This is a genomic window from Paenibacillus sp. FSL H7-689 (assembly GCF_000517905.1).
Lineage (GTDB): Bacteria > Bacillota > Bacilli > Paenibacillales > Paenibacillaceae > Paenibacillus > Paenibacillus amylolyticus.
This window is the reverse complement of the sequence record NZ_ASPU01000007.1, coordinates 173015-229461: the sequence shown is the minus strand read 5'-3', so window position 1 is coordinate 229461 and position 56447 is coordinate 173015. Positions and strand designations below refer to the sequence as shown.

The following is a 56447-nucleotide window of genomic DNA, read 5'->3' as shown; positions in this document are numbered from 1 at the left end:
AGGCTTGTCTCAAACTTTCGCGTTCATTCTGCAAGCAGAATGTTTACTCACTCGTTGTTCAGTTTTCAAAGATCAAACACGATTTGTTTCACTTCTTTTTCGTCTTAACCAAGTTTCGGCGGCGACTTAAATAATGTAACACATTTTGTTTGTTTTCGTCAAGAACTTTTTTCAATTTCTTTTTTTGAAGCTTTAGTTCTTCACTTTTCCTCTGAAGAATTTATCGTTTGTTGGCGATAATCTCGTTTGAGGAACGAAATATAATGTATCATATATCGTGAATGAGAGTCAACATCTTTTTATAAATTATTAAACAAACAAAAAAGGAAGGTTTCCCCTCCCTTATGTGATCAATATAATGTCAGGCTTCCGGAGAAGGTTATGCCTCAATCCAATACCGAATCTCCCGGCCCTCTCCTCCGATCGATGGCCACCCTGCCGATTCTTTTACAATAGAACGAAAGACCAGCTTACGTATTACCAAAGGCAGATCTTCTCGAACAAATCTTAACTGCGGATGATGAACAAGTTCATTCATGCTCCAAGGCTCCTTGCGACTTCTTAACACACGCAGCAGCAGTTCTGAGCATTCACTCATTTTGGACATTACGGAAAACTCACAGGCAAGCAGGACAAGCTCTACTCGCTGCTCCAGCGTCTCCGAGCTTACGGTAAGCTCTTGATATAGTTTCCATAAAGCGCGATCCAGATTCTGCACATGTGTCCAGACAGCATGATCCGGATATATCCCCTGTTCAATCAATACAATTCTTGCCCAGTTCCCCAGAGCCTCTAATACATTGTAGTAGGCGTCTACAACATGACCTTCCTGAATATGACGTTTGGCCTCCACATACATTCTCAAGAAACTGGTGAATTCATGAAGCAGCTTCTGCTCACGCAATTCTGCCCCAAAGGTAGACAGTTCTTCTCGCAAATCACTTAAGGCGCTGTCCGCTTCCCAGATAATCTCACCTTCAATCAGACACTGGGTGAGATTATTATGATTCCCGGTTACTACACTACTCTTTAATTCATGACGGCTCGCATAGATCATCTGATAACGAAGATCACCATATCTGTAATGTCCCACCGCCGACTTCAATTGATCATCATTATGAACAACAAGTACTAATAATTCGAAATCTTGAATTAGGGAGCCGTGGAATCGCTCTCCCGGGTGGGAATAAGCGATAGCCCCAACTGCCCCTGTCTCTTCCGACTGTTCGGACAAAAAAGCAAGGTTCTTTAATTCCACGATTCCCTCCATACATTTCATGGCAGATAAGCGCCAAGTCAGTTATAATGTAATTCTACATCCAGACTGAAGTTTCCTTCTTTTCCAGGTCCAATACTACTCATACGATAGGAGCATTTTTCATGATTTTTAAATCAGCAAAAATTAATGCTTTTCGCACTTGGGGATTACTACTGACCATGCTAGGTATGGGCCTAATGATACTGGGAACAGCCGGGATTGTTTTCTGGGGACATGCAGGCAAGGTATTCGCAGCTGTAGGACTCGTCATCGGACTGATTGCCATGATGGCCAGTCTAGCCATTTATTTCTGGGCGGGTATGCTCTCCACCAGTGCAGTACAAGTCGACTGTCCGGAATGCGGGAAGTTAACCAAAATGCTTGGCAAAACGGATCGTTGTATGTTCTGTCATACCATCCTCACCCTGGACCCTAATAAGGCCAACATGACCAGTCAACAACTGAAATCGCCTTCTACACAAGCTCCCCCCACCGATGGTTAGCACAAAATGGTCTCCAACCGCTAAATGTCTTTTACCTTAATTTCATTGAAGAACAAAAAAAGGCCCGGTATGTTTACCGGACCTTTTTGGACTTGGCTTATAAGTGAACCCTTATTGCTGTTATCAATAGCTAAAATATGAAGTTAAGTTATAAGTTCTACGACCAATAAAACGGTAGACTGCACGTATGATGTTACCCAAGGAGAAACTTTGAGCTTAGCGAAAATAAATCAAAGCAATCAGACACTCTGAGTTCGAGTAAATTATTTCTGGTAACCAGCCTGCTTTAATACCTCCCATGCAGAGGCATTAGCAAAACTCCGATTCCATGCTGCTACTCCGCCCAGCTTCAACGAAGCAATCAAATCCACCCGCGCCTGAAGGGACACGGCATCTTCGATCCATATTTTCTTGGTAGCTCCGTCTTCCTTATATTCAACATAGTTTTGTCCACTTGCCTGATCCAGTTCGGGTTTGAGTTTCTTCTCTTGGATCAGCTCCACAATGGCATTCATGCCCACCGCTTTGGAAGACACTTTAACCTCCCCCTGATCATTCGTCTCTTCCGTCCATATCCGGGTATAGAGCGGAACCGCCATGATCAACTTGTTAGAAGGGACTTCATCCTCCTCAAGTATGCGTCTCATGGAAGCCTCGGTCCAAGGCAGAGACGCTACCGAACCTGCCTTAGGACTGGCTGCCCAATGTTCATCATAAGCCATCACAATAACATAGTCTGCAAAAGAACCTAATGCACGGCGATCCAGAAAGGCAGACCACATCTCACTGTTTGATTTTGGTGTTACATCGATTGATAACATTAATCCATGTATACGTGCCATCGCCTTGATCTCGCGCACAAACTGCGTAATATTCGGCCCGTCATCTGTATACACGTTCTCAAAGTCGATGTTGATACCATCCAGTTGATACGTCTGTGCATACTCCAACATCTGCTCAATAATATGAGTGCGTGTCTCGTAAGAAGCTACAGCTTCTTTTGTAACGTCCGGATCAAAGCTGTTATCCATGAGTCCCCATACTTCCATACCCGAACGGTGAGCCCAGTTCACATAAGCTTGGTTTCCCTTGCTTTTCACAGTGCCCTGTCCATCCGTAATATGAAACCATGTGGGGCTGACCACATTCACACCGGGCATTTTACCGATAGAGCCCACATCAGGCTGACGATTGTACACGGCTTCCCAAACCAGATTTACCGGTTTATTCTGCCACTTCTTCTCTGCTGCAGTCAGCGTATACTTGGGCAAGTCCACCTTCTTTTTCTCGGTGAGGACAATATAATCATTATCTACATATCCGGCATATCCATTATCGAGTTGAACAAAACTCTGTTTATCACCCGTCTGCCATACACGTACCCGTGCATCCTTTTCCATGTCGGCAATGATTGGTGAGGATTCTCCACCACGTTTATATAACGGCACCGTTTTGTCGGCTTTGGATGATAACGTATCAATCTCTGCATACTGTATCATGTCTCCACCACGCATCAGCAGCACAGCACCTGTTACTGAATCTTCCTGTACGGTTATGCCATATACTTCTTTCAAAGGTTTGAGCGGAATATAGGCTTCTCCGTCCTTAACCTCAGGCTTAACTGTCATAGGATAATCTTTGTGATTAAGTTCTGCTTGTGTGCTTCCATCTTTCATATGAAGGACTCGCTGAGGAGAGGCAATAATGATATCTCCCGATTCTGATTCATAACGTATGCCTGCATCAATCGCTTCTTGCAGCACATCTACAGGCAACTTGAGTTGATCTCCTGTACCCAGAGCGTCTCCATCCATCAGTTGCCCATCTACAAAAATAGGCTGGCTTCTTCCTACCCAGTCGGGGTCTTCATGGATCTGGTTCAACCATACATTTGTTATAAGCCAGTAAGCCCCCCCGGCGATCAGACAAGCCCCGAGAAAACCGGGCCAAAATGAACGTCGCTTCTGACGTGTATATCTGCTTTTTCTACCCAAACGTCTACCTCCGTTAATTATGCTGATCATAAGGATGTGCGCATAAGTTGTTATAAAAATGAGCATTTTGCATAAATGCTAAAAAAAAACGTGAAGAATCCATACTGAATTCTGCACGTTAATATTGTAATTCAACTCTCTTAATCCCTGCAACTTTTGCAAACGCCATATACTTCCAATCGATGACCGTGTACTTCGAATCCTGTACTAGACTCCGCCTGAAGCTCTACACTTTTGAGTGAAGGATAGCTGAAATCTTCAATCTTGCCGCATTGATCACAGATAACATGATAATGATCCGTCACATTGGCATCGAAGCGACTTGAATTATCTCCGTATGTCAATTCCCGGACCATGCCAGCTTCCAGAAACATCTTCAAATTATTATATACCGTTGCCACGCTCATACTGGGAAATTGGGGTTCAAGGGCTCGGTAAATTTCATCGGCTGTCGGATGCCCCATGGATTCCATCAGATAGTTCAATATGGCATGACGCTGGGGTGTAATACGGACACCGGTCGTTTTCAGATGCTCCAACGCATGTTGGACACGTGTTGCCATAAAACCCACCGCCTTACCTTTCATTCTCTGGTGAAGAGTAAGTTACTGTCTCCTCGCTCAGAGTTGATTCCCGGCCATTAAGAACGACAATCCATCTTTCATGCCGTGTAATCTTGCCAGTGTACATTTATTGTACGGCGATTACAAGTTTATTGTCAACGCGGCAGTCAAGGAACCTCTGTAGAATCCTACTGGGAATTTGGTCCGTCCTCGGTAGTCTGTTCCAGATTCTCAGCCGTATCTTCAGAATCAGGTGTAACTGTTTCAGGCGTAGACACAGCCGGGTTGCTCTGAATGGTGAGATCACTGTTGCCTTCAATTTTCACCCTGTACTCGCCCTCACCGAGCTGGCCTTCTATGGTTTTATTCTGTACTTTGAACGGCAGATCCGTACTTAGATCTCCATAACTGCTGGAACCCGCAAGACTGTAGTCTCCACGATCAGGAAGTAATACGTTAATGGCTCCCACCGCACTGTACACATCCCAGTCCCCTCCGACTTTGGTAGATACGATGTTAATACTGCCATTAAGTGATTGGGCTTTGATTCCCAGATTGGCTCCATCCAGCGTAATATTGCCGTTGCGTGTCTCTGCGATGAATTCACCAACGGAGTCCGCAATACTGATACTTCCTACTTGTGTAGCAAGATCTACATCGCCGGAAATACCGCGAGCCTTCATATCTCCACGGTTACTGTCCAGATCGACATTACCTATGGCGTTGGCTACAATGACATCTCCGTTCAACGTTTTCCCGGAGATATCTCCAACAGCATTGGTAATCCGGATACGTCCGTTACCCGTTTCGGCCAGTATGGTACTAATGGCTTCCGGACGATTTAATAATATGGCTCCATTGGAAGTTCGAATATCCAGATTAAAACGACGATCATCCGGGATCGTTATGGTAAGATTCATACGCGGCTGCGTTTTTTCATTGTCTCCATACGTCTTGCCTGTAGCTTTGATATAAATCACTTTTGTACCATCGGCCTCTACAAAAGAGGCTGCTGCAACGGCCTTTGCCTGTACTTCCGTCGTCTGATCTACCCAGATCACCGTCCGTACTTCAATCTCATCCGTATCTCCGCGTTGTACCGAGATATCTCCGTTGACACCTTCTACCACCAGATCTGACGTATCCATGCGAACAGGTACACGAATCGTGCCCTTATCCTCCATATATCCTGCCGCTTGACTGTAGTCCATGGATGCCGCTCCGAGATTTAGACTCACTCTATTCCATAAGTGCATGTAATGATCCTGCTCGGTGACGATAAATACGGAAGCTGCCAAAATCAGTGAGGTTAGAATGCCTTTGGCATCGGGTCTAAAACGTACTTTGATTTGCTCATCAGGATTGCTCGGGTTATCCGATTGCACCTTGTTTCTTCTGCGTGTCCACAGGAACAGCACAATATATTCAACACCCAAAACAACGAGCAAAAATGGCCACCAGTCCACCATCTCATATACATAGTCCGTTCCCCACCGTTTATCCAAAATCAACAGCACACCGACCGCTATGATTAAGGCGGCAGCCGTATAGCGGCCAACCCGGACTTTACGGTTCATCACGTTCCCTCCTTGTATCGTTTCCACTACATTTTTTTCTTGTTCAACATCACCCAGAACTCACGACCAAACAGAAGCAAACCGCCTACGATCATGAGAACCGCAAATGAATATCCGCCGTACATGGCGAGAAGCTCTTGAAACCAACGTGGTTTGCGGAAAAAAAGTACCATTAAAGATCCTCCCACAATCAGAAGTAATCCAAACGATATGCCTCTCTCCCAGACCATCATTGCATCTCGTGTAGAACGTTCATTGGTTATCGGCTTGTCCAAAGTTGCCTGGGTTACTGCTCTACGTCTGCGCATCATGACCCAATCTGCAGATTGCAACACATCATATACATTGTAAAAGTAAATAACCGGAATACACAATGCCAGCAAGATGAGCAATGGCACATTGATCTGTATACCAATAGATGAGAAGTACAACACTGCTGACAGGTCAAGCAAAACAAGCAGCATAAAGGTCAAACCCCTCATGTACAATCTCAGATAAATATGACCCAGACCAGGAATAATGGCACTCAGCAATCCCGCAATAAACTTGTGAGTCCGATTTCTGACCGGTTTGGTCTGAACTGTACGAGTCTTTTGGTTCAATTGACGTCTCCGTTTCATAACATACTCCTCTCTTCTGATCTGACCTTCCGCTCTTCATGCATTTGGTTAGATAGTACCCTAAAGAGCAAGGAGAGTAACTGGAAGAAATATGGATATGACCAAAAACCCTCCGGCACTACTGGCCTGGGGAGGGTTGTAATTCATTATTCGATCGACACCTTGGTAACGTGTTCCCATTGTCTTAACTTGGATACCAAGCCTACCGTTTGGAAATCATGCGGTACCTGAACATGTAACACAATCTCAATTTTACGTTCAACCGACACCATCTCTGCGTAGGCCAAGTCTTGTTCATTCACGGTAATTTTACGAATTTTGATCTTCTCCTGCTCCATACATGAAGACAGTTGTTCGAGAAAACCGGGTTCTGACAAGGTATGAAGTGTAACAACATGCAGTTTGTTCCCTCGCAAATACCTCAGCTCTAATTTGTTAAAGACCCAGAGATTAAGTAATACCAGAACGGTTGATACGATAGAGGCAAAAAAGAATCCCGCACCTGCTGCGAGCCCAATGGCTGCAACAACCCAGATTGAAGCTGCTGTAGTCAGTCCGGTAATGGATTTTCCCGTGAAGAGAATTGTCCCTGCTCCCAAGAATCCGACACCAGTAATTACAGCAGTAGCCAGACGGGCTGGATCAATCCTTACATTTAATTCATTAGCAAAATCTTTAAAGCCATAAACAGATAACATCATAATTAATGCAGAACCAAGACATACCAGGATATGGGTACGCAAACCGGCAGCATGATTGGACCGTTCCCGCTCCAGGCCTACGAGCCCTCCAAGCAGCATAGCCAGCAATAATCGTAATAAAATGTGCCACTCATCAATGAACCAGGGATCGCCCAAAGTCGGTATTCCTCCTCAAGTTGTTAATATTATTAAAGTTTATTCTTGTGAAAAGTCGTTAATTCCACTCCAGGTGCAATCTGTGTGACCTCCACGGGATTAAAACCAAATTTGGTGTACAGATTCACTGCGGGTTGATTCAGCGTTCCTGTGGAGACGATATAACGCGGAAGATCCGCATGCTGTTCCAACACATACGTCATCAAAGATGCCGCAATTCCCTTGCGAAAGTGATCCGGGTGCACCATCATTCGTGTAATGGTCAGTGTATTCTCCTCTTCCTCCGCTACAGCGACAGCCCCGATAAGCTCTCCGTCATCATGGATACAACCATAAAAACTCTCTCCACAATCCCGAAGTGTCTCCATCGTATCCATCAAAGGAGGAATCTCCTGAAATCCGATGATTTCGGCTTCCAATCGATAGGCCACATGTTGTAGTCTCCATAACTGTCCCAACGTCTCCAGATCACTCAGTGACAATGGTTGAATGTTCATATCCGTTCCCCCGTCCGAAATACATTTGTATCTATCAATACCAAAAAGAGGCTGTCACAGGGACGAGCCTCTTTCTGTCCGGCCTCACCGGAAGGATTAGCGGTTCAGTACATCTGCAAGCAGTTGGTTGGCTAGAGCGGGATTCGCCTTGCCTTTACTTTCTTTCATAACCTGACCAACAAGGAAGCCAATGGCTTTTTGTTTACCGGCTTTATAGTCTTCCACGGATTGAGGATTATTCGCCACAACCTGCTCAACGATGGCAAGAATGGCACCTTCATCACTAATCTGCACAAGACCCTTCTCTTCAACGATCTGCTGTGGAAGCTTGCCGCTCTCCAGCATTTCCTTGAATACCGTTTTGGCGATTTTGCTGTTGATTGTGCCCTTCTCAAGCAGGCCAATCATCTCACCCAAGCCTTGACCTGTCAGTGGAACTTGAGTCACTTCAAGGTTGCTCGTATTCAGGTAACCCAGTAAGTCGCCCATGATCCAGTTGGATACGGACTTCGCATCCTGAGTGTATTTCAGACTATCTTCAAAAAGATCTGCCACAGCTTTGGAGGAGGTAATAACCTCTGCATCATAACTAGGCAATCCATAATCAGCCGTGTAACGCGCCTTGCGCTCGTCTGGAAGCTCAGGTATGGTAGCTCTGATCCGCTCTTTCCAGGCTTCGTCGATATGCAGCTTCACGAGATCAGGGTCTGGGAAATAACGGTAGTCATGCGCTTGTTCCTTGCCACGCATCGACAGTGTTTTCCCTTGAGCTTCGTCCCAGCGACGCGTCTCCTGAACCACTTCACCGCCACCATCCAGAATCTCAGCCTGACGATATTGTTCATATTCCAGACCACGCTGAACACCACGGAAGGAGTTCATGTTTTTCAGCTCGGCTCTCGTTCCCAGCTTCTCCTGTCCATGTGGACGCAAACTGATGTTGGCGTCACAACGAAGTGATCCTTCCTCCATCTTCACGTCCGACACATCACAGTACTGCATGATCGCACGCATTTTTTCAAGATACGCACGCGCCTCTTCCGGAGAAGAAATCTCAGGTTCGGATACAATCTCAACGAGTGGAGTACCGACACGGTTAAAGTCCACCAAAGAAGCGTATCCGCCATCAATATGTGTAAGCTTCCCTGCATCTTCCTCCAAGTGAAGACGCGTGATGCCGATTCGTTTCGTTTCACCATTTACTTCAATATCAATCCAGCCGTTCTCACCAATCGGTTGATCGAATTGCGAGATCTGGTAGGCCTTTGGTGAATCGGGGTAAAAGTAGTTTTTACGGTCAAACTTGCTGACATCAGCAATCGTACAATTCAGGGCCATCGCTGCCTTCATGGCATAGTCTACCGCCTGACGATTCAGTACAGGCAGTACACCCGGATGTCCGAGACAGACCGGGCAGGTATGCGTGTTCGGCGGAGCTCCAAAAGCTGTGGAGCAGCCACAGAAAATTTTGGAGTTGGTATGCAACTCCACGTGAACTTCAAGTCCAACGACCGTTTCATATTTAGATGCGGACATTTCTATATTCCTCCGTTCCGGGCAGTCTACAGCTGCGGACGCTGCTTGTGGAATTCTGTATTTTGTTCAAACGCATGCGCTACACGTAATACGGTTGTTTCATCAAAGGCTTTACCGATAATCTGCAGGCCAACAGGCAATCCATCCGAGAATCCACATGGAATGCTAACAGCAGGTACACCAGAAAGGTTAACCGGAATAGTCAAAATATCGTTCAGATACATCGTAAGTGGATCATCTACCTGTGAACCCAGTTTGAACGCCGTAGTTGGCGCAGTTGGTCCGATAATCACATCATATTTGGCAAATACATTGTCGAAATCCTGTTTGATCAATGTACGTACCTTCTGTGCTTTCAGATAATAGGCATCATAGTAACCCGAGCTGAGTGCATACGTTCCGAGCATGATACGTCGTTTCACTTCCGGACCAAAGCCTTGACTGCGGGACTGATGGTACAGATCCAACAAGTTATCCGGATTGTCAGCACGCACGCCATAACGTACACCATCAAATCGAGCCAAGTTGGAAGAAGCCTCTGAAGATGCCAGCAGGTAATACGTAGCCACCGCATATTCGGTATGCGGAAGGGATACTTCTTCCCATGTTGCCCCGAGCCCTTCAAGAACTTTCAATGCAGACAAAACTGTCTCTTTCACTTGTGGATCTACGCCTTCACCAATGTATTCTTTCGGAACGGCAATGCGAAGCCCTTTAACATCACCTGTCAGTCCACTCAAATAATCCGGGATCTCAACTTTTGCAGATGTCGAATCTTTGGCGTCATAACCAGCAATGGCCTGCAATACATAAGCAGAATCTTCAACATTTTTCGTCAAAGGACCAATCTGATCCAGGGATGATGCAAATGCAACCAATCCAAAGCGGGAAACAAGTCCGTACGTCGGCTTCAATCCAACAACACCGCAATACGAAGCAGGCTGTCTGATGGAGCCACCTGTATCTGATCCAAGCGTGAAGTATGCTTCTCCCGCAGCCACAGCTGCTGCCGAACCACCGCTGGAACCTCCTGGAACACGATCAAGTGCCCATGGATTACGTACAGGGGAGAAACTTGAATTCTCATTGGAGCCGCCCATGGCGAATTCGTCCATGTTGAGTTTACCAATAGTTACGGTGTCCGCAGCTTTCAATTTCTCGACAACTGTCGCGTCATACACCGGGTCGAAATTACGAAGGAATTGGCTACCACACGTCGTGCGCAGTCCGTTCGTAACGATGTTATCCTTAATACCTACAGGCAGACCAAAAAGCAAACCTTTCTCCTCGCCGCTAACCAGACGGTCATCCAGTTGACGTGCACGAGCGCGTGCTTGTTCTTCATCCAGTGCCAAATATGCCTTAACTTTATCGTCATGCGCGCCAATGTTCTGATACGCCTGATCCACCAAATCGCTGACCGACAGCTCTTTGGCATGCAGCTTGTTATGTAACTCAGGCAACGATTGTTCAAATAAACTCACAGTTTTTGTCCTCCTTCCAGTTATCCGTTATTCCATTACTGCAGGCACTTTAAACTGCCCGTCTTCTTCTTCCGGTGCATTGCGCATCACCTGTTCAATCGACAGGCTTTCTTTGGTCTCATCTTCACGCATAACATTGCTTACGTGCAGAACGTGAGTGGTGGGCTCGATGTCTTCTGTATCCAGCTCATTCAGCTTTTCTGCATATTTTAAAATCGCGTTCAGCTGACCTGTCAGGGTCTGTTCTTCTTCAGCAGTCAAGTTGAGCCGGGCCAGCTTGGCCACATGCTGAACGTCATTATTCGAAATACTCATTAGCGGATGCCTCCTTCATTCGTTCTGATTCCCGAAACGACCTGAAACGAATCGCTCGTTTAACGGGCTAAAGTCTCAAGATAACTTTTTTCATTATAGGTGAGATAGTTCGACAATTCAATGCAAATGACCTGACAGGCTTCCGGGAAGCTAAAATCAAACTTATAAAATAAAAAAGAGCCGGCATCAGCCGACTCTTAAAATTCTAAATCCATGCACGCAGATTAACCTGCTTTATAAAATCCGCCTGTGACATAACATCGTTCGCGGTTTCCTCTTCCTCTTCCACAGCTTGAAAATCTCCGTTCATCAGATGATGAAACAGCTTCTCATTGTGTGTCGCAAGGGCGTAATCTATCAACGCTTCTCGCTCGACCCGCTCAGCTTCCTGCTTCAGCAGAACCTCTTCCAGATCGACGTCGCCGGATGGAACAAAAAAGTTCCGGTTTACCTGCGGCACTCGAAGCACGTAATCGAACGCATTGTCCGGATTCCGGTCATAAGCGATGATGAAACCATATTCCCCCACAGGAAGATTCTGCTCAAACGCATCCGCGACGATGACAACCTTCTCTCCTAATCGCAGCATCGTCTAACCTCCTGGTAGTCTATCATTAATATTTATTTGTATAGTCTACTAGAAAAGAATAACGATGTCTAGGAATACTAGAATTAAACAACATATTTGTGCAAAATCTTTTTTCCATTTTTAAAATGATGTTATTTCTGATTCCGTACACCTGGCTTGCGCTGTGATCGAATCACGACAAACCAATATATTATGAGCGGCGTAGGAAATCCTGTGATGCCCCATAATCCCCATAACCAAGGGAAACGTCCACGTCTGCGTGCGTCCTGAAAAATCCATGTGCCCTGAACCAGAAGAAAAATGCCAAGCAATGTAAGCCACAGTGGAGAAATCTCATCCAATGAATAATGCATTTTATTCATGATGAACCTCCTTCCGGCGCCATCCGGCCCAGATTACAACCAAAATCACCGCAACAGCTGTACCAAGAGCCTGAATTCCCAGATATAGAGCTGGAGCAGATACGAAAAATAATGCACTAAAGGTAATGGCAAGCAATCCAACCAACCAAAAACATATCATCTCAATCCAATTGGCTCGACGTCTAATCTGTCTCCGTTCCCTGACTTGGGCTTCAAGTGCACCCAAAGAAGGAATGCTTGTCGGCTCAAATGCATCATCCAGCACTTTCATGTGTTGCTGCAATCGTTCTACAACTTCTTGTTCTTGTGCATCATCTGATCTGCTCATCCTTACTCCAGCTCCTTTCTTAACTGACGGAGACCATAAGCTGTGCGTGACTTCACCGTTCCCGCAGGAATACCCAGCATTTCCCCGATCTCGTCATATCCGTATCCATAATAATGCTTCAGTAGCACTGCTACACGATGTTCGGGTGTCAGTCTTGTCATCGCATCCATGACATCTGTCCATTCTTCATTCCGAGTCTCAAGCTGCCAGCGGAATCGACGTACAGCCTGATCCCGAATGAGAGAAAGCCAGTTCTGTTCTCTCTTCTTACGTCTTGTCTTATCGATATAGATGCGAGTCGCAATGGTGATCATCCATGATGAAAAGGCAGACGTGCCATCATATCGATGGATATTTTCCATACAACGAATCATCGTATCCTGCACCGTCTCTTCTGCGAGGTTAGCGTCCATCGTCACTTTGACAAGATACTTATACACAAACGTGTAGTGACGTTGCAACAACGCTGCGAGTGCGCTATCGTCTCCCGATACTGCTCTGCGTACCTCTTCCAGCTCAGCTGCCTCTATCATGAAATCACCTGCTTCCCGTTCAATCTGGAGTTAATACGACAGGCTCTGCAAAAACGTTCAATGAAATCAAAAAAAATCAAACCCGACAATTTCCCGGGCAATCAGACTTGATTCCGGTAATCTTGCAGCTTGTCGAACCACGGTTGGTTGCGGGCTCCGTTTCTTAAAACACGGCTTGCCCATATATTCTGCTGAGACTTCACCACTTCATTGGCCACGCTAGGGTTATGTATTAAAGCTCGCTCAGTACCTGTTTCTCTTTTCCCACTTTCCAATATGCGACGGTTTTCTTCAATGATCGGATACTCGACACGCTGATTCAACGGAATAACTCTTGTTTTCTCCACTTTGATATTCCCCACTCTCATGATCTACTATTTCTTAAATTCATCGCTTTAAACAATCTGTACTTGCTGCTAACTTGCTATTGGTCTAAAACTGGCTTGTGATGAAGCGCATCTTGCATCTCTATGTAGCGTAAAAAAGGCTAATTCTGTGATAAAAAGGGGCTGAAAACAAAAAAAGAACGCAAACCGGGTATAGACCACAGTCTGCGTGCTTCGCGAGGTTGGGTGTTTCTTGGTAATGCTTCAGTTAGATGATGCCTTAACGCTTGTAACAACTAATTGCTATTCTAATGAAAAAGTTGTCACTTGTCCAGACTTTCTTCACATATCATGTCGGATTATCTTGCGGACACGTAAGGATTGTTCTGTTTCTCATAACCAATGGTCGTTTTGGGACCATGACCTGGATATACTTTCACTTCATCAGCAAAGGTGTAAAGCTTGTTCTGGATTGAATCAATCAGATCCCGTTCACGCCCTCCTGTCAGGTCCGTTCTGCCCACACCCATGCGGAACAGCACATCACCGGCAAACAGGTCGTTATCACAAAGCAAACTTACACTGCCTGGGGAATGTCCAGGTGTATGGAACACTTTAAACGTATGCCCAATCAGATTCAGCTTCTGCCCTTCGTCCATGGCATATTCGGCAGGATCTGTCGAAAGCGGTGGTGTCGCCTGCGGCCAATTCAAAGATCCATTTAATTTCGGGGTGGTGAGCCAGTCACTCTCCAAGTCATGAAGATAAACGGGACATCCCTTCAATTTACGGATCTCATCTACCCCGCCCATATGATCAAAGTGAGCATGAGTGAGGAGAATCGCTTCAATCTCCAAGTCTTGGATCGCCTTAAGCAGCGGCCCTGGATTCATGCCTGGATCGATAATGACGGCTTTACCCGGATCATCTCCTTGTAAGAGATACGCATTGGTCTGAAGCGGGCCTAGTGTAAACGTACGAATGTTAAGCATATCGGCTTAGTAACCCGAAATCAGTTCACGCAGCTCACGGATAATGGCTGCATGTGACTCCGTTCCTTCCCCATAACGTTTACCAATCTCTTGACGCGCTACAGCCAAATTTTCTTGATAATCTGCTGCTTCACGATCCGGATTAAGGCGTTTGAATTCAATCATGACTTCCTGTACATGCTGCGGACGAGGTCCCCACTGACCTAACACATGACCACCTGTATCTGCAAAAATAACGACTGGCACGGAGCGGCCACCCATGGTCAGGAATTCATCCATCACTTCCGGATGGTTCTCCATAATCAGAACTTCTGTTGGAATTCCTGAGATTTCAAGCGCCTGGAACACAACCGGAATATTACGGACAACATCCCCGCACCAGTCAGCAGCCAGAATTAACACACGCAGATCATCGCGATGGTTCAGGCTCTCAAAGAACTCACGATCCTCTTCGTTCGACCAAGTAAAGCTATCATAGTTGGCCTGGAATTCACTTTGGTTCTTGGTCATACTCTCGATAAACTCTTTTGGTGGAAGACCTTTACCGAATTTGTGAGACAAGTTGGGTTTACCCATGACTAGACACTTCCTTTCTTTTTACGAACATTCATCCATTTAATAAGTACATAAACGATCATAAGGGCGAGAGCGACAAGCAAAATAGGCATAACATATGGTGCCGCTTTCTCATCAATATGCTTCCATTGATCTCCAAGAATCATCCCTAAATATATAAACAATGCAGTCCAAGGTATAACAGCGAGTGTAGTAAGCAAGATGAATTTGCCTGTGTGCATTTTCGTGATGCCAGCCGGGATGGAGATTGCATGTCTTACCACCGGAACAAAACGAGCCGTGAAAATGACACCTGTACCATACTTGCGGAACCACTCCTCGGAATGGTCGATGTGTTTTTTCTGGATGAGTATGTATTTACCGTAGCGTTCAAGTACAGGTCTGCCGCCATAACGGCCAATCCAGTAAATAAATAACTGGGCAATCACACCGCCCACCGTACCAAAAATCATAGCACCGAAGAAGTTGATATTACCTTGTGAAACGAGAAAACCTCCATACGCCAGCACAATTTCGCTTGGGATAACTTCCAACATTAATCCAAGCATGATTCCAAAGTACCCAAGACTTTGAATCCAATCGAACAATTGGCCAACAAGGTTATGAATAAAGTCCATCTCAACCCTCTTTCTCCATCCTGATTGGCGGTGCCCCTCCGCACCATGGATGTTCGTCCCTATTTTATCACAGGGCTGTGGACGTTGCTACTTCACGAGGTTGGGATAGTGTCCCGTTCGCAGCAGTCCGCATATGGTATGGGGAGAGGAGCGTGAGAAGATGTCACACAAGTCAATACCCGGTTCTCCACCGGTCAAACATACGCAATCCGGTCAAAACCTTCCTTCCGCCAGAGGAATTCGCAGAGCATGCAGCAAGGAATTGTACCGGACAGCCAAAAGGCTAAAAGTATATGTCTCTCCCGAACGGATGAAACAGGCGGAAGAATATTATTACGGTAAGGTGATCACAAATCTGCTCTGGATTGGGGAGAATCGCGACAACCGCAAGAAATTATGTGAGTGGTGGAACAAGGATGTCAGTGCAGAGATCGCCGCGATGTGGGAAGTAGACGTTGAACCATTAAAAGATGCGTTTCAGCACGCATTTGGCGGTTATCGTCTGTAGATTATGGAGGAATGAGGCAGATAGCTGTGTCTTCAAACCTACTGAAAGACGGAGCAATGGTTGAAGCTAATCTGATGTTAGGAATAGGTAAGGGCACTGTGTCCTTAAACGTGTGATGTTAATGCCTCCTTCACGTACGAGCAAGCGACATAGACAACATAAATGCGAATTTCGCCCTTCCGATGTAAAGCTTCGCTCCAGGTGGAATTCAGGGTCGTCCTCTGGCTTGCTGATCGAGCAGAGCATGGAGCCGACCACCATGGGGAGTATGAACATAAGCTGGGAGTATGAACATAAACACCGAGTAATTTTTCATGCTCAAGCCCACGAGTGGTAACGAATCTGAGGTGTCTTATTCAAGGATTTGAAGCATTTTTAGAAATCTAAGGAATCTGAGACACGTTATCTCGGGATTTTTGGCCTTTTATAACGTTTTTGTTAGGGAGTTTCGGGAAATAACGTGTCTGATGTTCCTTACAATTTAAAAGGAGGAGCTAGAGGCCAAATAAGACGTCCTGTGTTCCTTAGAAAATCGCATACCCATCCGCGAGGAGCAGCCAGCTTGGACTCCCAGAATTTTTAGACGCTGACATCCATCATCATTTCGCTTGGGTTAGCGTCAAGATCCAGCAGTGATTCAAGGGCTCCGCTTGGTCAACTCTAGAGTGAACGGAGGAGAAGAACCCGAAGCAAGCCTGCGCAGGTTCTCTCCATAGCCTGGAGCATGTTCTTCCAGTACAAAACGACGATCATTGCGAACATTTCCTGCTTCCACTTCCTCAGCCAACAGTTGATACCGTTCATACATCTGGACACCAGCGACGGCAGTCTGTCGGGCTCGATCCGTGAATCCTGCCTTCCATTCCCGCCTCGCTGCCTGCTCCATCCAATACAAAGCCACGGATTGGCCATTGCCATCATACCGATTCAATGCGATCGCTTGTTCAAAATATTCTCCAGCCTGCTGTCCTTCGCCGAATTGTGCTGCCAATCGCCCCAGTTCGATGTAAATCTGAGGGTGCATCGGGGAATGGGACAGGCTGTTTAAAAGGAGTGATTCTGCTTCTCGTCCCGGGAGCGTTCGCGCAAGAGATATCACGATATCCGATCGATTCTGGTTAGACTGAAGGGCAGCCATAAGATGCACCTTCTGTGCTGGAGTGCCATCCGGTTCAGACATCGCCTGACGGTACTGCACTTCTGCTACGGCATATCGGGAGGTCAGCCAGACTGTTCCACCAATCCAGAAAAGGATGATCATCACTGTGGATACCCTTATTAGCCGAGCAGTTACTCGCTGAAAAATATGAAAGAAGGAACGCATCGGGACAGCTGACGGGTGGGATTGGGTTGATAAATATCGCAAGAAAAGAGATCTGGATTTAGATCTCAATTTAGATCCCGATTTGGATCTGACATGAGTATATTTCACAGTTACGCCGGATCGCTGGACTCCCTCTGTTTCCGTCTTCAATGCAGTTGCCCAAGCACCAAGCCAGATGAAGAGCATCCAAAATAGTGTAAAGCTCCAGTCAAAGTCCATCGCCCCATGCAGGCCAAAAATAAGCACGGAAGGCATGAGCTGGGGTGCAAAATGAAAGATGCTTCGCAGGGTGAGGAGAAACCACCCTGCGACAAGCAGGATGCCGATCATGCCCGTGTCCAGGGCGAGATCGAGCAGGCCGTTGTGAACCTCGCCTCCAACATAAGGCGAGGATTGAATGGCGCGAAACATGTTGCGCCATGTATCTCCCCCGTGGCCGAGCCATGCGGCCTCGGTCCACAGCTGGAGGGCGTCCCGCCACATCTCTAGGCGGGACACCCCAGTGCCGACACCCGCCGCGAGGCGATCAGCGGTGGAGGCCACGGCCATCAGTGCAGCGGCGGCTCCCGCCAGCACGATGGCCGTCAGGGCAGCGGCGCGCGGAGCCTTGGCGGCGCCGCTGTGCCATAGACGGCACAGCAGCAGCGTGCCGAGCAGCGCAGCTGCCCATGCCCCGGCCAGTGCCAGCAGGCCGGGCACGGGTGCAGGCGCCAGCTGGGCAGCAGCCAGCTGGCGGTACAGCCAAGCCGCGCACGCCAGTGGCGCGGCCATGGCCAGCAGCAGCGGCAGGCGGGCACCGCGCCGCTGCAAAGCAAAGGCGGCGACCGCGGCGCAGCCGGTCGCCAGCCAAGCGCCGCGCGACTCGCTCAGCAGGAGCGCGGCTTGCGCGGGCATGAGCGGCAGCATTGCCGCGATGAGTCGCCCGGCCGGCACAGGCCGGGCTATGACTCGTGCGGCGGCTATCAGCCGCTCCAATGCGTACATGCCAACAACGGCACCGTACGCATTCGGGTACTGCAATAGTCCGCCGAGCCTTGCTCCAGCGGAGCTGATCTCGGGGTCAGCAGTTCGCATCACCCCGAAGGGCAGCGGCAATATCCCGCATACGGCAAGGATGCCGCTTAGCACAAGCAAGCCGCCTGCCATCTGCCAACCGCAGGCTAACCAACGCGCACCATTCGTGCGCGCAGCCAGTATTGCGGTGAGCAGCGTAAACATCCCAAGCAGGCTCCACCGCAGCATTTCATCCATGCTGCCCTGTTTACTCACCGAGCCTGCCCACGCATGTACCCCAAAACATGTCATCATCCCCAGCGGCCACAACACCCGCAATATTCCTTGGATTCGAATCATTCGCCAACCCATTCGTTCATTGTTCCCTAGCCAATGTACCGGTGACAGAGGTACTTGTTTTCTTCCTTGCTCCTGCTCCTGCTCTTGCTCTTTCTCTAGACGAATACCGACAAGAAATAGCACAATCATGATCAATATGCTTCCTGCTGCGATCAGAATGACCGGATACAGATCAGCCGAATAGTACAGCCCACGACTCAGACACCCTGCGAGTAGCAAAACAATTATGACTATGGCCAACCCAACAGTACATCCCGAACCTAAAATACGTTCACTCCTCAAGGTCCAAGAAAAACTCCCTGACGCATCGGTCTGAATAGCTCCATTTGGATTATTTTTATCATCTTTTTTATACGTATCACGTTTGTTGTATGTATGTTCCCTATTATATGTACTGTCTCCACTATCCCTAATGTCCCCATTACATAAGTCCTTGTTATCTACAGATTCTGTACCATTTGCGTGGTGAGACCGTTCAAACGCCTGTTTCACTATTACCTCGTTCGCCGCATACCCTCGTCTATCCCTCACAACTCCCTTATCCATTGTCCTATTCTTCATCTCTACCCTCCTTCCAGCACTCCATATGCATAACAAAAAGACAGAAGATCCCGATAACGGGTCCTTCTGCCTGATATACATCTGAAAGTTATAATGTTGATTGCTACGAAGTATGTGCATAGAATATCATTTTACATTCAGGGACCCTAATTGCAGTATGTCCCTGGATTGGCGTTGGCACACTCAGCAAAGGTCGCAATTTGCGGAATCTTGAACGGTTTCTTTGCTCGATTTTGATTTCCCGTTGGCCTGCTTGCCATCGCCAGGAAGCAAATCGGCACAAGCCCGCTCCAAATATGGATCAGCATGAATGAAATCACGGAAAGCTGTGTATTCATTCCACATCTCCGTCACTTCGCCAGCCTGACCGCGAACAGCACGAATCAATATGTTTTTAGGCGTATTCTCCATATCGATGAATTCAAGCAATTGTGTCTTGTATCCCATCAGATCAAGCAACTTGGCACGAATCCCATCCGTAGCCAGTGCGGAAAAACGTTCCTTGAGGATGCCATGGGACAACAACGGATTCATCACGGAAGCCTCTACTTGGTCAAACAGTTCATGCTGACAGCAAGGAACAGACAGAATAACAGAAGCCCCCCAACGAACTGCCTTCTCCAAAGCAGCATCGGTAGCTGTATCACAGGCATGCAGCGTGACAACCATATCCACTTCATTCAATTCATCGTAGTCCGCGATGTCTCCAACCAGAAACTTCAGATCGCCATAATGCAATCGATTAGCCAGATCATTACAGTGTTCAATTACATCTGCCTTCAAGTCCAACCCAATAATCTTGAGTGAACGCCGTTGTTGTACAGACAGATAATGATATAACGCAAATGTCAGATAAGACTTGCCACAACCAAAGTCAACGATGGTCAGTGGACGTCCTTCCGGCAGATGTGGTATGACATCCTGCACCATTTCGAGGAAACGGTTGATCTGTCTGAACTTGTCATACTTGCGGGCCAGCACACGACCTTCTTCGTTCATAATACCAAGTTCAACGAGGAACGATACGGGTACGCCTTCTTCTAATACATATTGCTTCTTGCGATTATGCGACAGATCCACCGCAGTTTTGGAAGCAGATTTGGTCAGAATGGATACTTTATATTTTTTGCTGATCAAAATTTGATAGTCTGCCTCGGTCGTACAGAGCAGCCCTTGACGAAACGTCTCTTCGCATAACAAAGTCATGCGCTCAGCCGCTTCAGCCGGAGTCAAATTCTCGTGCAGCACTTTGTTGTTATAATGAAATGCAAATTGATAATGCAGCTGATTCTTCAGTGTCACCGGCTTGACTTGCACTTTGGTATACGAGACATTGTCCCGTCTGCGCAGCTGGCTCCAGGTCGCTGTAATCAGCGAATTCTGTTCAAAGATGTCTTGTATAAGCTTTCGCAATGAATCCACGGGGTACATCTCACTTTCGATTTGGTTTGGTCAACCGTTACCATACCACAATTCCGTTCCCTCTCCAAGTAAAGGCATGTAACAGGCCTTGATCCAATCCATATTTTATGAGTTCATCTCTTTACGACTTAGTTCAGCTAGTCCCTCTTCAACTTCGTTCCGTGGCAGACCGCCCTGCTCCAGTTGTTCATCCGTGAGTGGGCTCAACCTTTCATAGAATGCCTGTACATCATCTCGGTAGCTCACCGGGAATTCAGCACCAAGCTGTAACAGCCTGTACCAACTGTTCTCTGCCTGGTCGTAATGTCCTTGTTGTTCACGATACAGGGCAAGCTGTCTTTCAGTTCGAGCAGGAAGTTCATATTCTTTCGTAAGCCCCAACACACCCTCCACCCGTTCCGGTGCGTCCAACAACTTGGGATTAGCGCCATGATTCAATGCATACAGGTAGAAATGAAGTGATCTCATCAATCGAATGACAGCCTCATCCTCTGCGTCCATTCTCTCCTGATCATCGATACCTTCCACTTTGGCCTTCTCTTGATAGATGTAAGCCTCTTCTTCAATCAGCCTCGCGGCTTGCTGCAGATTATCTACCTCAATCATTCCGCGAAAACGGAACATTTCAATAACATCCTCTGCTGGCAATGAGTTCAGTAGAGATAAGTTCAACCCAAACTGCCTGCGCATCAGCTCATCCAGTTCAGACAATGCCTCGGTGTGCTTACGCTGCTGTTTGAGCGTGAACACTTTGCCTATTGCTTCAGTCATTTCCTCCATCATACGGAGCAGATAATCTTTTCTGAACATGCTGTATGCCCCCTCATCATTCGACCCTATACATTCAATCGTTCTCATATCGTTCCTTTATATTTATTTTAATTCATGCCATGACAAAAAGCCAAAAACAAGACACACGTGTCTTTGCTCTGGCCATGAACACACTAAACCCCTGCCTATCCCAAAGGGACGTGGCAGGGGCTCGGTTGAAATGGAACTGGGTACTCCTCCTCCACAAGAGGTTGAATCATCCAGGAACCAAACTATATTCTAATTATATCAACATAAATCACTTCATCAATTACTTCGATAATCCAGCCATAAATTGTTTAATGACCTGAATTAATTCTTCAGGAGCTTCATACATGCTCATATGACCTGCACCCGCAATCACGGCTTGCACGATATGTGGCTTGTCACTTGTAAATGTGCGTTCTGGCGGGATAACAGCATCCTTCTCTCCCGCAACCAGCAATACAGGTAAAGGTGTAGCCGATAACACATCGCGGCGATCCGGGCGTTCTCGCATAGCAAGTGCAGCACCAACAGCACCTTGAGGAGCAGTCTGGTATCCAATTTCCTTCACACGTGTTACATGCTTAGATAGCGATTCCACATGTTCCGGTGCAAACAGTCCGGGAACCAGTCCATCTACAAAATTCACGATACCTTCGGTCTGAATGGTGGATACAGCGCGCAGGCGTTTTTCCTTGGCTTCTTCACTGTCCGGATAGGCTGTCGAATGAATCAGACCAAATGCATTCAAACGCTCCGGGTGACGTTGTGCAATCGAGAGCGCAATGTATCCCCCCATCGAGTGTCCCAGAAGGACCGCTTTTTCCACATTCAACTCATCCATCAACTGTAATACATCGTTGCCCATCTGTTCGATGGTATAACTTCCTACAGGTGCATCTGTTTTTCCGTGTCCACGCAGATCAGGTACGATACAGCGATAACTGCGTGCCAGTTCAGGTACGACCTCATCCCAATACGATGAACTGCCACAGTATCCGTGGAGCAAAATGAGTGCTTCTCCCTTACCTTGTTCGGCATAACAAATCGTCGTTCCATCACACATCACTTTTTCCATATGAATCCCTCTCTCTGCGCGAATTAAATAATTCAGGTTGTATATTATTAAGCCTACATATCATGAATGAAACGTTTGTCTACATTTCCATGCTTCAATTGCGGCGTCTGCAATCGTTCGGGACATCCCCATGACCAAGTGAAGCGAGGTCATCTGCAAAATGGAATAGGGCCTTGGTCCATTCGCATTAACCACAGCTGCTACACTGTATTGTCCAACAGGGGGTAGCTTGCCTCCGACCGATTGGGCCGGAATGAGTGGGTTATTCGAGAGATAGTATGTACCTACCGCCTGCTTTGGACCCAGACATGCATCAATCGCTATGATGGCATGGTGTGCAGGAATAAGTGCCAATTTCTTTTCCAGCGTATCTGCATCACAAGGGGAAGACAGCGTGCCAATCACGTTCTCCATTCCGCTCTCTTGCAGTAAACTTCCTGTCAGTGGACCCAGAGCATCCCCGGTGGAACGATCAGTACCGATGCAGACAAACGTGATTTCAGCTGGAGAATGAAGTTGAACGATGTTTTTGAAAAATAAGACCAGATTCTCTGCAGGCACGCCTTTGCGGACTTCCCTTCCTTGATGGCGAACCATTTCTCGCTTATACGCTGCCAAGCTGTATTCCCTCCAGTGCACTCAGGTTTCCGTTAAATCCTGTTGTTGTATCCATCATTGTAACCGATGCTTGGTTTCCTCGCAAAAGCATTAGCCTGAGCGCTTCCAATCATGATACAATAACAAGAGTTTCCGATACGGAAGGGATGAACTTAACGATGGATTTATCACAAGCAACAGCAGCCAATATGGAATATATGATTGAAGCGATCAAAACCAAACTTCGTATGGCAAGCGGTGCCGCCATGCAAGCTTCTTCATTCCCACTTGAGAAATATGAAGATCTGTTTGACCTGTATGAAATGATTTTGAGCAAGGAACATCTCAGTATCTCTGAAGTGGAAGCTGTCGCTTCGGAACTGGGTAATCTTCGTAAATCTTAAGCCAAAAAAGGACCTGTTTTCCACATCACCGTGGGAACAGGTCCTTTTTCACATATTTATATTTCCAGACTATCTTTTAAGGAATAAATCCCATCCTTAAGGCAGGTCAACCAAAACAAATTCAGCAGGTTCACTGTCTGTGCTCGTGATTTGCAGATCACAGCTTTTGCGAATTCGTGCGGCATCCCCTGGCTTGAGGTTGAAGTTGCCATCCGAACAATGAATCTCCACATGCCCACTAATCAGGAAAAGATGTGTCCGTCGATCTTCGTGTTGCGGGTACATCAACTTTTTCCCGGACTCCAAATGGGAGAGGTAACAGGTTACATCCTGGGAAATAGGCAATGCGCCTTCGCTTCCCTCTCCCCCTTGCCCGGATACAATCGGACATAGACGGTTCAAATGCTCCTGCGGCTCTATTCTCCGATTCGTATAGGATGGTTTCAGCATACGCTCCGATGGCAAAAACCACATCTGGAGGAAACGTACCGGTTCATCCGCTGACGGATTGGTCTCGGAGTGTTCCACTCCCGTACCCGCACTCATCACTTGGACCGTACCCGGTTCAAGCAATTGTTCTGTTCCCATACTATCCGTATGTTTGAGTGTACCCGATATGACATAACTGACAAGTTCAAGATCATGATGTGGATGTTTCTTAAAGCCTTCTTGCGGCATCAGCGTGTTTTCATTATGAGCCAACAGACAGCCAAAATGGGCGTTGCTTGGATCATCATAATCCGCAAAGGAAAAGCTGAATTCACTGTGTATCCAACCTCGATCCGACGTGTGCCTTTCTTCCGATGTCACCACTTTAATCATGTTCATCCACCTCCAAGGGTTTAGAGCTGCCACATTACCGCGGCAGTCCATGCGTGTATATGAATTGTATAGATGAATACCAGTTGGTATGTCATCTTTACCCGGGGTCCGGCAACTCTAATCACGCCCCTTCTTAAGGTTATACGCTATCTTCAAGTGAGTGAAGAATGAACTCACTATCTGCATGACCTACAAGGGTACCCGCATCATTTCGGATGTCCGAAGGGAATACTTCAGCCAATCGTGCAATGGTTCTTTCATTGGAATAACCAATCTGTTTCAGGATGGATTGGGTAATGAAGGCCCACTCTTCCTCAGAACCATCAAGCACCTTGAAGGTGATTCCCAGTCTTTCTTTTTTCAGACCAAAACCGAATACCCCCTTGAATCCACCCTTCGCTACAATGTTATTGTCTTCCAGCAGCACTGAATCTACACGCTCCGTGCCACCAACCATCAACGGATGTTCATTCATAGCTGATGTTATGGTCTCTACAGCTGTTCTTGTGGAAGGATCAGCGATAAGATCTGGACAAGCGAGCTTCAGATAGGCGTTCGACAATGCCGACAACGGCAAAGAAAATACCGGAAAGCCGCAGCCATCCGTCCCAAGCTTAATCTCTTTTTCTTCAATACCTGCCAGGTCGGCAAAGGTTTCAAGAATTTCTCGTTGTACCGGATGATCCGGTTCAGCGTAACTGCCCAGATCAACCTGCTTCATCTGACTGTACCCCAGAATTCCCAGATGTTTTCCGGAGCAGTTGTGCAAGATGCGCCGTTTCTCTCCTTGTCCACGTAACCATTGATTACGGCTTTCTTCATTAAGCGGATAACTTGGTGCACAGATCAGGCATTCTTCTCCCAATCCGATCTTACCGGATAACTGCTCCAGCACCCGAATGTGTTCAGGTTCCGAACGATGCGAAGAGGACATAATGGCAATCTCCTGTGCTGATAGGCCATAGTGACTGGCAATTCCTGCCCGAATACCTGGAATGGCTTGAAAAGGTTTGGCAGATGAACGAGTGAACGCTCTAAAATGAGGGTCACCAGCCGAGTATACGATTCGTCCATACTCATCCGTAATACTTATGTGTCCGTAATGGGCGCATTCCATAACGCCTGCACGGTATTCTTTAATTAACAAGGCACTCTCCATGCGAGTTCTCTCCTTTGTGCTCCCGATTTCATCTCTGCTTTGCGTCACGACGCCGCATGGGATATCTTAAATAGTATAGTACAAAAGCGACGTTTTTACAGTTTTTTCGACAGGCATTTCGGGTATAGCTTTATCATCTATGTTCATCTACTACAATAACTGAAGGAGAAACTCATTATGCCGCGCAAAACGTATTCACCAGCCTCATTCAGTTCAAATTCCGGTACGTTATTAAGTCCACTCCTCAACTGGGGTTTGGCTGGTCTGGCCCTCAGCGCATCGGTCGTATTTATCTTGGCAGGTCTGGGTGCCTGGTTGGGTGCTGATGTTATTATTCGTCTGGATGATCAAATTCAGCAATTATTTTATCTGAATTCAGATTCACGTCTTCATCTATTCCCTTACACTGCATTCATAACCGCACTGGGTTCATTCAAAATCTCTGCTGTGGCTGCAGGAGGGTTTGCTCTTCTTTTCTTCATTCAACGCAGTCCAAGGTTTGTTGTATATGGATATGCGCTCACGGGAAGTTTTGCCATGATGTGGATTCTGAACACGTTATTGAAGGAATTTTTCAGACGAAGCAGACCTGAACTCGATCATCTGCTGGTCGTTCACGGGTACAGCTTTCCAAGCGGACATGCCATGATCTCCATGGGCTTCTACGGCATGCTCTTTGTAATCTGGGCCATTGAAAGACAGCGACATAACTCTTCCGGTGTGTGGCTTCCTGTTCTAGGTGGTATTAGTTTTATTTTCTTGATTGGCCTCAGCCGGATCATGTTGGGCGTTCATTATCCTACGGATGTATTTACTGGATTTACTGCTGGATTGGCATGGATCTTCTGTATGGTTAAAGGCATTAAACAAAGCCACTAAAGAATGAATTCCACTAATTTCCAGTTCATTCATCCTCATCTTTATTGTTTCACAGGGTTGCACGGGGTTTATATACGAAGTAAGCAAACGCGAACAGACAACATCCTACATCAAGTTTAAAAGGAGGCGGTTGTTATGTGGGGCATCATTATCAGCATTGTGATGGCTGTCATCATCGGTTTGATCGGAGATGCACTTGCCGGTCACAACATGCCTGGAGGCATAATCGGTGCAATGATTGCCGGATTTGCCGGAGCCTGGCTAGGAGCACTTTTGCTTGGTAACTGGGGACCAGTTATCGGTAACTTTGCCATTATCCCTGCCATCATTGGTACAGCGCTCTTTGTTTTCTTGCTGGGGCTTGTGTCCAGACTGCTAAGACAGGCTGCCTGATTCGGGCAACAAGGTGTTCGTTGTTTCGTATTTGTTTCTTAAATTGAAGAAGGAGTGATTAGACATGAATAAAGCAGAAGAGCAATATCCTGTACAGACGGGTTCCACTTTCGCAAAAGGTATTTTCATCGGGGGTTTGCTGGGAGCTGCAGCAGCACTACTCTTTGCGCCTAAACCGGGACGTGAATTGCGTGGTGACCTTTCCGAGAAAGTGGGCATCGTTACTGACCGCACCAAAGAAGTGGCAACTGTTGTAGGTGACAAAGCCTCTGAACTGGCTAAAACGGTCTCTTCCAAAACTTCCGACATTGCAAAAACGGTAAATCAAGGCCGCAATGATGTAATGGACTCTGTGAGAAAAGCGTCCGCTGATGTGGCTAACGAAGCATCCCGTGCATCTGATGAAGTGGCTGCCGCTTCCGTTGAAGCGAAGGAAGATGCACGTAAAGAACTTAACTCGACTAGCCTGTAAGGCGATACAGATCGAGTGACTAATAGCCAGCTGCACTCCAGCTGGCTATTTTTTATCCAATGAGAGTTGAGGAGGACAAATAATATGAGTAAAGTTACAATCAACGGTAATACTCCAATTACGGGAGGAACACCGGCCCAGCAGTATGATACAAGCGAGCACCCTTTTGAATTGCGTCATGAGGTAAAGCGATTGAACACCCGTCTGGACCAGATTGCGGACAGTCTGGAGAGAGCACAGATCAAGGATATTATTGAGAATTACAGCAGTCCCAAAAAGCGGATTATTACCAATTTTACAGCGGGCATGGCACGAGGTCTCGGTCTGACTGTGGGTACCTTTGTTGTTCTCGGTTTGCTGGCATTCATTCTCAGCCAATTCGTGAATATGCCGATTGTGGGCCAATATATCGCTGACTTGCTTGGTTATATTGAAGATTACAAAAACTAAGAGGACTAACCAACAGTAGGCTATCCCTTACGTTTTTCCGTTGCTCCTTTTTTCTCTGTCTCTTCAGCTGAAGGCTGTGAGGATTTCACTTTGAGCAGATCTCCTGTCCAGCCTTTCATCATCAGCCATACATACATGCTGATCATGCTTAAGATAATGACAACAAGGACCAGTACAACTCCCCATGATTTGTCGATAAAGGGCAGGTTCTCAAAGTTCATCCCCCATATCGCGCCAGCTGCCGTGGCAGGTATGAACACAGCAGTAACAATGGTCAGCGTCTTCATGATCTCATTGCCACGTACACCGGAGATCGCATTATCAATGGAGATTAACGTATCGATCTCTTTCTCGTAGTGACTAAACAAACGTTCCATTCGCTCTACTCGATGTTGGAGCTGCTGGAAATATCGATTTTCGTTGATTTCACTGAGATAAGCCTCATGGGCAGCAGCCATCAGTTCCGAATAGGGGATAAACAGATTGCTCCAGTATAACAGTTCAAATCGGGCGGCCAAAATCTGGTCCATTAAAGTTCGGGCATTGCGGGATTCCATCTTCCGTTCCAGATCACGCAGGTTCATCTCAAAATGATCCATCCCCACATGGTAGTAATGCAGTATAGCTCGAAAAAGTACAAACATCCCGTCCCTGGCTTCACTACATTGCTGTAACATATGGGCACGTTCATCCGTCTTCATAATGCCTCGTGTATTGTCATCCATATTCAAGGTAACCAGGTTATTGCGATCGACATAGAAAAACATCTGATTATCTTGACGTTTGTCATCTCTCTCATTCTTGACCGCATACAACAATGAACCAAATATGACTGGTTCTGTACCATTCACGAAACGGACGGACAAATAATTCGATTCCACTTCCGGAATCTTATGAAGCCAATACCGCATATCCGGAAACGCCTCTGTCAGCTCCCCCAACGCATCGTTCATGCTATCGGTGTCAGGCGCAACCCAATCCCACCATTGCCAATGGCCCGAGCAAGATAACTTGTCACGGCGAGCTTCCAACTTGATTTGGTTCACAATCACAATATCCACTCCTGCACTCATGTTCTTCATTGCATACCCATATCTTTTTGATCCCAAAAAGGACACGTATGCATTTCAGCGCATTGACGTGTCCTTCTTTATGCCGTACTCAACAACATTAGGGTTCCATTTTTCATAACATTGAAGCATTAGACATGATCTGTTTCAGTTTCTCTGTAGCTCGCTTCTGAATCCGAGATACACTCATCTGTGAAACACCAAGCTTTTGGGCAATTGCCCGCTGAGATTGGCCATCCTGGAATGCTAGAATAAGTACCTGCTGTTCTTGTTCCTTCAATTGTCCCAATGCCTGTTGCAAGTCCATCCGTTTTTCGACCGAATCATAGTCATTAACATCTGCACTGATCAGTTCTCCCAATGTTGCTGCACTGTCATCCTGAGATAAAGGAGAATCCAGTGATACATAGTGGTAACATTCCCGACCAGCCAGAACTTCAATTGTCTCTTCTGCAGTCAGATCAAGGTATTCAGCAATTTCGTTCACACCGGGTGAGCGCTCCAGCTTAACGGTTAACTCATCAATGGCATGTTGCACAAGGGCTCCCTTTTCCTTAATCCTCCGGGGCACCTGAATATACCAGGATTTATCACGCAAGTAGTTCTTCATATGACCGATCATGCTCTTCATGGCATAAGGTTCAAACGGAATACCCAGGTTGATATCGTATTGCTTAAGCAAACGAATCAAAGCCATCTGCCCGGTCTGATACAAGTCTTCGTATAGATCGGGGCGATTCCGAGCGATTTTGCCTGCTGCCATCTTGACCATTGGTTCATATTTACGGATGAGAACTGTTGCAATTTCATTATCTAGGGTCTGCTGGTATTCCCAGATCAAACCTATAGCTTCAGACATGGACTCTGGGGGAGTCACTTTTTCATTCATACTTTCTCCTCACTTCTTGCAAGACGTTTTACGAGTACTACTTTCGTACCTTTGCCCGTCTCACTTTCCACACTGACATCATCCATCAAGGCTTGCATCAGGTAGAACCCAAGTCCGCCAATCTGTGCTTCCGTCAGTTCTTTGTCGTGTAGACCGGCACGTGACACAGCAGGGTTCATGTTCTCGAAGCTTGCACCTTCGTCCTTGACAATAATGGACAATGTTTCGCCATCCACTTCGAATACAACTTCAACCATGCCGCCTTCGTGTGAGTAGGCATACAATACAGAGTTGTTACAGGCCTCGGATACAGCAACTTTCATATCCTCAATGTCTTCGTAGGAAAATCCCATTTTGGATGCTACTCCATAGAGATTGAGTCTTACAATATCAACGTAATCAGCTGTCGCAGGTAAATTAAGGGTGACTCTTTGAACTTCTGCATTCATTCCTTTTTCGATCCTTTCCTATTGGGAATTCTTCTGTGTGACAAAGAATTTGGCGATGCCCGTCATGTCAAAAAGTTTCTGAATCTGCGCAGGAACTTCCTGTACTTCAAAGCGAGCTTCCATTCCATGTCTGGCCTTCAGAACAGATAACAAGATACCAATCCCTGTACTATCGATATACTTCAATTCTTTCATGTTAATCACAAGATCCTGTTCCTTGTTATCCACGAGCGGCTCCATCACCAAGCGGAAGTCAGGAGCAACCGACAAATCCAGTTCGCCAGTCAGGTACACCGTGCACACGCCGTCCTGAGTTTCAGTTCTTGCATTGAATTTTTCATTTTTATTTGTATTCATTAGACATCTCTCTCCTGATCAATGGTTTCCTTACCTAATAACCCAACTTCAGCATGAGTGAATCAGAAAGAAGTTTGGAAAATGTTTCAATTGGCCTGATTCATGGCTGAAGGGCCTGGTTCTAACATTTGTCGTTGTTTCTGAAACTGGGCTATTTTCTGTTTTACATTGCCCATTTTCACCGGTTTACTAATATAATCATCCATGCCGGCAGCAATACAGCGCTGCTGAATACCTTCCATTACGTTAGCAGTCATGGCTATAATGATTGGCTGATTAGACTGGGACAGACTCTCTCGAATCCGCCGTGTACATTCCAAACCGTCCATCACAGGCATCTGCAGATCCATAAACACATAGTCATAGGGATAACGGCTGCCGTTTACCATATCGAGTGCGCTCTGTCCATCTTCAGCAATGTCTGAGAGCAACCCCAGCTTACCAAGCATAATCGCCATCAACTTCTGGTTGATCGGATGATCATCCACAATTAATACCGTAGGATATTTATTCTCATTTTTCACATCCGTTGGTTTCTCTTCCCCGTTCCCCTGGACCAGTTCAGTTTCTACATAACGTTTCGCCTGAATTGTAAATACAAACGTTGCTCCCCGTTGCTCTGTTGTATCCAGATAGATCTGTCCACCCATCATTTCAACCAGAGTCTTGCATATTGCCAGTCCTAAGCCAGTTCCACCGTATTTACGTGTCATGGATGTATCCAGCTGGGAAAACGGCTGGAACAGGCGATCAACTTTGTCTAAAGCGATACCTATCCCGGTGTCTTTAACGGCAAACTCCAATGCCATTTCTCCATCCTCTTCTTCCTTAACTGACACGATCAGATAAACTCCACCCTGATCGGTAAATTTGATCGCATTGGCAATAAGATTCAAGAGAACCTGACGGAGCCTTGCCATATCTCCATAGATTAATTCAGGTACAGAATCTTCCAGGAAATAATCCAGTTCCAGATTCTTTTTGCCTGCTTCTGCAGCAAACAATCCCAACACTTCCCGAATACAGGAGACAATTTCAAAAGGATGCTCTTCCAGTTCCATTTTGCCGGATTCCATCTTGGTAAAATCAAGAATGTCGTTGATGACCGTGACAAGTGCATCTGCGCTGCGACGAACGATGTCTGCATATTCCTTCTGATCTTCCCTCAGTTCCGTTTCCATCAGCAGATCAACCATACCGATAACTCCGTTCATCGGTGTACGAATCTCATGACTCATCATTGCCAGGAACTCAGTCTTTGCATTGGCTGCAATTTCTGCTTCTTCCTTGGCCTGAATGAGTTGTTGGTTCATCTTCTCCAGTTCCTGTGTCTTCTGGTGAAGAAGCATGGTCTGTGTCTTCAAACGTTTATTGGTGATAAACATCTCCACAAAGCCCTCGATTTTGGATTTCAAAATCTGAGGAATAAATGGCTTAACCATGTAATCAATGGCCCCGGCTGAATATCCGGCAAACAAGTGCTCCGCTTCTCTGCTATTGGCAGAGATGAATATAATCGGCACATCCTTGGACTTGTCCCGTGCCTTAATTAACTTTGCTGTCTCAATTCCGTCCATTCCAGGCATCTGCACATCGAGAACGATAACCGCAAATTCGTCTTTTAGCAGACAGCGGAGTGCCTCTTCTCCGGAAGTTGCCTTAACGAGTTTATATTGTTCCGATTCCAGAACTGCTTCAAGAGCAAGCAAGTTCTCAGGGCGGTCATCTACCAATAATATGTGGATTGGTTCATTGAGCCCCATGGCTAACCCTAACCCCCTATTTGATCTTCCGGTATATTTTTTCGGTCCGGTCTAACGGCTCATAGGTATCACTGAACTCTGTAAAATGTATCGATTCTTTCGACCCCAGAACCAGAATACCAAAGTGGCTCAAGCTCTCATGAAACAGCCCATGCACATGGTTCCGCAGTTCATCATTAAAATAAATCATGACATTACGGCAAAAGATAACATTAAACTCGTTAAATGACCGGTCTGTTGCCAGGTTGTGCTCGGCGAAAATGATGTTCTTCCTTAGAAAAGGATGAAATATCACCGAATTGTATTTCGCTGTATAGTACTCGGAGAAGGCTCTGGTACCCCCTGCCTCCAAATAATTTGTAGTAAATAGTTTCATTTTCTCAATACCATATACGCCTTCTTTGGCCTGTTGCAAAGAGCGATCATTCATATCCGTTGCGTAGATTCTTGCCTTGTCATACAGTCCTTCCTCATGCAACATGATGGCCATGGAATAAACTTCCTCTCCTGTAGAACATCCCGCATGCCATATTCGGATATACGGGTAGGTTCTCAGGATAGGAATAATCTGTTCCCGAAACATTCGGAAAAGCGAAGGATCTCGAAACATTTCCGTTACAGGGATGGATAAGTTCTGTACAAAACGTTCAAACGCGGAACGGTCATGAAGAACACGCTCCTGCAAGCCGGATATGCTCTTAACACCTTCAGCATGTGCATGATGCCAGATTCTTCGTTTCAGGGATGGCAGTGCATAGTTTCTAAAATCATATCCATATAAACGGTGCATGCCTTCCAACAGCAACTCAATCTCGATCAGCTCGCGTTCTTCATCTTGCGGCATACGGACCAAATCTGCCCCCGTCTCGGTAGGTTCCCACGGTGTCATAAGTTCTCTCCACTTCTTCATTTGTTACTTGCGTATTCGTCGTATTGTCTTTCATTACCCAAACAATGAGCATACGAATAATGAACTTACGAATACAGCCATACGCGCATTAAGGATAACAATTGATCTGTCTGGATCGGTTTTTTCACATAATCAGATGCTCCGGCCTCAATACATTTGCCGCGATCCTCTTTCATGGCTTTGGCCGTAAGCGCAATAATCGGCAACTTTTCAAACTGCGGGATCTGTCTGATTCGTGTCATCGCTTCATAACCGTCCATCTCTGGCATCATCATATCCATCAGTACCAGATCAAATTCCGGATTTTTGTCTAAAATCTCCAAAGCCTCTCGGCCGTTCTCAGCAAACGTCACATCCATCCGATAGCCTTCAAGAACACTCGAAAGGGCAAATACGTTACGAATATCGTCATCTACAAGCAATATTTTCTTGCCTTCAAACAACGTTTCTTTGTTGTGTAGTTTCTGTAAGATTCGACGCTTGTCTTCCGGCAAATTGGCTTCTACCCGATGCAGGAACAAAGTGGTCTCATCCAGCAGACGTTCCGGTGACTTCACATCTTTGATAATGATGGATTCCGCATATTTGCGCAGCTTCATTTCTTCCTTGGAATCCAGTTCTTTGCCTGTATAAATTATAATCGGCAGATCGTTCAGATATTCATCATCGCGAATCTGGTCGAGCAACTCAAACCCGGTCATATCCGTTAACATCAGATCCAGTACCATACAGTCATAACGCTGGCTGTGTAATTCATTTAACGCCTCACTACCTGTCGACACAGCAGTGATTGCAACATCATCATGACCAATCAATTCAATAATGGCTTTACGCTGAATTTCATCATCTTCGACGATCAACAATCGTTTCAATTGATTCTCAGTATATGATTTGATATGTGAGAATGCTTTATCCAGTGAATCCTTGCTCGAAGGTTTTTTCAGATACGCAATGGCGCCCATCATCAGACCTTGCTTCATATCATCAATGACTGAAATCACATGAACCGGAATGTGGCGTGTTGCCGAACTGCTCTTCAGCTCGCCCAGAATGGTCCAACCATCCATCACCGGCAATTGAATATCCAGGATAATGGCATCCGGCAGATATTGACGTGCCATTTCAAGTCCTTTATCCCCTTGAAGGGCAACAAGTGCTTTGAAGCCTCTTCCTCTCGCCATATCCGTCAAAATATGTGCAAAGTTCACGTCATCCTCAATGATGAGCAGGATTTTGTCACCTTCCATCAGATTCTCCCGATCATCTTCGATCTGCGTGACATCTGGAGTATGGGAAGGAGAAAGATCTGTACCCACGCTACGCTCCGGATCAGGAGAGAGAATGGACTGATGACTTGAAAGCATGGTCCGTGCTTCGATGGACTTTTCATAAAGATCCTCTGAGGAAACAGCCGCTTCTCTTGAAGCACCTTCCTCCGCCAAGGCTTCCTCTTCATGATTATCCGGCAGGTATAAGGTAAAGCAGCTACCTTCTCCCTCGGATGATTCCACCTGTATTGCACCACCAAGCAAACGTGCCAGTTCCCTGCTAATGGACAATCCCAGACCAGTTCCACCGTATTTCCGACTTGTGGTCCCGTCTACTTGCTGGAACGCTTCAAAGATCAGATCCGTCTTGTCCGATGGAATACCAATGCCGGTGTCTTTTACACTGAATCCGAGATATTCCTGATTGGTGTTCATATAACCCGGCAGTTCTTCCGGTTTCATCCGTCGTCCAATTAGACTAACCGAACCTCGATTGGTGAACTTAAATGCGTTCGACAACAAATTCCGTAAAATCTGTTTGACGCGATGGCTGTCGGTGTACACCCATTCCGGTAGATCGCTGTCGAAATCAATATTCAAGTTCAGTTCCTTTTTGTTCGCCATCGGTCCAAAGTTCTGCTGAACAAAGCTGGTCAGCTCTTCCATTCGTACGGTCTCATAATTGATATCCATCTTACCTGCGTCCACCTTGGACAGATCCAGAATCTCATCAATCATCTTCAGCAGATCCGCGCCCGACATGTAGATGGTTTGCGCATATTCCTGCTGTTTGTCAGTCAGATTTCCACCTTTGTTCTCCGACAATAACTGGGACAATATGAGCAGACTGTTCAATGGTGTACGGAGTTCATGTGACATATTCGCTAAAAATTCGGACTTGTACTTGCTTGTCATCGACAGCTGTGTAGCTTGCTGTTCCAACTGTGTCTTCGTTTTCTCAATTTCGTCATTTTTCTCTTCAACTTCACGCACCTGCTCTTCAAGCGCCCGCGTCTTGGCAATGAGTTCCGTATTAAAATGTTCCAGTTCTTCCTGCTGACGCTGTAGCAACTCCTCAGATCGTTTAAGCGCCTCTGTCTGCTCCTCCAGATTCTCATTGGAACGACGAAGTTCTTCTTGCTGTGTCTGCAATTCTTCCGATTGAACCTGCAGTTCCTCAGTCAGTGCCTGGGATTCACGTAGCAGCTCCTCCACACGCAAACGACGTCGAACGTTGTTCAAAATTACGCCCAGGTTCATAATCAGTTGTGTGAATAACTGCTTGTGCAGTTCATTGAAACCTTCAAAGGAAGCCACTTCAACTACACCAATCAGTTCATCTTCAAACACGACAGGATAGATCATGATACCCGCAGCACGTGTTGAGCCTGAAGCTGAACCAATATGCACGTAATCTTCGGGCGTATTTTCCAGAATAATCGGTGTCATATCCAGCGCGGCTTGACCAATCAGGCCTTCCCCGATGCGATACATTTCCTTACCAACATCTTCGTTCTCTTCAAATGCGTATGCACCGTAACGTCTCAGTTCGTCGGGATGTTTCTCCTCATCGATCAGATAGACGACACCCAACTGAGCACCAAGCACAGGTGTGAACTCACTGATAAACATCTGTGAAATTTGGCGAATGGAGCCAATCCCCCGAAGCAGCTCCGGGACTCTTGCGATGTTCGAACTCATCCAGTTTTGATCCTGCTGAGCCTGCACATAAGCCCTCTCGATCTCCAGTTTTTCTTCCAGATCACTGGATACATCTTTGAACACACTGGCAATCTGACCAATCTCATCGGTTGATTTGACCTGTATGCGCCGAATGGTTCGGTAACGCCCTTTACCAAAGCTGGTAATCATCATAGATACAGTGTTCAGACCCCGTGTAATACTCGGCAGCACCCACAGAATGACACCCAATGCAAGCAACAACCCGGCAATCATGATACTTATCGTGATCTGTACTGCTCTCGTATACGCTTCGTTAGCGTTCTTGATCTCAGCATCAATCTCTTGGTCCTGATAACGTGAAAGAGCATTCAAACTATCCACAGTTTCTTTTTGCACCGCGAGTCCTGTTGAATTGCGGTAGTTATTCGCATCTTCTACCCGGTTTTGGGACATCAGGTTGATCTGTCTCGTTGCATAAGATGTATAAGCGGTCCACGCCGTATTCACACGATCCACCAGTTGATGTTCAGGTGCACTGTCTGCCCGGTTTCTCACTTCTGCGAGGTAACCATCCCCCCGATCCTTCATCTCCTTCAGGTCACCCTCAGCAGCATTAATCGAATTGTTCGGATTCAATAACAAGTTAGCCAGCACTTTGGCAATATCATTGACCTCTCCACGTGCAGCAGAAGTGAACCTTACTTTGAGATAACGTTCCTGATACATCTGATCAATCTGTTGATTACTGCTGTTTAACCGTTCATAACTCACAAACGTGAGCACGATCAAAATGGCCATCAGAGCGGTAAAACCAATCAGCAGTTTATTCCTGATCTTCATTCATCCCCCGCCCCTTTATTCAAAGTAATCCAGACCAGACATTTATCATCATCCCGCTCTTGGGGAATTTCGTCGTCAAAAAACATGGCCTGCATAGCAGCTTCATTCCACTGATGTGAGCCAGTCAGTTTTTCGATCAGGAATTCATGTTGTTCTTCCTGCCCGCCCTGAACAGCTTCCAATAATCCATCCGTATAGAGTGCAATATGCCCGTCACCCTCATAATGGATCGTTTGTGGTTCAATATCCATCTTGTCAAATAAACCAACAGGACAGCAGACGCTGTCAAATGTGGTGACACTGCCGTCGTTTCGGAAAAATAAAGCAGGTGGATGCCCCGCATTAACATAATCAATACGTTTCATCCGTGTATCAACGACCAAATAAATTGCCGTGAAATAATACTGCACCAATTGTTTTTCCAGATGGAGCTGGTTAAAACGACGGTTCAACTCCTGAATGACCTTCTCTGGATCCACATAAGTGGTAACCGTATCTTTTAACACAGAAGCGATAAACATGGTAAACAGGGATGAAGATATCCCGTGTCCCATCATGTCGAGCAGCAGTACTCCGTAACGGCCTTCCCCAAGGGGGTACCAAGAATACAGATCACCCGCAAGCTCAAAGGATGGTTTATAGATGGCATGCACTTGGAACAACGGGTCCCTAATTGCCGGACTTAATACAGCATTTTGGACCATCGCTGCCAACTTGAGCTCATCCTGAATACGTTGATCACGCTCTTTATGCCAATCCTTCTCCTGTTTCAAACGAAGTGCGAGTCGAATTCTGGCCATCAGTTCGACTTTATTAATCGGCTTGGTCACATAATCAGATGCACCAGCATCCAATGCTTCGGCAAGTTTCTTGGAGTCTCCGATGGCAGTCACCATAATAATCGGTATATCCTTCAGATTCTCAAATTTCTGCACAATACTGCAGGCTTCGATACCGTCCATCTCAGGCATCATCATATCTAGCAAAATCAGGTCAATATCCGACGGTCTTGGACGAAGTTCGTTGCTTTCCTCCCCAATTCCTAACACTTCAAACATTTCCATGGCGGAACTCGCCGTTACAATGTCACGATAGTTTTCTTTTTTCAGAATTTCTCGAATGATAATGACATTCGTCGGATTGTCGTCAACAATAAGTATTCTCATTGATATCTCCTTATCTGTGGCGTCCGGGTTTGTCGATTCTTATTAGGTTAAAACAAACGTTGATTATACAAATTTTGCATACAAAACGGCAGTAGACATAATAATTCCTAGTATAACTATAATCGTAAAAACAAAAAACTTCTATCAGTAAATGGCACCATCGTAGGGGAATATCCCCGCGACTCACCCTGTTTTTGCAGCGTCCTGATCCCGCTTCCAAACTTGCAAAAACATAGATAAGGAATGGGGAAAGCCCCATTCCTTATCTATGTTTTTGATTAAGCATTTTACATAAATGATTCAGAAGCTTGTCCATGTTCAGCAAACTTCAACTTATCGAGTTAATCTTTCTTTTTAGCAATAACGAGTACTTTACCCTTGTCGAGTTCACTCTCGTAGAAGTCCGCTTCGGCTTCGGTAAAGCCCATCGAAACAATTTTGGCCCGGAGTTCATCACCACGTGAGCGGAACAGATTCGCCAAGGAATCAAATACGCCTTCTTCCTTTATGCCAATTTCTTTGGCATCTGCTGTATCGGCAATTCGATCTGTACGATCCTTCTCATGGGCGAGAACAAAGATTTGATCAGCAAGGTATCCGGTAATCTGCAATTCTTTCACCGCTTCTACCGCCTGGACTCCGTTTTCTACCACTTTTGCATAAGCTTGCTCATTGGTTGAATTCATCGTTTCCACTCTCCTCTGATTTAATCTTCTGTATCGAGCTACTTAGTATATAACCATACTATATGGGTTTGAAACGATTTGGTAATAACCAATCCTAGGAAACTGTGTCATCAAAAAGATCAATGCCTTCAATCTGATGAGATCCTGACTTCATATATACCTTCAGAGCCTGGTCTCCACGGAGAAACACTTCTCCGTCCTCTGCCACATAATAAGGTTTCCCTAGAGCATGATGGATCGCTTCAATATTCATCTCAATTCTCTTTCCGTTTAACATGATGTGATTCTCAGATGCATCGATATGCACATATTGAATGACATCCGTATCTTCACACAAGCCAACCTTCACATCATGAAAGTGATATTCAGGACATCCCAGATAAGGATCTTCCTGCTTATGCCCCGGCTGGCCCTTATTGGCCAACAAATCATCCATGGTGTCATCCAGAGAAATGCCATTCAGAGTCCGAAAATGCTGGAAAGTCTCGGATCGATCAACAGCCAGAGTTACCTCTGACGCCTTCTCTTCCATTGCCGTCCATTGCATATCGTGAGCAGCGGGTACCGCTGCCGGTTGAACGGAAAAGGGAGAAATTACGCTAAACATCACAAGCAGTAGTTTCATCATGATTCTCACCCTTTCATCAGGTTCATCACCGCTCTGAAGGCTTCTTCATGGGTTACAAAGCGGTCATGTTACTTGCGCATCCGTTGCCATACGTTCGCTGCAACATCAACATACTTCATCCAGTTTTTCCCGCCCTTAGCTTCACCATTATATGTAGCTTCATAGGATTGCAGGGTACGATCCGTTGATGTAGCAGGCGGTGCAGTTACATGAACCGCTTCAGCATGCTTGGTCTGTTCAGCGTTGTTACGTTTGGTCTGAAATTTCGCCATCAGCGTTGTGGAAACTTGTTTGGCTGCTGCCGTCACTTCATTTAACACTTCTCCCAGATTTTCAACAGATTCCATAACAGGATCAATTTTTTTCATTTTGTGTTGTACATCCACCGTAATATCATTGGCATGTCTTACCGTCTGCTTCACTTCATAACTAAGTTCGTCAATGGTTTTCTGTACCTCCTGCAATGTCTGTGAGACATTGTCCAAAGAACCCTGAGCGGATTTCAAGGTACGAATTAAAAAGAATACCAGTACTGCAAATGCCACTGCAATCAGGGCCACGCTAATTTGATAGATCATAGAAGAACCTCTCTTTCCATATGTGCATCAGTTTGTTATTGCTATAGTTACCCGGCGATTTCCCGGACGAAACAATATTATATATCCCTTCATATATGCCTTCGCTTGGAAAAAAAACCAATGTTTCAAGCGGTTAGCACTCGGTTAAAGTTAGACTACACAAGGCGGTGAGGTGAACACAACTCACTCCACAATCAATTATACGAAAGGATGAATACTTATGTTGAAATGGTCTGTATTATTTCTAATTATTGCACTGGTAGCAGGTATTTTTGGATTCTTCGGTATTGTTGAAGCAGCTGCTTCAATCGCGAAAGTACTCTTCTTCATCTTTGTTGTACTGTTCGTAATCTCCCTGATTACGGGACGTAGCCGAATGCGATAACCTCAGGCTCTGATATGACTGAGTGTTTACTAAACGAAATACATACAAAAGCCGATCGTGCTCCCAAGCCGATTGGCTTTTGTGCGTTCAGGCATAGGTCAACTTTTCTATATTATGTATTGCACTCCCTTCTGCTTTATTCCAATCCGCTCTCGTATGAATCCCAAAAAAAACAGGACCTTCTTGAGATAGCCAACCCGGTTTTATCCCACTGAAGTATGATATTTACAGGCTTGCTATATACCCACATATGAGCCAGTTGACACTGGAGAATGCAAGAAAATATTGTTATAATTTGTGATTCATAAGGGTGCTTGCTTGGTTACTTGTAATCAGGACAACATTTTACATACCTACCGAGGAGGAAAAACAAAATGAAAAAAATCGTAAGTTTTGCCGCTGCTTTAACGTTGATGGGTTCGATGGCTGCCGCTGCGGGTGCGGAGGAAGCGGTTACTGGAACGGTAAATCCGGAAACAGGAACTGAGGCTACAACAACACCATCGACCACAACAACTCCGGCTGTTGAAGTGAACAAACCTGCTGTAGAAACAGTAGAAGGTACTGCTGAGACTGTAACAGGTACAACAGTAGACACTACAGGTGCAGAAGGTACTTCAACTACAACTGAAACGCCAGCTACGACTACAGATGACAAAATGTTTGAAGAGCCACTCGTAAAACCAGGTGATGAAGTACTGGCACCAACGATGTTGCTGAACCTTCTGGAGCGCACTTGGTTCTATGATGCACCTAACGGTAAACCAATCGGTGCATTAGGTTCCCAAGTCATCGATACAACAGGTGAAGTGGTTGATGGATTCGATGGCGGCGAGTGGGTACAAGTATACACTTGGAAAGGCAAAGCGTGGATCCACGTTGCCATTCAATAACATCGTATAATCGTTCTAACGATAAGTAAAGAGGACAGCACGCACAATCGCGGCTGTCCTCTTTTCATTTTCCAAGATGTTCACTCCCTGTTCAAGGGTTCCTTGTGACTTCTTCCGTCTTTGGTTCCACATGTACATGTACATGCATGATGTTATGCGATCGCTTCAACCGCTCTTCAACACGGTCACAGATCTGATGGCCTTCAATCAAGCTTAGGCCTCCGTCCACTTCAATGACTACATCCACAAGTACATGACTGCCGTGCACACGTGCCTTCACGTCTTTGATCATCTCAACACCGGGAACGCGTGCTACGGAGGATCTGAGATCCGTCAGTTCCTTCTGGTCAAATCCGTCGGTAAGACGATGTGTAGAATCCCGAAAAATCTCCCAAGCCGTTTTGCAGATCAACAGACCTACAGCAATGGCAGCTACTTTATCCAGCCATGGAAGTCCAAACTGCGCACCTATAATTCCAATTGCAGCGCCTATGCTGACCCAGGCATCGGAACGATTATCTTTCGCCGCAGCCATCAGAGCCTGACTATTAATTTGTTTTGCCAGACGGTGATTGTAACGGTACACGCCTAACATCACCACAGCACAGACTACAGCCACCGCTGCCGCCCACAGGTTTGGAGCAACAAAGGCTCCTTCATACCAGGAGCGAACGGCTTCAACCAATACTTGCAGCCCAACCATAGCCATAATAAATGAAGCTACCAAAGCAGCAACCGTCTCCGCTCTAAAATGACCATAGGCATGATCCGAATCAGGTGGTTTCTGGGAGATCCGAAGCCCAATCAATACAGCAATGGATGCTACAATATCTGTAAGGTTATTAAAACCATCGGCCAGCAAGGCGCTGGAAGCAAATAAATATCCACAGATCAGCTTAAAAGCGGACAAGACGAGATAGGCTACGATACTAACCCAAGCCCCTCGCTCCCCTTTTCGAATTTCTTCATAAGCGTTCAAACCGGGCGACACCCCTTTAACGTTTCGTATTACGGTTTTTCCATGTTACCAAATGCGGAGCGTGTGGGTCTACAGAAACAGTGTTGCCAGGTTGCATTGCTGTAGGCAAGCCGAAACAAAGTTGCCAGACGGCAGGGCTGTAGTTATTGAGAAAAAATGTTGGCCTGGGTAAAACCAAAGGTTTTGAGCATTTTATCAGGTTGCCCTTGTGGGGCTTTTATAAAACGTATAAAATAGGTACATCCCGTCCAATCTGGACGGCTCACTGTAAGACCGGGAGGGAAATAACGATGAGCGAAAATAACGAACCGAAAAAGGTCAGTTTGCAGGATGCTATACGCCAAAAACTGGCGCAAAAGAAAGAACAAGCAAATTCTGGTAACCAATCCAGCGCCTACTTTGAAGGCGGACCTAAAGCGATGAAGAGTCAAAACAACAAAAAGCCTAACAACCAACGTCGCCGTACTGGTGGATCTTAGGTTTTAAAGCCGCAGAGAAACCCATTGAATTACAAAAAGAACCGCAAGCCCTCTTCACAGAGGCTTGCGGTTCTTTGGTGTTTCTATAATCATGTGCCGCAGATGATGCTTAGTTTAAGCTTCTACCGGATACATTTTATTGCGCAGTTCTTTGATTTCATCACTTTCCAGATATTCGTCATAGCTCATTTGGCGATCGATGATGCCTGTTGGCGTAATTTCGATAATCCGGTTAGCAATCGTTTGGATGAACTGATGGTCATGGGATGTAAACAGCATTGTGCCGTCAAAGTCAATCATACCGTTATTCAGTGCTGTGATGGATTCAAGATCCAAGTGGTTCGTTGGCTCATCCAGAATCAGTGCGTTTGCACCTGTCTGCATCATTTTTGCCAGCATACAACGAACCTTCTCCCCCCCGGAGAGTACGCTAGCCTTCTTCTGGGACTCCTCACCGGAGAACAGCATACGGCCCAAGAATCCACGCAGATACGTTTCATCCTGATCTTTCGAATACTGACGGAGCCAATCCACGAGAGTCATGTCTACACCGTCAAAATACTGAGAGTTGTCTTTCGGGAAATAAGCCTGAGTCGTCGTTATACCCCAAGTATATTCGCCGCTATCTGCTTCGGTTTCACCCATGAGAATATCAAATAACAGTGATTTGGCATTTCCGTTCGGGCCAACAAATGCAATTTTGTCACCTTTGTTCACCACAAAGCTCACATCATTCAACATTTTCACACCATCGATGGATTTGTCAATACGATCTACCGTCAGCAATTGTTTACCTGCTTCACGTTCAGGCTTGAAGTTGATAAACGGGTATTTACGGTTGGATGGACGAAGGTCATCCAATGTGATTTTGTCGAGTGTTTTCTTCCGGGAAGTCGCCTGTTTGGACTTCGAAGCGTTCGCAGAGAAACGTTGAATAAAGGCTTGCAGCTCTTTAATCTTCTCTTCTTTTTTCTTGTTGGCATCCCGCTGCAGAGCAAGTGCCAATTGGCTGGACTCATACCAGAAGTCATAGTTACCTACGTACATCTGGATTTTACCAAAGTCAATATCTGCGATATGCGTACATACCTTGTTCAGGAAGTGACGGTCATGGGATACCACAATAACGGTACCTTCATAATCCATCAGGAAGTTCTCCAGCCATTGAATGGATTCGAGATCCAAGTGGTTGGTAGGCTCATCGAGCAACAGGTTGTTTGGACGGCCAAACAACGCTTGTGCCAGCAATACACGGACTTTTTCGTTTCCGCTCAGCTCTATCATTTTTTTGTCATGCATGTCACGAACAATGCCAAGACCGATCAGGAGCGCCGCTGCATCTGGTTCAGCATCCCAGCCGTTTTGCTCAGCGAATTCCCCTTCAAGCTCACCTGCACGCAAACCGTCTTCTTCTGTGAAGTCTGCCTTCGCATACAAAGCATCCTTCTCTTTCATGATGGAATACAGACGACTATGACCCATAATTACCGTTTCGAGAACCGGATACTCATCATATTCAAAGTGGTTTTGCTTCAAAACGGCCATACGTTCGCCCGGGGTGATGTGCACCTCTCCCGAGTTGGCTTCAATCTCACCAGACAAAATTTTCAAGAATGTTGATTTGCCGGCTCCGTTGGCGCCGATCAGGCCGTAACAGTTCCCTGGCGTGAATTTGATATTTACATCTTCAAAAAGTGCACGTTTTCCGTAGCGGAGCGTGATGCCGCTTGTACTGATCATTAAGCATACCATCCTTTATTGGTTAATCTGCATACTGCATGAATAGCAAGTTGCGTAAATCATGGATTCAATATCCCGATGCCTATTCTGGCACCATATTATAACACAAAAAAGCGGCAAATTCGAAAATTGGCCGCTTTTTACTTATTAAAGATTTGGTAAATGTACTGTTCATGCAGGCATATCCCTACATTAACATATTTGGCTCACTTTTGTTAGCCCTGTTTACCTTCCTCGTGGTGAATGCGGAGTGTTTCGCCATGACCAAGCACCCGAATCCGCTCTTTACCAATGCCTAAACGTTCACGTTCAACTTCCAGCCGATCCAGCGCTTCCTTGGGCGTATCATCCGCCAGCTTGAATGTGCCGTAATGCATTGGCACCATGAGCTGTGAGCCGGATTCAACGAACCCCTGCAGCGCTTCTTCAGGTGTCACATGCTGAGAAGTCATGAACCATTCCGGATCGTAGGCACCGATGGGCATCAGGGTAACCCCAATGTCAAAGCGTTCTCCAATCGTTTTGAAACCCTGGAAGTAACCTGTATCACCTACAAAATACAACACAGGCGGACCGCCTGATGGTTTGGATGTTTCGTTCTTCCCTGATTCCTTGGATGATTCATCCTGATTGTTCGTTGTTGTAGCACTTTCCACTGCTGAATTCGTTGCCGAATGATTCGATTCCAATACATAACCGCCCCAATGAGACGTATTGGTATCAAACAACGTTCGGCGCGTCCAGTGCTGTGCAGGAACAAAAGTTATTTTGACTCCGCCAAGTGTCATATGATCCCACCATTTCATCTCCTGGCATCGATGAAATCCTTTGCGAATCATCTTGCGCTTCAGACCATCGGGTACGATGAGCAACGTCTTGGCTGTAATCAGCTTACGCAAGGAAGCCAGATGCAGATGATCATAGTGGGAATGGGATATCAGAATCACATCCAACGGTGGAATATCCTGAATCGGAATGCCGGGGGCACCGAGCCTGCGTTGAAATCCCATTTTTTCGGCCCACACCGGGTCAGTCACGATGTTCAATCCATAATATTGAATGAAAAACGTGGAGTGACCAATCCAGGTAATACTTGTGTCATCCCGGTTGGCATGCAGATAATCCAGTTCAGGCGGGTGTTTGGGCACGGTGTAGGAGTAGTCCTTCACTTTGCTCCGCCGTTGCTCCCTCCATTGTTTGAATTCCTTCAGCGTTTTGTCCGTACTTACATTATCGATATTGTTATAACGGATTTTCGGCATGAAAGGGCCCTCCTCCCTTCCTCATTTCTTAACAACAGATTACCCCAAACGGGAATGGACGTACCAACCAATCAATCCTTTGGGTTCTTATATACGGCCAGATATACAAACAGAAAGACAATAGCAGCCGCAATGATCAGTGGAGGGGCATACATAATGGTGAATGTCTCAAAAAAGCTCAATCCGGTTATACCGGGTATCCCCGTGACTCCCTCAGTAGTGACCATGAACAGACTCATCCTTTCTTTTTACCAGAATTACCGCGCACATAATTGGCATCAAACAGGAACAGCTTCATAATCAGCACAAGCGAAGGAATGAGCACGAGTAACCCCAGACTAAACGCTGTAATGAGCGCAATCCCCATCGTGCGATTCGTAAAGCCGTCGTAAATATTGATGTAAGGATACAATATGTACGGAAGGTGAGATCGCCCGTAACCATACCAGGCAAAGGCAAACTGAAGCATGACAGCAACAAAACACCAACCCAGATATTTACTTCTCCACACCAGCGACACAGCAATGACAAAACAAATAAACGAAGCGATGAACATCCACGAAATATTTACCATCTGCTCAAAGTGTTCGGGATTCTGTTTGTTAATCTGCAGAAAAGCCAGAAAGCTTGCAAAAATGGTAGGCAAACTCCAGAGCAGCGCGTACTCTCGAAGCACCTCATATGCCGGCTCATCCCCCGCCCGTTTTGCATAATAGGAAAGAAACATCGCCGAGATGTACAGCACACTAACCAGTGCAAGCAAAACAACCGACCAGGTATAGGGATTCGTCAAAAATTCACGCCAGCGAAAAAACACCTGATCGCCCACCTCTTCAATGATCCCGCCTTCGGATATCGCCAAAATGGTGGAAAATACCGCCGGAATCAGCAATCCCGTCGCCCCGTACAATGCCATATAGATCCGGCTGTTCTGCCCATGATTGCCATAGGTATTGTAGGCGTAATACACGCCCCGGATCGCAAGCAGTACAATGGCCAAGGAACCTGGAACCAGCAAAGCCGTCCCGTAATAAAAGGCGCTGTCCGGATAAAACCCGACCAGTCCGACCACAAAAAAGATCAAAAATACATTCGTCACTTCCCACACAGGAGACAGGTAGCGCTGAATGATGTTATGAATTTTGTTCTCATGCCCGGTCAAAATGCTATAAAAGCTGAAGAACCCGGCGCCAAAATCAATCGACGCAACGATCAAGTAACCGAACAAAAACGTCCACAATATTGCGATGCCTGCAATTTCGAAACTCAATGCACGATCCCTCCTTCAAGCCCCAGAGACTCTAGTTCCTTCTCTGCTTCCTTGTTACGGAACAGCTTGCTGAGTACCCGAATGCACGAGAAACACAGGATCAGATACAGCAATATGAACAACACTAACATCCATCCTACCGAAGTTGACGTCGTGGCCGCTTCCGCCACCTTCATATATCCGCGTAAGATCCAAGGCTGCCTGCCAACTTCAGCGAACATCCACCCCAACTCGATCGCAATCATGGCCAGAGGCCCCAGCAAGACGATGCCAAGCAACAGCCATTTGGGGTATGGCTTACGCCCTGGCAACCAGCGCCGCAATACATATAACACAGGAATCATCAGGATGATTACTCCCGTTGTGACCTTCAGGTCGAACATATAATGAATGGACAGTGGTGGCCTCAGATCCGCCGGAAATTCTTCGAGACCTTTCACTTCCGTATCGGGACGATTCCCCGCCAAAATGCTAAGTGCATAAGGAATCTCAATCGCGTATTTCACTTCATTGTTCTCATCCAAAATCCCCCCATAAACGAGCGGTGCCTCTTTCATCGTCTTGAAATGCCATTCTGCGGCAGCCAGCTTCTCCGGCTGATATTTCGCAAGAAATTTACCGGAGGAATCGCCGATCATGACGGTACTGATGGCAAATACGAGCGCAGATACCGTCGTGAGTTTCAGTGCTTTTTTGTAATACACATGATCCCGTCCCCGAAGCAAACTGAAGGCGGCTATCCCCGCCAGGATACCTGCACTCAAGGTGTAGGATGAAGCGAGTACATGGGACACTTTGGTTGGCGTTGCCGGATTCAACATGGCAGCAATCGGATGAATGTCCTTCATGATGCCATTAATCAGGGTAAATCCCTGAGGCTGGTTCATGAAGGAGTTCACCGTTGTAATAAAAATCGCAGATGCAGATGAGCCGAGAGCTACCGGAATCAACAGCAGCATATGCGTATATTTCTTTTTGAAACGATCCCACGTATAGAGGTAAATTCCAAGAAAGATCGCCTCTATAAAAAAGGCAAACGTCTCCATGAACAGCGGCAGGGCGATTGCCTGCCCCGCTACCCGCATAAACATCGGCCACAGCAGACTGAGCTGTAATCCGATCGAGGTGCCTGTAACAACGCCCACGGCAACGGTGATGACAAAACCTCGTGCCCACCGGCGTGCCAGCAAGGTGTAATGCATATCATTGGTTCGGAGTCCTCGCCACTCGGCCAAGGCAATCATAAGTGGAACACCTACACCGATAGAGGCAAAAATAATGTGTACAAACAGGGTAAGGCCGGTTAGTATCCGGCTGAGCAAAACAGGGTCCAGGGATGACATGGTTACACTCCTCTTTCACATAATCGTTATGTACGACAGCAGTTCCTCTGCTTGAACATGTATCTCAATAACTCATGATTCGGATGATGCTCTTCACAACGGCATACAGCACAACCACAGCTGCAACCAGACAGACGATAATGAGTGTTTTCTCTTGTTTACGGAACATATACCTGCCGTCCTCCTTTTGCATGGGATGCAAATTATGGCTCTATAGACAGTTTGCAAAAGAAGTTGTTTTTTTATCCGGGGAAATTGAAAAACAAAAAAAGCCTTTCCCCTTATCACGCTCACGCGCTGAAGGGCAAAGGCTCTATCCGTAGGTCTCGTACATAAACATTATTCATAAAAAAAGTGGAATACATTTCTTCATTCTTCATTAAATTCAGACCAATACGTCCTGCTTGGGCAGTCGAACCTTGAAGGTACTTCCTTTGTGCGGTGCAGATATAAAAGTCAGCGTACCCTTGTGATCCTCTACAATTTTACGGGAAATGTACAAGCCAATTCCTGTTCCACCAATCTGCCGATGATCCGAATTATCGACCCGATAGAATTTATTAAACAGCATGTCCTTCTCTTGCTCCGCAATACCTATTCCGTAATCACGCACATCAAGACATAACCATTCCTCTTCTTCCCATAACGTAATATCAATACGATCGGCTCCCGGAGAATACTTGACTGCATTGCCCACCAGATTATGTAGAACCTGAACCATCCTGTTCTGGTCAGCATAAGCAAAAAAGTCTCCATTAAACGTATGCACGTAGATACGTTGGGCAGACTTCATATTCCACTGTTCGGCAACCCCTTCTACCAACTCAACCAGCGGTACATACGTCATGTGGTAAGTCATACCTTCGTTGTCGAGACGTTGAATATCCAGTACATCATCGAGCAAACTGCTCAGCCGCTTGCCCTCCGAAGAGATGGTCTGCATGAATTCCCGCTGTTGAGCTGCCGGAAGGTCATACATCATCATAAGTTCCACATATCCCATAATGGTGGCTACAGGCGTTCGAAGCTCATGAGATACCACACTGATCAGCTCATTTTTCATCCGATCCAGCCGTTCTTCTCCTGTTCGGTCACGGAACACCAGCAGAAACCCATGGTTTTTACCGGGGACATCCATCTGCTTCATGTACAAGGAAAATACACTTTTATCCACATTATTGAATATAAATTCGGTCTCGATAAACGCCGTTTCTCCATTCAGGAATGCTCTCGTCTGTTCCATCAGATTGAAGTTGTCCGTTAATACCATCGTATCAATCGCCTGCGCCAAATCCTCAATGGATCTGCCCATAAAATCACCCAAACCAAACATCTCTTCTATCCTTCGATTGACGATGGTTATGGTACCTGATCGATCAGACATCACGAGCCCTTCTCGTACGGATTCAATAAATTGCTCACTGATATCTCGCTGTTCCTGGATGGCAATCTTCTCATTGAACAACTCCGAGTTCAGCTTCTCCAGCGCAAGGGCATGACGTACACGATCTTCTTCTGCTCTGGTCCGCTCCGTAATATCCTTAATAAACAGGTTATATAATGTCTCATTTTTGCCCAACTGGATCTCAACAATTTTGTACTCAATCGGAAATACGGAACCATCCCGTCGGATACCTGAAATTTCTTCAACGATGGTGTATCTTTTACCTTCAACATATTCAAATCGCTCAAGCAAATTCTTGATCTCCTTGCAGCTGGCCCCTTGAAAAAGAGATGGCGCTTCCTTGTGCAGGATCACTTCTTCCCGACGCAATCCAAACATTCTTTCAGCCTCCGGATTAAACTCAACGATCAGCCCATTGGAGTCCACAGCGATAATCGCATCAATAGAGGATTCAATAATGGCACGTTTGACCTCTTCACTATTCTTGAGTTCCTTGGTACGCTCGATAACCCTGTCCTCCAGCGTTAACTTGTCGTGACGAATCTGTTCGAATTGTTCCAGCAGCACATCGGCCATTTTGCGTAAATTGCCAATCAGGATCTGTACTTCGGTTACATGGCTGGTTGGCCACTCCATCTTCCCATTTCGAAACAGCAGTCTCGGAAGAGAGCCTGTCATTCGGGTCAGTCTTAACAGCGGGCTAACAACCTTACTGCTGAGAGGAGCCGCTACGATCATGGAAGCCACGATGATGATGAACAGGGATTGCAGCGTGGTCAGATAAATGGATTCGATTCGGGGGTAATACTCGGACGAGTCAGTCACAATGAATACCCGATAAGGTGTTAACCTTGTCATTTCTGCTTCATAGATAAAAGAGGCTTGTTTCCAATGATTCAATACATCGCTGTAATGGATATTTGCGGAACTTAACAGAATGAGGTTATCCCTCGACTTCAGAAGACGGAATCTGTCCATGTCCAGATACTCGCCCACCTGTAGTGTATTCAAACCAGAAGCGACGACTGTATCATTGCGATTCAGCAGAATCACATTCACACCCAGTAGATGATGATAACGCGCCATATTCTGATCCATATTCTCAGAGGTAACGTACTCTTCATCAAGATCCTGAACAACCGCAGTTGCTGCATATTTCATATCACGTAATATGGCATCATTCATTTGACCCAATTGTCTGCGGCTATCTGCGGATAACAGTACGAGAGAAACAAATACCACAAAGGCGACTACGTATTTAAACGCAATTCTTGTTAATGGAATGGTTCCCATGCGTTTTGACTTGTGTTCACCCGTGGTGATCCAAAAATCAACTACAATTCCCGCAATCAGCGCATTCACCATACCAATCACAGCAATATACATATACTCATACTTCAAATCGTCTATATTTAAACCCAACATAAAATGCCCGGCATAGATAACAGGAAGTAACATGACTACCCAAAAGACAGCATTAGCCTTGATTAAGCTGCCATTCTTCCAGCGGATCTGCCAAACGAGCATCCAGATTAATTCCATGAAGTGGGCAAGCATGACAGTTAAATTGTGCGGCACAAAGCCGACAAAGACGGTATTCAGGAGATGGATAACTGTAAGGGTGACAAATCCATAGATGGCCCCATGCAAACGAAGAGCAATGAGTGCTGCGGCGCTACCAATCATAAACTGTACACCATAGAATAAAGTAAACGGAAAAATAGTGCTTAGTGTGCCCAGAATGATCAGAATGCTGGTCCCAATCCAGGGTATTCTCAGTTTCAACACGACCCAATCCAGCATTTGTCTTGCCTTTATACGATCCATAGGCAATTGCCCTCATGGATCATTTTTTCTTCTGTTTTCAACAACAACGTTGGTTCCCCCTATAAACTTAAGCGGATACAATATTACTTTTTTCCCCTTAACTCGTTCTGATCCATTATACTGTAATTAATACTTGGTGTAGCTTTGGGAAATTCTGATTGATCGGCAACCAAACTGCATTCATGCTAGAATATTGAAGTTCATTCAAAAAGCGTATTCTTTCTCTACATATACATCCTATATTTTGGGATAGAAACATTAAAAAATTTGCGGCATTTATTCGCAATTCACCTTGTTTTTTTAGCATTTTCTTAACATATTATTTTCACCAGGAGTGTGACCCTATGACTATCAAAGTACTTCTTATAGAAGATGAGAAAAATCTAGCCGACATGATTGCTTTCTTTCTTGAGGAGGAAGGATACATCACTGAACGGGTTCATCATGCCCGCGAGGCACTTCAACTGTTTCCACAATTCCAGCCGGATATTGTTGTAACGGATCTCATGCTTCCTGAAATGGATGGAAATGATCTCGTAGAAGCCTTTCGCCAGCACTCCACTGTGCCCATTCTGATGATCTCGGCAAGCACCATGCTGAATGATCGACTTCGTGCATTGCATAATGGTGCGGATGACTTTCTGTGCAAACCATTTAGTTTGAAAGAGTTGGATGCCCGGATTAAAGCACTGCTGCGAAGATCAATCATTTCCTATCAGGATAAACCGGTAAAAGAAGACAAGCAGGCAGAGGTTACTGGACATGTGAATGTGAATGAGTACAGAAGAACCCTGTTTGTGGATGGCGTTGAAATCGAGGTCACTCATATTGAGTTTGAGATTATGAAGGAATTGTACCGCAATCCGGGTAAAGTGTTCACCCGCAATGAACTGATGGATCGGATCAAAGGCTCCGAACGCGCCTATCTGGATCGTACCATTGATGTTCATATCTCAAGTCTACGTAAAAAAATTGAGCCTGACCCCAAGAACCCACGTTATATTAAAACGGTTTGGGGAACAGGCTATAAATATGTGATCTAATACGATCGTAACGATTAAAAAGTTAAACATCTTTGGCCATATCTCTCTTTTATCTCATGGATAAGATGGGTGGTATGGCTATTTTTGAGTTATGGATAGACGAAGAATGAAACCAATTTTCCATATCCTTGATTAGTTGATTCGGGTCTTGCTCGTTCCAGAGAATCATCTTCATCTCACCCGTACCTGTAATTTCTTGCAGGTGACGCTTCCGAATAAGGGATTGGAAATCCGTAATGACTAGTAACGGAAGTTGTGGCATAAAAGCCCGAATGGCATTTGCTGCTGACACCGCTTCTTCGGCAACCTGATAATCAACAATACAATAACGGGCATTTTCCCAACTTCCCCGATGTGTTTCTATCGCAGAACCAGATGTTGAGTCCTCAATCCAGTTCGTGAACAATTGAATAATATTCTCATATGCAATACGACGTTTTCCATCCGAGAGCACGGTAATGGGTTCCATAGGTATACCTCCAGTTGATTCTTATCTTTATTGTGCCAATTTTCGTTTAAAAATGTTTGTGCGTGAACATGAAAGAAGTGTTAACAAATTTCGCACTTCTTCACATTAAGTGTTAGACACGTCCACTTCACTTCTGGATGATTTCGCAGATTCCACACATTGATGTAAAATAGAGAAATACCCGTGTGATTTAATTTACGGGAAGTTAAAGATGAATCTGGTACTATAGGAGGTTACATTGATGAATATTGTTTCCATTGAACCAACACCGAGTCCAAATACGATGATGTTACATCTCGATGAACGTCTGGAGGACGGAATTCGCAAAACATATACACTGGACAACGAACGATCTGCTCCGGCGTTCATTCGCCAGATGCTTCATATTCCCGGTGTAAAGAGTGTGTTCCACACAACAGACTTTGTCGCACTTGATCGTAAAGGGAATGCCGACTGGTCCGTTATCTTGGGCGAAGTCCAAAATCGCCTTGGACAGCACGGCATCGATCTGGACTGGATTGAATCCGAAGATGGTTCAGGCGAGCACTTCGGAGAAGCACAGGTATTTGTACAATTCTTCCGAGGTGTACCGATGCAAATTAGGGTCAAGGCCGGGGTCAAGGAAGAACGAATCTCGTTGTCAGACCGTTTTGTCAAAGCCGTGACAGAAGTCGCCAGTGCAACAATGATCAAAGAACGTAAACTGAGTGATTACGGTGTTCGATATGGTGAGTTACCGGACATCGCACGTGAAGTCGAGCAGGAACTGGAAGCCGCTTACCCGCCGGAACGATTGGAGCAGGTCATCCAACAGGCCATTGAACATGGTACCAAATCCGAAGAGTTCGTCGAGCGCCGCCGTGAATTGGATGGAGCCGAACTTGAAGAGGCTCTGCGAAACGAAGACTGGAATGTTCGCTATGCGGCATTTGACAGCATGGAGCCTACGGCAGAAAGACTGCCTCTCGTAGCCCATGCCTTGCATGACAACAAAATGCAGATACGTCGCTTGGCTGTCGTATACCTGGGTGACATTCGTACATCGGAAGCGATGGAACTGCTGTATGAAGCACTTCAGGACAGTTCTCCTGCGGTACGCCGGACTGCCGGGGATACCTTGTCGGATATCGGTGATCCTGCCGCCACTCCAGCCATGACAGCTACGTTATCCGATAAAAGTAAACTTGTACGCTGGCGTGCAGCACGTTTTCTCTATGAGGTCGGAACTGAAGAAGCAGAGCAAGCGTTGCGCGTTGCAGCTGAAGATCCTGAATTTGAAGTCAGCCTGCAGGCCAAGATGGCTCTGGAGCGGATCGAATCAGGCGAACAGGCTGCTGGAACGGTATGGCAGCAGATGGCTGGCCGTAATAAAAAAGAGGAATAGTCGTCTCTCAGACCTCACATCCAACAATTGTTATTGCACTGGAAAACCATGCGCGTTATACTGATTGTCTGTTTACTAAACAGGACACACGGTGTTAAGTTGTGTTGTTCATAATTTCATAGACAATAGATACACCTCATCCATTGATGGTGAGGTAGAGGTCGCGGGTGCGATCAGTACGCTGATGGAGGCGCTAAGGAGCCGCTTATGAGATCAGCCGAAAGGTGTACCCGCCGAAGCTCGCTGGACGTTCCTTATACGGTCCGGTGAGCTGGGGCTGCTGTCGAAAGGCGCAGAACTGTCACGGAAGTACATTTCCTTTATATAAAGGTATGAATTCTTCTGTGTTGAGCTATCTTAATCATCTGGGACATGGTGCGGACATTGAAATATTAAAGACCGCAGGCTGATGCCTGTGGTCTTTTTGTTTTTATGAATTCAAGTATCGCAAACATCAGTATATCGAATGAAGGAGTGTTTCCATGCAAGACCGCAGTAACCCAACAACAACTGGACCTTCCCTGAAAAAAGGATTACGCGCACGCCATATGACGATGATCGCCCTCGGTGGCTCAATTGGTACCGGGCTGTTTCTCGCAAGTGGTACCGCCATCTCAACCGCAGGCCCTGGTGGAGCATTAATTGCCTATGTGGCCGTTGGCATCATGGTTTATTTCCTAATGACCAGCCTTGGTGAGCTTGCTACCTTTATGCCGGACTCCGGTTCATTTAATACGTATGCCGCACGTTTTGTCGATCCTGCTCTCGGGTTCGCCATGGGCTGGAACTTTTGGTACAACTGGGCGGTAACCATTGCAGCAGAGCTTGCTGCCGCTACTGTACTCATTAAATACTGGTTCCCCGACAGTTCATCCATGTTATGGAGCTTATTGTTCCTCGTGCTGATCTTTTCCTTGAACGTGTTGTCTGTTAAAGGCTATGGAGAGTCCGAGTACTGGTTCGCCATTATCAAAGTCGCTACTGTGATCATCTTCCTGGCCGTTGGTGTGCTCATGATCTTTGGTATTATGGGCGGAGAAGCCGTTGGTTTCAGCAACTTCACCATCGGTGATGCTCCCATCCATGGCGGATTCTTCGCTGTGCTTGGTGTGTTCATGGCTGCTGGATTCTCATTTCAAGGTACCGAGCTTATCGGGGTAGCCGCCGGTGAAAGTGAAAACCCGCGCGAGAATGTCCCTCGTGCAATTCGTCAGGTATTCTGGCGCATTCTGATTTTTTACATTTTGGCGATTACCGTGATCAGTCTGATCATCCCGTATACGCATCCGAATCTGCTCAAAGGTGACCTGGAAAATATCGGTGTCAGCCCGTTCACACTGGTGTTTGAGAAAGCTGGCCTCGCCATTGCGGCTTCCGTCATGAATGCCGTTATTCTGACTTCTGTACTCTCTGCCGGTAACTCAGGCATGTATGCTTCAAGCCGGGTTCTCTATGCCCTTGCCCGTGACGGTAAAGCCCCTCGTTTCTTGGGCAAGTTGAACAAAAAGGGTATTCCAATGAATGCACTTTTGCTTACAACAGCCGTTGGTATGTTGGCATTCCTTGCCTCGCTTTTCGGTGATGGGATTGTGTACACGTGGTTGCTGAATGCATCCGGTATGTGTGGTTTTATCACTTGGCTGGGTATCGCTATCAGTCATTATCGCTTCCGTCGTGCATACGTTGCACAAGGCAGGGATCTGAGCGATCTGCCTTACCGTGCACGCTGGTTCCCGTTTGGGCCGATCTTTGCTTTTGTCCTGTGTATCATCGTGATCATCGGACAGAACTATCAGGCATTCACGGGTGATCAGATCGACTGGAGTGGAGCCATCGTTGCCTACTTGAGCGTACCCCTGTTCCTGGTGTTGTGGCTCGGTTACAAATGGATCAAAAAGACCAAAGTGGTGCCGCTGCAGGAATGTGATTTCACACCT

Annotated in this window: 57 protein-coding genes and 1 riboswitch (1 of these 58 cut by a window edge); of the genes, 13 read left to right on the top strand and 44 right to left on the bottom strand. The window is 46.1% G+C overall.

Annotated elements, in window-relative coordinates; genetic code table 11:
* Positions 1-379: 379 nt before the first annotated feature.
* Positions 380-1258, bottom strand: a complete 879-nt coding sequence (locus tag C170_RS05340) for a nucleotidyltransferase-like protein (protein ID WP_036607052.1) — start codon at positions 1256-1258, stop codon at positions 380-382.
* A 122-nt stretch (positions 1259-1380) separates the two neighbouring features.
* Here C170_RS05340 and C170_RS05335 point away from each other — a divergent pair, with 122 nt between their 5' ends.
* The gene (locus C170_RS05335) at positions 1381-1761 is read left to right on the top strand and encodes a DUF2614 family zinc ribbon-containing protein (protein ID WP_036607050.1); all 381 of its coding nucleotides are present in this window, start codon (positions 1381-1383) and stop codon (positions 1759-1761) included.
* Positions 1762-2024: 263 nt separating this feature from the next.
* On the opposite strand, the gene C170_RS05330 is transcribed toward C170_RS05335, so the two are convergent.
* The 17 genes from C170_RS05330 to C170_RS05250 all read right to left on the bottom strand — a co-directional run bounded on the left by C170_RS05330 (position 2025) and on the right by C170_RS05250 (position 15527).
* Complete coding sequence (locus tag C170_RS05330; RefSeq protein WP_036607047.1) at positions 2025-3755, bottom strand: glycosyl hydrolase family 18 protein; 1731 nt, start codon at positions 3753-3755, stop codon at positions 2025-2027.
* 140 nt (positions 3756-3895) lie between these two features.
* Positions 3896-4318 carry a peroxide-responsive transcriptional repressor PerR gene (gene perR / locus C170_RS05325; protein WP_026081471.1) on the bottom strand — a complete coding sequence of 141 codons (423 nt, stop codon included), beginning with the start codon at positions 4316-4318 and terminating at the stop codon, positions 3896-3898.
* A 188-nt stretch (positions 4319-4506) separates the two neighbouring features.
* Entirely contained in the window at positions 4507-5895 is a 1389-nt protein-coding gene (locus C170_RS05320) for a DUF4097 family beta strand repeat-containing protein (protein ID WP_036607044.1), read from the bottom strand.
* A gap of 26 nt (positions 5896-5921) precedes the next feature.
* On the bottom strand, positions 5922-6515 hold the full coding sequence (locus tag C170_RS05315; protein WP_036607042.1) for a hypothetical protein: 594 nt from the start codon (positions 6513-6515) through the stop codon (positions 5922-5924).
* Positions 6516-6661: 146 nt separating this feature from the next.
* Positions 6662-7372 (bottom strand): MgtC/SapB family protein, encoded by a 711-nt coding sequence (locus tag C170_RS05310; protein ID WP_017692302.1) that lies wholly within the window; start codon positions 7370-7372, stop codon positions 6662-6664.
* A gap of 32 nt (positions 7373-7404) precedes the next feature.
* On the bottom strand, positions 7405-7869 hold the full coding sequence (locus C170_RS05305) for a GNAT family N-acetyltransferase (RefSeq protein WP_036607041.1): 465 nt from the start codon (positions 7867-7869) through the stop codon (positions 7405-7407).
* Between the two features lie 96 nt (positions 7870-7965).
* A complete protein-coding gene (gene gatB, locus C170_RS05300; RefSeq protein ID WP_036607038.1) occupies positions 7966-9405 on the bottom strand; it encodes an Asp-tRNA(Asn)/Glu-tRNA(Gln) amidotransferase subunit GatB in 1440 nt (479 codons plus the stop codon).
* Positions 9406-9431: 26 nt separating this feature from the next.
* Positions 9432-10889, bottom strand: a complete 1458-nt coding sequence (gene gatA / locus C170_RS05295; protein ID WP_036607036.1) for an Asp-tRNA(Asn)/Glu-tRNA(Gln) amidotransferase subunit GatA — start codon at positions 10887-10889, stop codon at positions 9432-9434.
* Between the two features lie 27 nt (positions 10890-10916).
* A complete protein-coding gene (gene gatC / locus C170_RS05290) occupies positions 10917-11204 on the bottom strand; it encodes an Asp-tRNA(Asn)/Glu-tRNA(Gln) amidotransferase subunit GatC (RefSeq protein ID WP_036607033.1) in 288 nt (95 codons plus the stop codon).
* 205 nt (positions 11205-11409) lie between these two features.
* Complete coding sequence (locus tag C170_RS05285; RefSeq protein WP_024631336.1) at positions 11410-11793, bottom strand: hypothetical protein; 384 nt, start codon at positions 11791-11793, stop codon at positions 11410-11412.
* 131 nt (positions 11794-11924) lie between these two features.
* The gene (locus C170_RS05280) at positions 11925-12155 is read right to left on the bottom strand and encodes a hypothetical protein (RefSeq protein WP_179088694.1); all 231 of its coding nucleotides are present in this window, start codon (positions 12153-12155) and stop codon (positions 11925-11927) included.
* Positions 12148-12483, bottom strand: a complete 336-nt coding sequence (locus C170_RS05275; protein WP_036607022.1) for a YxlC family protein — start codon at positions 12481-12483, stop codon at positions 12148-12150. Before C170_RS05275 ends, C170_RS05280 begins: the two co-directional genes overlap by 8 nt.
* A gap of 2 nt (positions 12484-12485) precedes the next feature.
* On the bottom strand, positions 12486-13016 hold the full coding sequence (gene sigY / locus C170_RS05270) for an RNA polymerase sigma factor SigY (protein WP_036607020.1): 531 nt from the start codon (positions 13014-13016) through the stop codon (positions 12486-12488).
* A 101-nt stretch (positions 13017-13117) separates the two neighbouring features.
* Positions 13118-13363 (bottom strand): hypothetical protein, encoded by a 246-nt coding sequence (locus C170_RS05265; RefSeq protein ID WP_162158954.1) that lies wholly within the window; start codon positions 13361-13363, stop codon positions 13118-13120.
* A 338-nt stretch (positions 13364-13701) separates the two neighbouring features.
* The gene (locus C170_RS05260) at positions 13702-14334 is read right to left on the bottom strand and encodes an MBL fold metallo-hydrolase (RefSeq protein ID WP_036607016.1); all 633 of its coding nucleotides are present in this window, start codon (positions 14332-14334) and stop codon (positions 13702-13704) included.
* A gap of 6 nt (positions 14335-14340) precedes the next feature.
* Complete coding sequence (locus C170_RS05255; RefSeq protein ID WP_036607014.1) at positions 14341-14910, bottom strand: thioredoxin family protein; 570 nt, start codon at positions 14908-14910, stop codon at positions 14341-14343.
* Positions 14911-14912: 2 nt separating this feature from the next.
* On the bottom strand, positions 14913-15527 hold the full coding sequence (locus C170_RS05250) for a DedA family protein (RefSeq protein WP_036607012.1): 615 nt from the start codon (positions 15525-15527) through the stop codon (positions 14913-14915).
* A 160-nt stretch (positions 15528-15687) separates the two neighbouring features.
* Between C170_RS05250 and C170_RS05245 the strand changes: the two genes are divergently transcribed.
* Positions 15688-16035: a hypothetical protein gene (locus C170_RS05245; protein WP_036607010.1), complete on the top strand. Its 348-nt coding sequence runs from the start codon at positions 15688-15690 to the stop codon at positions 16033-16035.
* Between the two features lie 637 nt (positions 16036-16672).
* On the opposite strand, the gene C170_RS05240 is transcribed toward C170_RS05245, so the two are convergent.
* From C170_RS05240 to yyaC, 5 genes are all read right to left on the bottom strand, one after another.
* On the bottom strand, positions 16673-19273 hold the full coding sequence (locus tag C170_RS05240; protein WP_036607008.1) for an O-antigen ligase family protein: 2601 nt from the start codon (positions 19271-19273) through the stop codon (positions 16673-16675).
* Positions 19274-19456: 183 nt separating this feature from the next.
* The gene (locus C170_RS05235; protein ID WP_051447021.1) at positions 19457-20704 is read right to left on the bottom strand and encodes a class I SAM-dependent methyltransferase; all 1248 of its coding nucleotides are present in this window, start codon (positions 20702-20704) and stop codon (positions 19457-19459) included.
* A 96-nt stretch (positions 20705-20800) separates the two neighbouring features.
* Entirely contained in the window at positions 20801-21505 is a 705-nt protein-coding gene (locus tag C170_RS05230; RefSeq protein ID WP_036607006.1) for a DUF6483 family protein, read from the bottom strand.
* Between the two features lie 271 nt (positions 21506-21776).
* Complete coding sequence (locus tag C170_RS05225) at positions 21777-22568, bottom strand: alpha/beta fold hydrolase (protein ID WP_036607004.1); 792 nt, start codon at positions 22566-22568, stop codon at positions 21777-21779.
* Positions 22569-22628: 60 nt separating this feature from the next.
* A complete protein-coding gene (gene yyaC / locus C170_RS05220) occupies positions 22629-23186 on the bottom strand; it encodes a spore protease YyaC (protein ID WP_081745863.1) in 558 nt (185 codons plus the stop codon).
* 158 nt (positions 23187-23344) lie between these two features.
* Here yyaC and C170_RS05215 point away from each other — a divergent pair, with 158 nt between their 5' ends.
* The gene (locus C170_RS05215; RefSeq protein ID WP_036607002.1) at positions 23345-23569 is read left to right on the top strand and encodes a DUF1128 domain-containing protein; all 225 of its coding nucleotides are present in this window, start codon (positions 23345-23347) and stop codon (positions 23567-23569) included.
* Positions 23570-23665: 96 nt separating this feature from the next.
* Here C170_RS05215 and C170_RS05210 read toward each other — a convergent pair whose 3' ends face one another.
* Positions 23666-24391, bottom strand: a complete 726-nt coding sequence (locus tag C170_RS05210; RefSeq protein WP_036607001.1) for a pirin family protein — start codon at positions 24389-24391, stop codon at positions 23666-23668.
* 139 nt (positions 24392-24530) lie between these two features.
* Complete coding sequence (locus C170_RS05205) at positions 24531-25550, bottom strand: asparaginase (protein ID WP_036606999.1); 1020 nt, start codon at positions 25548-25550, stop codon at positions 24531-24533.
* 177 nt (positions 25551-25727) lie between these two features.
* On the opposite strand from C170_RS05205, the gene C170_RS05200 reads away from it, so the two are divergent.
* From C170_RS05200 to C170_RS05185, 4 genes are all read left to right on the top strand, one after another.
* The gene (locus C170_RS05200) at positions 25728-26429 is read left to right on the top strand and encodes a phosphatase PAP2 family protein (RefSeq protein WP_051447020.1); all 702 of its coding nucleotides are present in this window, start codon (positions 25728-25730) and stop codon (positions 26427-26429) included.
* A gap of 135 nt (positions 26430-26564) precedes the next feature.
* The gene (locus tag C170_RS05195) at positions 26565-26822 is read left to right on the top strand and encodes a GlsB/YeaQ/YmgE family stress response membrane protein (RefSeq protein WP_017692278.1); all 258 of its coding nucleotides are present in this window, start codon (positions 26565-26567) and stop codon (positions 26820-26822) included.
* Between the two features lie 64 nt (positions 26823-26886).
* The gene (locus C170_RS05190; RefSeq protein ID WP_036606997.1) at positions 26887-27294 is read left to right on the top strand and encodes a YtxH domain-containing protein; all 408 of its coding nucleotides are present in this window, start codon (positions 26887-26889) and stop codon (positions 27292-27294) included.
* 84 nt (positions 27295-27378) lie between these two features.
* A complete protein-coding gene (locus C170_RS05185; RefSeq protein WP_017692276.1) occupies positions 27379-27744 on the top strand; it encodes a DUF5665 domain-containing protein in 366 nt (121 codons plus the stop codon).
* Positions 27745-27764: 20 nt separating this feature from the next.
* On the opposite strand, the gene C170_RS05180 is transcribed toward C170_RS05185, so the two are convergent.
* From C170_RS05180 to C170_RS05130, 11 genes are all read right to left on the bottom strand, one after another.
* On the bottom strand, positions 27765-28793 hold the full coding sequence (locus C170_RS05180) for a magnesium transporter CorA family protein (protein WP_442789453.1): 1029 nt from the start codon (positions 28791-28793) through the stop codon (positions 27765-27767).
* 136 nt (positions 28794-28929) lie between these two features.
* Complete coding sequence (locus tag C170_RS05175) at positions 28930-29703, bottom strand: sigma-70 family RNA polymerase sigma factor (RefSeq protein WP_036606995.1); 774 nt, start codon at positions 29701-29703, stop codon at positions 28930-28932.
* Positions 29700-30152 (bottom strand): anti-sigma B factor RsbW, encoded by a 453-nt coding sequence (gene rsbW, locus C170_RS05170; RefSeq protein ID WP_036606993.1) that lies wholly within the window; start codon positions 30150-30152, stop codon positions 29700-29702. The genes C170_RS05175 and rsbW overlap by 4 nt, the downstream gene beginning before the upstream one ends.
* 18 nt (positions 30153-30170) lie before the next feature.
* A complete protein-coding gene (locus C170_RS05165) occupies positions 30171-30509 on the bottom strand; it encodes an STAS domain-containing protein (protein WP_036606989.1) in 339 nt (112 codons plus the stop codon).
* A gap of 86 nt (positions 30510-30595) precedes the next feature.
* Positions 30596-32272 carry a response regulator gene (locus tag C170_RS05160; RefSeq protein ID WP_036606987.1) on the bottom strand — a complete coding sequence of 559 codons (1677 nt, stop codon included), beginning with the start codon at positions 32270-32272 and terminating at the stop codon, positions 30596-30598.
* A 16-nt stretch (positions 32273-32288) separates the two neighbouring features.
* Positions 32289-33161, bottom strand: coding sequence for a CheR family methyltransferase (locus tag C170_RS05155; protein ID WP_036606984.1), 873 nt, complete (start codon positions 33159-33161; stop codon positions 32289-32291).
* 86 nt (positions 33162-33247) lie between these two features.
* Positions 33248-36973 (bottom strand): response regulator, encoded by a 3726-nt coding sequence (locus tag C170_RS05150; protein ID WP_036606982.1) that lies wholly within the window; start codon positions 36971-36973, stop codon positions 33248-33250.
* On the bottom strand, positions 36970-38139 hold the full coding sequence (locus C170_RS05145) for a PP2C family protein-serine/threonine phosphatase (protein WP_036606980.1): 1170 nt from the start codon (positions 38137-38139) through the stop codon (positions 36970-36972). The genes C170_RS05150 and C170_RS05145 overlap by 4 nt, the downstream gene beginning before the upstream one ends.
* Positions 38140-38480: 341 nt before the next feature.
* Entirely contained in the window at positions 38481-38825 is a 345-nt protein-coding gene (locus C170_RS05140) for a general stress protein (protein ID WP_017692267.1), read from the bottom strand.
* A gap of 94 nt (positions 38826-38919) precedes the next feature.
* The gene (locus tag C170_RS05135; RefSeq protein WP_036606978.1) at positions 38920-39453 is read right to left on the bottom strand and encodes a hypothetical protein; all 534 of its coding nucleotides are present in this window, start codon (positions 39451-39453) and stop codon (positions 38920-38922) included.
* Positions 39454-39521: 68 nt separating this feature from the next.
* Positions 39522-40031 carry a DUF948 domain-containing protein gene (locus C170_RS05130; RefSeq protein ID WP_036606976.1) on the bottom strand — a complete coding sequence of 170 codons (510 nt, stop codon included), beginning with the start codon at positions 40029-40031 and terminating at the stop codon, positions 39522-39524.
* Positions 40032-40251: 220 nt separating this feature from the next.
* On the opposite strand from C170_RS05130, the gene C170_RS30365 reads away from it, so the two are divergent.
* Both C170_RS30365 and C170_RS05120 read left to right on the top strand, forming a co-directional pair.
* Entirely contained in the window at positions 40252-40416 is a 165-nt protein-coding gene (locus C170_RS30365) for a DUF1328 domain-containing protein (protein WP_017692264.1), read from the top strand.
* Positions 40417-40790: 374 nt separating this feature from the next.
* Entirely contained in the window at positions 40791-41309 is a 519-nt protein-coding gene (locus tag C170_RS05120) for a hypothetical protein (RefSeq protein ID WP_051447019.1), read from the top strand.
* Positions 41310-41400: 91 nt separating this feature from the next.
* Here C170_RS05120 and C170_RS05115 read toward each other — a convergent pair whose 3' ends face one another.
* The gene (locus tag C170_RS05115) at positions 41401-42288 is read right to left on the bottom strand and encodes a cation diffusion facilitator family transporter (protein WP_036606974.1); all 888 of its coding nucleotides are present in this window, start codon (positions 42286-42288) and stop codon (positions 41401-41403) included.
* 290 nt (positions 42289-42578) lie between these two features.
* On the opposite strand from C170_RS05115, the gene C170_RS05110 reads away from it, so the two are divergent.
* Positions 42579-42767 (top strand): hypothetical protein, encoded by a 189-nt coding sequence (locus tag C170_RS05110; protein WP_017692261.1) that lies wholly within the window; start codon positions 42579-42581, stop codon positions 42765-42767.
* Positions 42768-42881: 114 nt separating this feature from the next.
* Here C170_RS05110 and C170_RS05105 read toward each other — a convergent pair whose 3' ends face one another.
* The 6 genes from C170_RS05105 to C170_RS29965 form a co-directional block, all read right to left on the bottom strand.
* Positions 42882-44507, bottom strand: coding sequence for an ABC-F family ATP-binding cassette domain-containing protein (locus tag C170_RS05105; protein ID WP_036606972.1), 1626 nt, complete (start codon positions 44505-44507; stop codon positions 42882-42884).
* Positions 44508-44722: 215 nt separating this feature from the next.
* Positions 44723-45769 carry an MBL fold metallo-hydrolase gene (locus C170_RS05100; protein ID WP_036606969.1) on the bottom strand — a complete coding sequence of 349 codons (1047 nt, stop codon included), beginning with the start codon at positions 45767-45769 and terminating at the stop codon, positions 44723-44725.
* Between the two features lie 71 nt (positions 45770-45840).
* Complete coding sequence (cydS, locus tag C170_RS30670) at positions 45841-45996, bottom strand: cytochrome bd oxidase small subunit CydS (protein WP_155985027.1); 156 nt, start codon at positions 45994-45996, stop codon at positions 45841-45843.
* 8 nt (positions 45997-46004) lie between these two features.
* The gene (locus C170_RS05095) at positions 46005-47039 is read right to left on the bottom strand and encodes a cytochrome d ubiquinol oxidase subunit II (protein WP_036606967.1); all 1035 of its coding nucleotides are present in this window, start codon (positions 47037-47039) and stop codon (positions 46005-46007) included.
* Positions 47036-48382 carry a cytochrome ubiquinol oxidase subunit I gene (locus C170_RS05090; RefSeq protein WP_036606964.1) on the bottom strand — a complete coding sequence of 449 codons (1347 nt, stop codon included), beginning with the start codon at positions 48380-48382 and terminating at the stop codon, positions 47036-47038. Before C170_RS05090 ends, C170_RS05095 begins: the two co-directional genes overlap by 4 nt.
* 385 nt (positions 48383-48767) lie before the next feature.
* Positions 48768-51614 carry an ATP-binding protein gene (locus tag C170_RS29965; RefSeq protein ID WP_051447018.1) on the bottom strand — a complete coding sequence of 949 codons (2847 nt, stop codon included), beginning with the start codon at positions 51612-51614 and terminating at the stop codon, positions 48768-48770.
* A gap of 344 nt (positions 51615-51958) precedes the next feature.
* Between C170_RS29965 and C170_RS05080 the strand changes: the two genes are divergently transcribed.
* Positions 51959-52657 (top strand): response regulator transcription factor, encoded by a 699-nt coding sequence (locus tag C170_RS05080; protein WP_017692253.1) that lies wholly within the window; start codon positions 51959-51961, stop codon positions 52655-52657.
* 49 nt (positions 52658-52706) lie between these two features.
* On the opposite strand, the gene C170_RS05075 is transcribed toward C170_RS05080, so the two are convergent.
* Entirely contained in the window at positions 52707-53126 is a 420-nt protein-coding gene (locus C170_RS05075; protein WP_036606962.1) for a hypothetical protein, read from the bottom strand.
* A 241-nt stretch (positions 53127-53367) separates the two neighbouring features.
* Between C170_RS05075 and C170_RS05070 the strand changes: the two genes are divergently transcribed.
* Positions 53368-54510, top strand: coding sequence for a virulence factor (locus C170_RS05070; protein ID WP_036606960.1), 1143 nt, complete (start codon positions 53368-53370; stop codon positions 54508-54510).
* Between the two features lie 147 nt (positions 54511-54657).
* A riboswitch (Lysine riboswitch) is annotated at positions 54658-54873 on the top strand.
* A 119-nt stretch (positions 54874-54992) separates the two neighbouring features.
* Positions 54993-56447 carry the 5' portion of an amino acid permease gene (locus C170_RS05065; protein WP_036606957.1) on the top strand. 24 nt of this gene lie beyond the right edge of the window, so the window shows 1455 of its 1479 coding nt (coding positions 1-1455); its start codon is at positions 54993-54995; its stop codon lies off the right edge, out of view.

Excerpts from the sequence above, each read along its gene's own strand:
- C170_RS05335 (WP_036607050.1), top strand. The coding sequence starts at position 1,381 with ATGATTTTTAAATCAGCAAAAATTAATGCTTTTCGCACTTGGGGATTA.
- perR (WP_026081471.1), bottom strand. The coding sequence starts at position 4,318 with ATGGCAACACGTGTCCAACATGCGTTGGAGCATCTGAAAACGACCGGT.
- C170_RS05320 (WP_036607044.1), bottom strand. The coding sequence starts at position 5,895 with ATGAACCGTAAAGTCCGGGTTGGCCGCTATACGGCTGCCGCCTTAATC.
- C170_RS05315 (WP_036607042.1), bottom strand. The coding sequence starts at position 6,515 with ATGAAACGGAGACGTCAATTGAACCAAAAGACTCGTACAGTTCAGACC.
- C170_RS05305 (WP_036607041.1), bottom strand. The coding sequence starts at position 7,869 with ATGAACATTCAACCATTGTCACTGAGTGATCTGGAGACGTTGGGACAG.
- gatB (WP_036607038.1), bottom strand. The coding sequence starts at position 9,405 with ATGTCCGCATCTAAATATGAAACGGTCGTTGGACTTGAAGTTCACGTG.
- gatC (WP_036607033.1), bottom strand. The coding sequence starts at position 11,204 with ATGAGTATTTCGAATAATGACGTTCAGCATGTGGCCAAGCTGGCCCGG.
- C170_RS05285 (WP_024631336.1), bottom strand. The coding sequence starts at position 11,793 with ATGCTGCGATTAGGAGAGAAGGTTGTCATCGTCGCGGATGCGTTTGAG.
- C170_RS05280 (WP_179088694.1), bottom strand. The coding sequence starts at position 12,155 with ATGAATAAAATGCATTATTCATTGGATGAGATTTCTCCACTGTGGCTT.
- C170_RS05275 (WP_036607022.1), bottom strand. The coding sequence starts at position 12,483 with ATGAGCAGATCAGATGATGCACAAGAACAAGAAGTTGTAGAACGATTG.
- sigY (WP_036607020.1), bottom strand. The coding sequence starts at position 13,016 with ATGATAGAGGCAGCTGAGCTGGAAGAGGTACGCAGAGCAGTATCGGGA.
- C170_RS05260 (WP_036607016.1), bottom strand. The coding sequence starts at position 14,334 with ATGCTTAACATTCGTACGTTTACACTAGGCCCGCTTCAGACCAATGCG.
- C170_RS05255 (WP_036607014.1), bottom strand. The coding sequence starts at position 14,910 with ATGGGTAAACCCAACTTGTCTCACAAATTCGGTAAAGGTCTTCCACCA.
- C170_RS05250 (WP_036607012.1), bottom strand. The coding sequence starts at position 15,527 with ATGGACTTTATTCATAACCTTGTTGGCCAATTGTTCGATTGGATTCAA.
- C170_RS05245 (WP_036607010.1), top strand. The coding sequence starts at position 15,688 with ATGTCACACAAGTCAATACCCGGTTCTCCACCGGTCAAACATACGCAA.
- C170_RS05240 (WP_036607008.1), bottom strand. The coding sequence starts at position 19,273 with ATGAAGAATAGGACAATGGATAAGGGAGTTGTGAGGGATAGACGAGGG.
- C170_RS05235 (WP_051447021.1), bottom strand. The coding sequence starts at position 20,704 with ATGTACCCCGTGGATTCATTGCGAAAGCTTATACAAGACATCTTTGAA.
- C170_RS05230 (WP_036607006.1), bottom strand. The coding sequence starts at position 21,505 with ATGTTCAGAAAAGATTATCTGCTCCGTATGATGGAGGAAATGACTGAA.
- C170_RS05225 (WP_036607004.1), bottom strand. The coding sequence starts at position 22,568 with ATGGAAAAAGTGATGTGTGATGGAACGACGATTTGTTATGCCGAACAA.
- C170_RS05215 (WP_036607002.1), top strand. The coding sequence starts at position 23,345 with ATGGATTTATCACAAGCAACAGCAGCCAATATGGAATATATGATTGAA.
- C170_RS05210 (WP_036607001.1), bottom strand. The coding sequence starts at position 24,391 with ATGATTAAAGTGGTGACATCGGAAGAAAGGCACACGTCGGATCGAGGT.
- C170_RS05205 (WP_036606999.1), bottom strand. The coding sequence starts at position 25,550 with ATGGAGAGTGCCTTGTTAATTAAAGAATACCGTGCAGGCGTTATGGAA.
- C170_RS05200 (WP_051447020.1), top strand. The coding sequence starts at position 25,728 with ATGCCGCGCAAAACGTATTCACCAGCCTCATTCAGTTCAAATTCCGGT.
- C170_RS05195 (WP_017692278.1), top strand. The coding sequence starts at position 26,565 with ATGTGGGGCATCATTATCAGCATTGTGATGGCTGTCATCATCGGTTTG.
- C170_RS05190 (WP_036606997.1), top strand. The coding sequence starts at position 26,887 with ATGAATAAAGCAGAAGAGCAATATCCTGTACAGACGGGTTCCACTTTC.
- C170_RS05185 (WP_017692276.1), top strand. The coding sequence starts at position 27,379 with ATGAGTAAAGTTACAATCAACGGTAATACTCCAATTACGGGAGGAACA.
- C170_RS05175 (WP_036606995.1), bottom strand. The coding sequence starts at position 29,703 with ATGAATGAAAAAGTGACTCCCCCAGAGTCCATGTCTGAAGCTATAGGT.
- rsbW (WP_036606993.1), bottom strand. The coding sequence starts at position 30,152 with ATGAATGCAGAAGTTCAAAGAGTCACCCTTAATTTACCTGCGACAGCT.
- C170_RS05165 (WP_036606989.1), bottom strand. The coding sequence starts at position 30,509 with ATGAATACAAATAAAAATGAAAAATTCAATGCAAGAACTGAAACTCAG.
- C170_RS05160 (WP_036606987.1), bottom strand. The coding sequence starts at position 32,272 with ATGGGGCTCAATGAACCAATCCACATATTATTGGTAGATGACCGCCCT.
- C170_RS05155 (WP_036606984.1), bottom strand. The coding sequence starts at position 33,161 with ATGACACCGTGGGAACCTACCGAGACGGGGGCAGATTTGGTCCGTATG.
- C170_RS05150 (WP_036606982.1), bottom strand. The coding sequence starts at position 36,973 with ATGAAGATCAGGAATAAACTGCTGATTGGTTTTACCGCTCTGATGGCC.
- C170_RS05145 (WP_036606980.1), bottom strand. The coding sequence starts at position 38,139 with ATGAGAATACTTATTGTTGACGACAATCCGACGAATGTCATTATCATT.
- C170_RS05140 (WP_017692267.1), bottom strand. The coding sequence starts at position 38,825 with ATGAATTCAACCAATGAGCAAGCTTATGCAAAAGTGGTAGAAAACGGA.
- C170_RS05135 (WP_036606978.1), bottom strand. The coding sequence starts at position 39,453 with ATGATGAAACTACTGCTTGTGATGTTTAGCGTAATTTCTCCCTTTTCC.
- C170_RS05130 (WP_036606976.1), bottom strand. The coding sequence starts at position 40,031 with ATGATCTATCAAATTAGCGTGGCCCTGATTGCAGTGGCATTTGCAGTA.
- C170_RS30365 (WP_017692264.1), top strand. The coding sequence starts at position 40,252 with ATGTTGAAATGGTCTGTATTATTTCTAATTATTGCACTGGTAGCAGGT.
- C170_RS05120 (WP_051447019.1), top strand. The coding sequence starts at position 40,791 with ATGAAAAAAATCGTAAGTTTTGCCGCTGCTTTAACGTTGATGGGTTCG.
- C170_RS05110 (WP_017692261.1), top strand. The coding sequence starts at position 42,579 with ATGAGCGAAAATAACGAACCGAAAAAGGTCAGTTTGCAGGATGCTATA.
- C170_RS05105 (WP_036606972.1), bottom strand. The coding sequence starts at position 44,507 with ATGATCAGTACAAGCGGCATCACGCTCCGCTACGGAAAACGTGCACTT.
- C170_RS05100 (WP_036606969.1), bottom strand. The coding sequence starts at position 45,769 with ATGCCGAAAATCCGTTATAACAATATCGATAATGTAAGTACGGACAAA.
- cydS (WP_155985027.1), bottom strand. The coding sequence starts at position 45,996 with ATGGTCACTACTGAGGGAGTCACGGGGATACCCGGTATAACCGGATTG.
- C170_RS05090 (WP_036606964.1), bottom strand. The coding sequence starts at position 48,382 with ATGTCATCCCTGGACCCTGTTTTGCTCAGCCGGATACTAACCGGCCTT.
- C170_RS29965 (WP_051447018.1), bottom strand. The coding sequence starts at position 51,614 with ATGGATCGTATAAAGGCAAGACAAATGCTGGATTGGGTCGTGTTGAAA.
- C170_RS05080 (WP_017692253.1), top strand. The coding sequence starts at position 51,959 with ATGACTATCAAAGTACTTCTTATAGAAGATGAGAAAAATCTAGCCGAC.
- C170_RS05075 (WP_036606962.1), bottom strand. The coding sequence starts at position 53,126 with ATGGAACCCATTACCGTGCTCTCGGATGGAAAACGTCGTATTGCATAT.
- C170_RS05070 (WP_036606960.1), top strand. The coding sequence starts at position 53,368 with ATGAATATTGTTTCCATTGAACCAACACCGAGTCCAAATACGATGATG.